Here is a 56397-nt window from a genome sequence, read left to right on the forward strand (position 1 = left end):
CAGGACGTGTTTGACTACATCGAGATGTTCTACAACCCGAAGCGCAAGCACACGAACAACGGCATGCTGTCGCCCGTTGACTTCGAAATCAGGCAGCAGAAACTGAACGAGGCAGGTGTCTAGGAAACTAGGGGCACCTCAAACCCCGGTCAAAGCTGCGAGGCTGACACGTCCGAGGCCCTCAAGGGCCAGTTCCAGTCCGACGACATACTGCTCTGGCCAAACGGCTCGACGCTCTCGGTCGTCGACAAGCTCGACACGAAGAACCGCAACCCCCAGCCGCTGCCCAAAGGCATCCGCCGGGTCGTCACCGAAGCGCTGGTCCTCTGACATGGACATCCGCCAGAGGATCATCCGCAAGCTTCAGTGCCCAGAATTGTTCACCCCGGGCACCGCGATCGAGCGGTGCCTCCCCTGGCCCACCAAGGCCCCCCCTACCCGTTACATCCTCCGGCGGGTCCGGGCCTATGACGGGGGCTGCTACATGGCCCCCGTCACCCTCAAGACCCGCCCCCGGCTCATGTTCGAGGTTATCCGGCAGGAGGTTCACCGGGTCATCCAGGAGCTGATCACCGACGCCCCCGGTGGCCGAGGCACTCAGCTCTGCAGGACTCCATTCTGCGTCAACCCGGGCCATTGGCACTTTTCGGCTACCACCCCCGCCGACGACCTCGAGGAGGCCCCTCCTGAGCCAGCTGACGAAGCGTGGGCCCATCCGACGTCCGGGAGCTCCTCGACATGTACCTCACCAGGTGCCCCTACCCCCGCTGAACCTCGATCACGACCTCATGATCGACGTCCCCCTCGACCTGCTCCGCGAGGCGCTCGCCCTCATCCACAAGGAAGATTGCCTGCCATGATCAACGTCGCCGCCTTGCAGCTGGAGGTCGTGCTGGGGCGGTTCCACCGGGTCACCCACCTGACCGCCGGCCCCCGCTACCTCGAGATCCAGAATGACCACGATCTGCTCTACCTGATCCCGGTCTATCCCGCTCGATCCCTCGAGATCATCGCGCCCGCTTCACCTGGTTCACCATCAACACCATTTGGGGTCGGGGTATTCCATGTCAGAGACCGTCGAAGTTCCGGCGAAGGTCGCCAACTACAATTTCGCCCGGGCCCTCCGAGGGGCCGCCTGGACGCCCGAGGCTGACGCTGACCTGCGGGTGATGTTCGAGAACGGCTCCGACATCTCGACCATTGCCGAGGAAATGGACCGCACCGAGCGAGAGGTGCTCGACCAGATCCGGGGGGTTGGGCCTTCGGAAATAGGCTCAAAAATTGGACGGACGGCAGAGACCCAAGGGGCACATCAGGAGCACATAAGAAGCACATGACTTCTAATGCTTTGGATTTATTTGATTAAAATATAAAGTCCATCCCATCCATCATCGGGGAGACGGAGAGGCAGCGGGGCGCGCGTGTGGCCGACGGATTCCGGTTGGGCGGAGTGTCCACGGTGGACAGAATGGGATACTCGTTTTGAGTCAATCTGTTAGCCGTGGGCGTTAACGGATTGGCAAGACTTCGGTCGGGCGCCCTCCTACTCTGCCCTCTCCGCCGGTGGAGGGGACTCGCGTGGTGGGTTGGGGTGGTATTAAATCGAGCGCTGGCGCGCGCAGCTTTGTCTCGTCGTCGGGCTTCGCCTCCTCCTCGGGCGTTGGGGGTTTTCCACCCCCAAACCCCCGGAGGATATTTGCAGACGAAGAATGAGACTTAGCCGGGGGACTGGATCAGGATCGCGCGGAAATCGTTGACGTTGGTCAGCGTCGGGCCGGTGACGACCTGCGCCCCGGCGCGGGCGAAGTAGCTGTGGGCGTCGTTGCGGGCCAGCGCCTCGGTGGCGCCCGGGGTTTTCAGAGTGTTGGGACCGATCACGGCACCCGCGACCTCGGCGGCTCCGTCGACGCCGTCGGTGTCGCAGGCCAGCGCGTGCATCTGCGGATGGCCGTCGAGTGCAAGTGCCAGGGCGAGGCAGAACTCGGCGTTCGGGCCCCCTACCCCGTCGCCGGTGCGGGTCACGGTCAACTCGCCGCCGGAGAGGAGGAGGACGGGGCGGTCGCCGGGCTTCAGACTTTCGGCAATGTCGATGGCGAGGGCGGCCTGAGCGCGCGCGACCTCGCGGGCCTCGCCTTCGAGGCTGTCGCCAAGGGTGCGGACCTCGGCCAGGGGCGCAGCCAGATCGGTGGCAGCGGCGAGGGATTGGGCGGGGGCGGCGTAGAGGAGATTTTCGGTGCGGGAAAGGCGCAGGTCTCCGGGGGGGACGACACCGGATCGTGCGAGGGCCGCGCGGGCAGAGGCAGGGACGGGGATTTGCCAGCGGTCGAGGAGGGCGCGGACGTCGCCGAGGGTAGTGGCGTCGCCCACGGTCGGGCCGGAGCCGATGAAGGCCGGATCATCGCCCGGCACGTCGGAAATCATCAGCGCGAGCAGGCGCGCTGGGTATGCGGCGGCGGCAAGCTGGCCGCCCTTCACCCGGCTGAGGTGCTTGCGGACGGTGTTCATCGCCGAAATCGGGGCGCCCGAGGCGAGGAGGGCTGCGTTGACCGCCTGCTTTTCGGCGAGCGTCATGCCCGCTGCCGGGGCGCAGAGAAGCGCGGAGGCGCCGCCAGAGATGAGGGCGAGGACGGTATCGTCTTCGGTGAGCCCGTCCAGGAGCGCGAGCATCTGTCCGGTGGCATCGACCCCGGCCTGATCGGGCACGGGATGCGCGGCCTCGACGATCCTGATGCCCTGGCAGGGGCGGCCGTAGCCGTAACGGGTGATGACCAGGCCCTCGCAGGGGCCCCATTCGGCCTCGACCGCTTCGGCCATGCGGGCGGAGGCTTTCCCCGCTCCGATGACGATGAGGCGACCTTTCGGCTTTTCCGGCAGGAAGCGGGCGAGCGAGCGCATCGGATCGGCGACCTCGACGGCACGATCGAAGAGCTGGCGGAGGAAGGCGGCGGGGTCTGGGATCATCAGCTCTGGCTCGACGCGCGGGGGATCAGCGTGACGGGTGTAACCGTCTCTGGCGGCGGGCGCACCCCCTCTTCCAGCCATTTCAGCACGGTTTCCGCCATCTGGCGCCCGAAACCGGCGATGTCGCAGCGGACAGAAGACAAGGCGGGAAAGGCCTGCGCGCAATCCTCGATGTCGTCGAAGCCGACGATCTTCAGCGACGCCCCCACGCTGCGGCCAAGTTCGGCGCAGCCGGTCAAGAGGCCGAGCGCGGTGAGGTCGTTGAAGCAGATAACCGCGTCGATGGCCGGATGCTCTTGCGCGAGGCGGCGGGCGGCCTCGCGCCCGAAGGCGCGGCCGGGGCGGCCAGGCAGGTGGAGGGGCGTCAGGCTGTGGGTGGCGAGGGTAGCGAGATAGCCCGACATGCGCAGTTGCGTGACCGCGCGGCCTTCAAGCCCGCCGACGAAGGCGATGTGCCGCGCGCCGTTGGCCAGAAGGTGTTCGGTCGCAAGGCGCGAACCGGTCGGGTAGTCGGGTGCGGCAAAGGGGAAGCGGGCAGTGTCCACCACCTGGCGCAGGACCTGCAGCGCGGGGACGCTGGCGCGGGCGATGGCATCGAAGGTTGCGGCCTCATCGCCATAGGCAGGGGAGACGATCAGCGCGGAGACGCCGTGTTCCAGCATCGCGCCGACGACCTGGGCCTGGAGCGCGGGGTCTTCGTCGGTGTTGGCAAGGACGGTGGCATAGCCGCGCGCCGACAGCGCCATCTGGAGCGAGGTCGCGAATTCGGTGAAGAACGGGTTGCGAAGGTCATTGATGACAAGCCCGATCAGTCCCGCATTGGCCGAGCGCAGGTTGGCGGCGGCGCGGTTGTAGACATAGCCGAGATCGGCCATGGCGCGGCGCACATCTTCGCGGGTCTCCTGTCTGACCAGCGGGCTTTGTTGCAGGACAAGGCTGACCGTCGATTTCGACACCCCGGCGCGGGTCGCCACGTCGATGATCGTCGGCCGCTTGTCCATGGCACCTTCAGTTCTGGTCGATCCCGTGCAGGGCGAGGAGGGTCTTCATCCGGGCTTCTGCCAGATCGGGGCGGGAAAGCAAGCCTGCCTGGTCGGCCAGCCGGAAGACGGCAGCATAGTGGGTGATGTCGCGCGAGGACTGGAAGCCTGCGGGCATGATGAAGTGGGTCTGGTGGCCGTTAAGCCAGGCGAGATACGCGATGCCGGCCTTGTAGAAGCGGGTGGGCGCGCGGAAGATCTCGCGGCTAAGCGGCACGGTCGGGGCGAAGAGTTTGTGATAGGTCTGGTGGTCGCCTTCGGCCAGGGCCTCAAGCGCCTGGGCAGCGGCGGGGGCGATGGCGGCGAAGATGCCGAGAAGCGCGTGGGAATGGCGGGCGCCGTCGCCCTCGATTAGCGGGGCGTAGTTGAAGTCGTCGCCGGTGTAGAGGCGGACGCCTGCGGGAAGGCGGGCGCGGAAGGCTTCCTCGTGGGACTGGTCGAGGAGGGATATCTTGATGCCGTCGACCTTGGCAGGGTTCTCGGCGATGAGGGTGAGGACGAAGTCGGAGGCTTTGTCGGTATCGGTGGTGCCCCAGTAACCGGCGAGGGCGGGGTCGAACATGTCGCCGAGCCAGTGCAGGATCGCCGGCTGCGCCGCCTGGTCGATCAGGGCGCGGTAGACCCGGTGGTAGATGTCGGGGGTGGCGTTGATCGCGGTGAAGGCGCGGGAGGCCATGAGGATGAGCTGGCCGCCCGCCGCCTCGATGGCTTCGGCCTGGGTGGTGTAGGCGGCGAGGATGGCATCGGGTGTGGCGAGGTCTTGCGGCGTCTTGTGGTCGGTTCCGGCACCGCAGGCAACGCGGGGCTGCATCGGGTGAGCTTTGGCGGCAGCCATCGTGCGCTGGATCAGTTCCAGCGCGGTCGGCCAGTCGACGCCCATGCCGCGTTGCGCGGTGTCCATCGCTTCGGCAAGGTGGAGGCCCTGGTCCCAGAGGTGCTGGCGGAAGGCGAGGGTCGCGTCCCAGTCGACTGCGGGGCGGCTGTCCCAGGGGTTCCTCTCCCGCAGGGGGTCGCTGACCACATGGGCGGCGGCGAAGGCGGTGCGGGTGAGCGGCAGCCTCGGGGCGCGCGGGGTCAGGGGGGTGCCGGTGAGGCGGTAGGGTTCGAGGCTCGCGTTGGCGGTGGGCAGGATCAGCATGGGCGGGGTCCCGTGATGGGGGCGGTTTCAGAATGGAGCGCTGGCGCGCAAGCCTTTTGTCTCGCCTCTGGCGCAAGCGCCAACCGGCTCGGGCGCCGGGGGTTTTCCACCCCCAAACCCCCGGAGGATATTTGTCGCCAGGTGAAAGGCATCAGGGCGGGGTTCATGGGATGGCGAGGTCGAAGACGAGGATGCCGTCGATGCCGCCCTGCGCTGCCGCAGTGAGGGCAGCACCGACGCGCTTGTGGTCGGGGTGGTCCTGGTAGGCGGCAAGCGCCTGCCAGTCGGTGAAGTCGACGGTGAAGCCGTGCAGGTAGCCGCGTTCGATCTTTTCGGGGCTTTCGGATCGGCCGGAATGGATGGCGAGGAGGCCGGGGAGGTCGAGGCGGTGGAGGTCGGCGAAGATGGTGGCGATCTGGGCCTCGGTGACGTCCAGGCGGGCTTTCAGGAGGACGATGTGGCGGATCATCTGCTGGCTTCCTTGATCATGTCGGCGGCCTTTTCGGCGATCATGATGGTGGGGGCGTTGGTGTTGGAGGAGACGACGGTGGGCATGATCGAGGCGTCGACGACGCGCAGCGCCTCGATCCCGTTGAAGCGGAGCTGGGGGTCGACGACGGCTTCCGGGTCGGCGCCCATGCGGCAGGTTCCGGCGGGGTGATGGTCGGTCTTGGCGTTCTTCACGGCATAGTCGAAGTAGTCCGCATCGGTCTTCACGGCGGGGCCGGGGAGGCGCTCGGCGAGGACGAAGGGTTTCAGCGCGGGCTGGCGCATGATCTCCTGCGCGAGCTTCAGGCCCTGGATCGACATCTCGCGGTCGTAAGGGTCTTCCCAGTAGTTCGGGTCGATCAGGGGGGCGGCTGTCGGGTCGCTTGATGCCAGCCGGACGGTGCCGCGGGAACGGGGGCGGAGGAAGGCGGAGTTGAGGGTGACGCCGCCGTTCGGCATGGCGGCGACGCCGGCCTCGATGCCGGAGCCGAGGCCGAGGTGGAACTGGATGTCGGGCGAGCGGGCGGAGGGGTCGGCATACCAGAAGCCGCCGGTCTCGAAGAGCGAGGAGGCGACGGGACCTTTTCGGGTCAGGAGGTATTGCAGGCCCGCGAGAGCGGACCAGTGCAGCTTGGCGTAGCGGTCATAGGTGTGGGGGCCGGTGCATTCGGCGATGACGAAGAGGTCGAGGTGGTCTTGCAGGTTGGCGCCAACCTGCGGGCGGTCGAGGATCACGGGGATGCCGAGGCGCCGTAGATCGTCGGCGGGTCCGACGCCGGAGAGCTGCAGGAGGCGGGGGGAGCCGATGGCGCCGGAGGCGAGGATGACCTCGGTCGTGGCGCGGATCGTGCCCTCGGGGGTTTCGACGCCGATGGCCCTGCCCTTTTCGGTGACGATGCGCAGGACCTGTTGGCCGGTTTTCAGCGTCAGATTCGGGCGGCTCAGGGCGGGTTTCAAGAAGGCGGTGGCGGTGGACGAGCGGCGGAACCAGCGCTGGGTCAGTTGATAAAAGCCGACGCCGTCTTGCGCCTCGCCGGTGAAGTCGCGGTTCCTCGGGATGCCAATCTCGGCCGCGGCGGCGAAATAGGCCTCGCAGATCGGCAGGGGAGCGCGGGGCTGGCTCACGCCGAGGGGGCCCTCACGCCCATGAAAACGGTTTTCGAAGCTGTCGTTGACCTCGGACTTGCGGAAATAGGGCAGCACGTCCTCGTAGCCCCAGCCGGTGCAGCCCATCTGGCGCCAGTCCTCGTAGTCGAGCGCATTGCCGCGGGTGTAGAGCTGGGCGTTGATCGAGGAGCCGCCGCCGATGACCTTCGCCTGCGTGTAGCGGATCTGCATGCCGTTCATGTGGCGCTGGGGAACGGTCTGCCAGCCCCAGGAGCCGATGCCCTTGGTCATCTTCGCGAAGCCTGCGGGCAGGTGGTAGAACGGATGGCGGTCGCGGCCCCCGGCTTCAAGGAGGAGGACGCGGGCCGAGGGGTCTTCGGTCAGGCGGGCGGCGAGGACGCAGCCTGCGCTGCCGCCGCCGATGATGATGTAGTCGTAGCCTTCGGTCATGCTTACAGTCTTTCGATGGACAGCCCGCCGTCGACGGGGATCACCGCGCCGGTGGCGAAGGCCAGTTGGCCGGTGACGAGGGGGATCACGGCCTGGCCGATGTCGGATGGTTGGCCCCAGCGGCCCATAGGGACGAGGCCGTCTTCGATGCGGGCGGTGTATTTGCCTTTGACCCCGGCGGTCATGCCGGTCTCGATGATGCCGGGGCGAAGTTCGAAGACGCCGATGCGATGGGGGGCAAGGCGCAGCGCAAGGGTCTGGGCGGCCATGGAGGCGGCGGCCTTGGAGATGCAGTAGTCGGCACGCTCGGGGCTGGCCATCCGGGCGGAGACGGAGGTGACGAAGGTGATCGAGCGGTAGTGCGGGCTGGTTGTGGCGAGCATGTGCTTCGCGACCTGCTGGGCCAGGAAGAAGGCCCCGGACAGGTTGATGCCCATGATCCAGTCCAGGTTTTCCGGCGTGAGGTCGAGCATGTCGCCCCTCACCTTCGCGGCCACCCCGGCGTTCTGGATCAGGGCGTCAAGCGGGCCTTGAGTGGCCTCGATGGCTTCGAGGAGCGCGGGGATGGCGGTAAGGTCGGCGAGGTCGTGCCGGTAGTAACGGGCGCCGGGGCCGAGCGTGGCGAGGGCGTCGCGGACGGTCGGGTCATCGGTGGGCGGCAGCGAGGCGATGGCGAGGCGGAATCCCTGCCCTGCCAGGGCTTGAGCGATGCCGAGGCCGATGCCCTGCTGGCCTCCGGTGATGAGGGCCAGGGGTCTCATGGCAAGGCCTTCGCGATGTGATCGCCAGCCCGCAAGGCAAGGGCGGCGATGGTGAGCGAGGGGTTCACGCCCGCCGAGGTCGGCAGGACCGAGGCGTCGCAGATGTAGAGGTTGTCGAGATCGTGGGCTTTCAGGTTCACGTCGACAACCGAGGTCGCGGGATCGGCGCCCATGCGGTTGGTGCCGCATTGGTGCGAGGGCTTCGACTTCGGGAAGCCGCGCGACAGGGTGATGGGCCAGCCCGCCTTGCGCATGGCCTGTTTCAGGCGCTGCACCAGCAGATCATGCGCGCGGGTGTTGGTGCGGCGCCAGTCGAGGACGACCTCGCCGTTCTTCCAGAGCACGCGGGAGTTCGGGTCGGGCAGGTCTTCCGACATGGCCATGATGTGGATCGAATGGTCGGCAATGAGGCGGGAAAGCCAGAGCGGCAGGCCGGATTCGCCCGCGAGGATCGGGCCGGTGATGCGGCCGAGCATCTGGATGTTGCCCAAGGGTTCGCCGTTCGGGCCACCGGTCAGGTAGAAGTCGTTGATCTGGATGGTCTTCTCATAGACCGCGCGGTTCCGGCGGAAGGGATTCCAGGCGACCATGCCGGTCAGGTTGTGGTTCATGAAATTGCGGCCGACCTGATCGGAGCGGTTCGCGAGGCCGGTCGGGTGATCGTCGTTGGCGCTGGCGAAGAGGAGGGCGGAGGAGAGGATCGCCCCGGCAGAAAGGACGACGATGGGGGCGGTCAGGTGCTGCACGCCATCGGAACGTTCCAACTCGACGCCCGTCACCCGCCGTTTCTGCGAGAGGATGCGCGTGACTTTTGCGCCGGTCATCAAGGTGACGTTCGGGTGCTTCAGTGCCTCGGCCAGGCCACAGCTTTCGGCGTCGGATTTGGCGCCGGTGGTATCGGGGAAAGCGTCCCAGCCGGTCGGCGCGCGCTTCAGCCAGGCGCCGATGTCGATGCCGAGGGGGAGTGCGGAAACGTGGAGGCCCTGGGTCTGGAAGGCCTGGCGGAGGGTGACGATGTCGGGTTCGTCGGGAACCGGGGGGAAGGGATAGGGGACGGAGTGCGGGGGCTCGGTCGGGTCGCCCGCGACATCGCCCCGGACGCGGTAAAGGGTTTCGGCGCGGGAGTAGAAGGGTTCGAGGGTCTCGTAGGTGATCGGCCAGCCGGGAGTGGTGCCGTCGATGTGGCGCAGGGGAGCGAAATCTTCGGCCCGGTAGCGCAGGAGCACGGCGCCGTAGAACTTGGTGTTGCCGCCGACATAGGCGTAGTTGCCCGGGTGCAGGGGGGCGCCGGAAATGTCGCGCCAGGTTTCGTTCGGCTTGAAATGGCCGCGACGGAAGATGGCGGACGGATTGCGGGCCTCGGGTGAATCCTTCAGCCTTTCTCCGCGTTCCAGGATCAGGACGCGACGGCCGGATGGGGCAAGGGCGGCGGCAAGCGTCGAGCCGCCCATGCCCGAGCCGATGATGATGACGTCAGCGTCCATCAGGCGGTGATCCGGTCCTCGGTTGCGGGGTCGAAGGCGACGGCCTTCTCCATGTTCACCGCGAAGTCGAAGACCTGCCCCGCCGTGACATTGGCGTCGGCGCGCATCCGGGCGATCACGTCCTTGCCGGAAAGCGTCATGGTGACGAAGGTGTCAGCGCCGGAGGGTTCGGTGACGGTGACGCGGTTGGTCAGTGGCTGGATGTTGCTCGACTTGCGGTCGGCGCCCTCCGGGTCGGTGATCGCCTCGGGGCGGATGCCGAGGAGGATGGGCTTGCCCTCCCAGGCGGCAAGGCCGGGCTGGCTGAAGCGCAGGTTGCGGACCTGGCCTTCGGCATCGGTGACGGCGGCGTGGGGCTGGCCACCTTCCATGACCACGGTCGCAGGGACGATGTTCATCGCCGGGCTGCCCATGAAGGTGGCGACAAAAAGGTTCGCGGGGGTGTCATAGATCTCCTTGGGCGTGCCGAGCTGCTGGACGAAGCCCTTGTTCATCACCGCGATGCGGGTGGAGAGCGTCATCGCCTCGATCTGGTCGTGGGTGACGTAGACGATGGTGGTCTTGAGGTTGTGGTGCAGCTTCTTGATCTCGGTCCGCATGTCGACGCGGAGTTTCGCGTCGAGGTTCGAAAGCGGCTCGTCGAAGAGGAAGACGTCGGGGTTGCGGACGAGGGCGCGACCCATGGCGACGCGCTGGCGCTGGCCTCCCGACAGTTGACCGGGCTTGCGGTCAAGAAGGTGGTCGATCTGGAGGAGCTTTGCGACCGAGGCGAGGGCCTTGTCCCGCTCGGGCTTCGGGACGCCGTGCATTTCGAGGCCGAAGGTCATGTTCTGTCCGACGGTCATGTTCGGGTATAGCGCATAGCTCTGGAACACCATGGCGATGTTGCGCTTCGAGGGGTGGACGCCGTTGACGACGCGGTTCTTGATGGCGATTTCGCCGCCAGTGATGGCTTCAAGGCCCGCGATCATGTTCAGGAGCGTGGACTTGCCGCAGCCGGAGGGGCCGACGAGGACGAGGAACTCACCCTCCTCGACCGCGATGTCGACGCGGTGCAGGACCTCTACGTTGCCGTAGGACTTGGTGACGTTGCGGATGTCGAGAAAGCCCATCGGGGTCAGCCTTTCACAGAGCCTGCCATCAGTCCGCGCACGAAATAGCGGCCCGCGACGATGTAGACGAAGAGGGTGGGAAGCGCGGCGAGGATCGCGCCGGCAAAGTGGACGTTGTATTCCTTCACGCCGGTCGAGGACTGGACGAGGTTGTTGAGCGCCACCGTCATCGGCTGCGAGGTGCCGCCGAAACTGACGCCGAACAGGAAATCGTTCCAGATGTTGGTGAATTGCCAGATCACGCTGACAACGGCGATGGGACCGGAGACGGGCAGGAGGATGCGCCAGAAGATGCGGAAGAACCCGGCGCCGTCGATCTGGGCGGCGCGGATCAGTTCGGTCGGGAAGCTGGCGTAGTAGTTGCGGAAATAGAGCGTGGTGAAGCCGATGCCGTAGACGACATGGACGAGGATCAGGCCGGGGACCGAGCCCGCGAGGCCGAGCTTGCCGAGGACCACGGCCATCGGGATCAGCACGATCTGGAACGGGATGAAGCAGGAAAAGAGCATCAGCCCGAAGACCCAGGTATCCCCCCGGAAGCGCCATTTCGTCAGGACATAGCCGTTCAGAGCGCCGACGATGGTCGAGATGGCGACGGCGGGGACGACCATCAGGATCGAGTTCAGGAAATAGGGCTTGAGGCCGGTGGGTTCGACGCCGATCTGGGCGGTGGACCAGGCCGAGCGCCAGGGGTCGAGCGTCCAGGTCTGGGGCAGCGCCATCATGTTGCCCCCGGTGATCTCGGGCAGGGGTTTCAGCGAGTTCACCCCCATGACGTACAAGGGCAGAAGGTAGAAGAGCGCAAACAGGATGAGGACGAGGTAGAGGAAGGCGCGGGTCGCGCGGCCGGTGGAGACGGCGGTGTCCTGTGTGACGGCGCTCATGCCTTCTTCTCCTTCAGCTCGGCGTAGAGGTAGGGCACCATGATTGCGGCAATCGTCATCAGCATGATCACGGCCGACGAGGCGCCAATGCCCATCTGGTTGCGGGTGAAGGTGTAGGAATACATGAAGGTCGCGGGCATCTCGGTCGCCCGGCCCGGGCCCCCGCCGGTCAGCGCGATGACGAGGTCGTAGGACTTGATCGCGAGGTGGCTGAGGATGACGAAGGCACTGAGGAAGGCGGGGCGGAGGAGCGGTATTACGATGCGGCGGTAGAGCTGCCAGTTCGAGGCCCCGTCGATCTGCGCGGCCTTCAGGATCTCGTTGTCGATGCCGCGCAGGCCCGCCAGGAACATCGCCATCACGAATCCGCTCGTCTGCCAGACGGCGGCGATGACGATGGTGTAGAGCGCCATCTCGCCATCCTTGATCCAGGTGAAGGAGAACGACTCCCAGCCCCAGAGATGCATGATCTTCTCAAGACCGATGCCGGGATCCAGGAACCATTTCCAGGCGGTGCCGGTGACGATGAAGGAAAGCGCCATCGGGTAGAGATAGATCGGGCGCAGAACGCCCTCGCCCCGGATCTTCTGGTCAAGGAAGATCGCCAGCATCAGCCCGATCAGGGTGCAGATGACGATGTAAAGCGTGGCGAAGATCGCGATGTTGACGATCGCGGTGTTCCAGGCGGGCAGCGCGAAAAGCTTCTGGTAGTTCTCGAAACCGACCCAGTCGTATTTGGGCAGCATCTTCGAGCCGGTGAACGACAGGACCACGGTGAACAGGATGAAGCCGTAGACGAAAAGGAGCGTCACGGCGAAGGAGGGCGCAAGGACGAGCTTCGGCAGCCAGTCCTGGAGTGTCGTGCGGAAATCGGCCTCGGTCGTGGCCATGGAGTCCTCCCTCTGGATCGGGGCGCAAAAGTTTTCGAAAACTTTTGCCAAATTCCTTCGAAGGAATTTGGGTCGAGGGGGGCGACCCGGGGCCGCCCCCTGCCGGTGGTTACTGCGCGGCAGCGACGGCGTCGGCCAGCGCCTTGGCGGCAGTGGCGCCATCGGCATATTCGCCGTTGAAGGCCGCGGTGATCACGTCATAGGTGGCGTTCTTCACCGCAGCAGGGGCGGCATGGCCATGAGCCATCGAGCCGAAAAGCGTGCCGTTGGTGTTGGCTTCCGCCAGGTCGGCCATCCCCTTCTTGCCGCAATCGTCGAAGGCATCGTTCGGCACATCGGTGCGGGCCGGAACCGAGCCCTTGACCACGTTGAACGCCGACTGGAATGCCGGGTCCATGATCGCCTTGGCCATCGCGACCTGGGCTTCCTGCTTCGCCGCGTCGGTCTGGTTGAACATGGCGAACTGGTCGGAGTTGAAGGTCACAAAGCCTTGGGTGCCGGGGAAGCGGATGCAGACGAAATCGGTGCCCGGCACCTTGCCGGCCTTCAGGAACTCGCCCTTGGCCCAGTCGCCCATCATCTGCATGCCGGCTTCGCCATTGATCACCATAGCCGAGGCCAGGTTCCAGTCGCGGCCCGAGAAGTTGTCGTCGACATAGGAGCGCAGCTTGATCAGGTGGTCGAAGGCGGTGGCCATTTCCGGTCCGCCCAGCGCCGCCGGGTCAAGGTCGATGAAGGCCTTCTTGTAAAGGTCTCCGCCCATGCCGAGGACGACACCGTCGAAGATGGTCGCTTCCTGCCAGGGCTGGCCGCCATGGGCGAGCGGCGTGATCCCGGCTTCCTTCATCTTGTCGAGGACGGCCACCAGTTCGTCCCAGGTGGTCGGGGCGGCAAGGCCGGTGGCGTCGAGCGCCGCCTTGTTGATCCAGACCCAGTTGGTCGAGTGGACGTTGACCGGGGCGGCGACCCATTTGCCGTCATAGGTCGAGAAGGCCTGGAGCGCGGCCGGGACAACCTTGTCCCAGCCTTCCGCCTGGGCGGTGGCGGTCAGGTCGGCGAGCGCGCCTTCCTTGGCCCAGTCCTGGATGTCGAAGCCCAGCATCTGTACGGCAGTCGGCGGGTCGCCGGCCGTGACACGGGCGCGAAGCGCGGTCATCGCCGCCTCGCCGCCACCCCCGGCGACGGGCATGTCGACCCAGCCGGTTCCCGCCTTGGCGAGGTTGTCCTTCAGCACGTTCAACGCGGCAGCCTCGCCACCGGAGGTCCACCAGTGCAGGACCTCGACGTCTTCGGCCTTCACCAGGCTGGTCGTGGCAATGAGCATCGCCGCGGCTACGAACCCGCGTTTCATGATTGTCATGTCTTCCTCCCTTTGATTTGTCCCTCTGGGACAGTGAATTTAAAACGTTGCAACTTCTCTGTCGTCAACCGATTTCTCGTTGAACTGCTGTTTCCTGTTGAAGAACGTCGGTTGACGGGGCAGCCTAAGCCGGGCAGCGGTGCATACTTCTGACGAATTTGCATCGTTGCACCGAGGATCGATTCGGGCCGGACGAAGGGGGCGGCGGGCATATCGTGGAGGAGACCGGCACCAGATCCGGCGGGCGCCAGCGCGCAACCCTTCGCACCGTGGCGCAGGCGACGGGGCTTGCAATCACCACCGTGTCGCGCGCGCTGGCCAAGGATCCACGGATCGCCGCCCAGACGCGCGAGCTGGTGGCCGAGGCCGCCCGTGCGCAGGGCTATGTCCCCGACCGCGCTGCACAGCGGCTGCGCACCGGGCGCACCAAGGTGGTGCAACTTCTGCTCAGCCTCGACCACGAGTTCCTGGGTTTCACCCATGACCTCCTTGGCGGGCTGACCGATGCGTTGCAGGGCACCGGCTATTCCGTGACGCTGTTCCCCGACGTGATGCACGCCGACCGGATGACAGCCGTCCGCACCATCGTCGAGAACCGGCTGGGCGACGGGATCGTGTTCAACCGGACCGAGCCCTTCGACCCCCGCGTGCGCTATCTCACCGAACAGGGCTTTCCCTTCGTCAGCCATGGCCGCACCGAGTTCACCACGCCGCACCCTTGGGTCGACTACGACAACGAGGCCTTCGCCCGCGCGGCGGTTGCAAGGCTGGCGTACAAGGGCCGCAGCCGGATCCTCATGATCCTGCCGCAAGATCGCTTCACCTTCGCCCAGCACCTGCGCTACGGCCTGGTGGCCGCCTGCCGCGAAAGGGGCCTGACCTGGGAGACGCCCGAGGCGGTCAGCCTCTCGACCCCGGCGACCGAGGTCGCGGCCTTCCTGCGCCAGCGTCTTGCCGCGCCGGACGCTCCGGACGGGGTGGTCTGCGTCGGCGAGGTGGCGGCGATCGCCTGCCTGTCGGCGATGGCCGACCTGCACCTGCATCCCGGTCGACAGCTGGACGTGGTGGCCAAGCGCGCCTCGGCGATCTTCGACCTGCTCAGGCCCACGGTGGACACCGTGTTCGAGGATCTGTGGGAGGCTGGTCGCGCGATGGGACGGACACTCCTGCGCTCCATGCAGGGCGAGGCGGCCGATGCGCTGCATGTCCTGCAAGCCCCGAAGATCGAGTTCAAAACTCATCCCTGACCCCTGACCCAGGGCGCCCGCGTGCGTCCGATGCGCATGACGAGCGACTTCACTTCCATGAATTCGTCGAGGCCGAAGCGGCCGATTTCCCGGCCAAGGCCCGATTGCTTGACGCCCCCGAAGGTCACCTCCGGGAAGCCGTCCATCCAGGTGTTGGTCCAGACCGTGCCCGCCTGTGCGCCGCGTGCGAAGGCCAGGCAGGTGTGGACGTTCTCGCTCCAGACCCCGGCAGAGAGGCCGTAGTCGGCATCGTTCACCAGTTTCAGCGCTTCGTCCAGCGTGCGGAACGTCAGGACAGTCAGGACCGGGCCGAAGACTTCCTCGCGGGCGATGGCCATGTCGGGGGTTACGCCGGTCACGACCGTGGGCTGGTAGAACTGCGGCCCGAGGCCGGGAACCTGCAAGGGGCCACCGCCAAGGGCGACACGGGCCCCGGCCTTGCGTGCGGCGGCGACATAGCCGTCGATCTTCGCGCCATGTTCGGGGCTGACGATGGCGCCGACCTGGGTGGCGGGGTCGAGCGGGTCGCCGAAGGCTACCTTGCGGGACAGGGCGACGACCTTTTCGGTGAAGGCCTCGGCGATGTCTTCATGCACGAGGATCCGGCTGCCGGAATTGCAGCACTGACCCACGTTGAAGTAGATGCCGAAGACCACCGCATCGGCGGCGGAGGCGAGGTCGGCGTCGGGGAAGATGACCTGCGGGTTCTTGCCGCCGAGTTCGAGCGCGACCTTCTTCAGCGTGGCGCTGGCAGCGGCTGCGATGCCCCGCCCCACGGCGGTGGAGCCGGTGAAGGTGATCATGTCGACGCGGGGGTCGGAGGCGAGCGTGGCGCCGACCGGCTGGCCGAGGCCGAGGACGATGTTGACGACGCCATCGGGCAGACCCGCCTCGGCGAGGAGTTCGCCAAGTATCACTGTAGTAGACGGGGTCAGTTCCGAGGGTTTCACCACGCAGGTGCAGCCTGCCGCCAGGGCGAAGGGCAGCTTCTGGCTGAGGATCCAGAACGGGAAATTCCAGGGGGTGATGATCGAGACGACGCCGATGGGTTCCTTCAGCACCACGGCCAGCATGTCCGCGCCAAGCGAGTTGTGGCTGTCGCCGTGCAGCGTGCGGGCCAGCGAGGCGGCATAGCGCCAAAGGTCGGCGGCACCCGAAACCTCGCCCCGCGCCTGGGTGATCGGCTTGCCGGATTCCAGCGTCTCGATCAGGGCCATGCGGTCAGTATTGGCCTCGATCAGCTCCGCGACTTTCAGCAGGACAGCGGCGCGGGCCTTGCCAGAAAGCTGGCTCCAGCGCCCGTCGTCGAAGGCGGCGCGGGCGGCGGTGATGGCGGCTTCGGCCTCCGCCGTGCCGCCCTTGGCAGCACGGCTGACGACGGTGCCGTGCGAGGGGGACCGACGTTCCGTCGTCGCACCATCGGCGCTGTCCTGCCACTTGCCGTCGATCAGGTGGCGGGCGTGAAAGACCGGCGGAAGCGTCGTTTCGATGGCGGAGATCAGGGTCAGGTCGAGCATCTCAGGTCCCCGGAAATTCTGCTTTGCGTTTCTCTTGGAAGGCCGCGACACCCTCCTGCCGGTCAGCGCTGGCGGCAATGGCGGCAGAGCCCAGCGCCTCGATCAGGGCGGCACTGTCCTCGCCCTGCCCCGCATGGATCATCGCCTTGGTGATCTCGGCCGCGCGGGGGGAGAGGGTTGCGGCCTTTTCGGCGATCTCCTGCGCTGCGTTGCGAACGTCCGCGGCTATCTCGGCAACGAAGCCGCAGGAGATAAGGCGGTCGGCCCCGATCCGGCGACCAAAGAGCGCCATTTCCTTGACCATCGCTTCCGGGATCAGCCGCGCCAGCCGCTGCGAGCCGGACCAGCCGGGGACGATGCCGACCCCGGCCTCGGGCAGCGCGATGGTGGCCTTGGGAGTGATGACCCGGATATCGCAGGCGGCGGCAAGTTCCAGACCGCCCCCGAAGGCATGGCCGTTCAGCGCCGCGATGGTGGGCTTCGCCAGCCGCGCCAGCCGGTCAAAGATGCGATGCCCGCCGCGCACCCAGTTGCGGGCAAACTCGGCGGGGCCAAGATCGCCCCAGGCGTTGATGTCGGCGCCGGAGCAGAAGGCCTTTTCGCCCTCGCCGGTGATGATCACGGCCCGGACTTCCGGGCGGCCTTCGACCACCTCCAGATGGCTGGCAAGCTGGCCCAGCATCTCGACCGTGAAGCAGTTGAGCTTGGCGGGGTTGTCGAGCCGCAGCTCGGCCACGGGCCCGGCGATATGCAGGCGGACCCCGGTCATGGCTGCCACCCCATCGGGCCTTCAGCCAGCAGCGACAGCGGCATGGTGGTGGCGTTTTCGGCCAGCGTCACCCGGCCCTGCGATGCCGCAACGATGTCGCGCGCCGGGTCGATGCCGGGCATGATCTCGGTCGCGACCAGACCCTGGTCCGTCAGCCGGATCACGCAGCGCTCGGTGATGTACAGGATCTCCTGCCCTTGCTGGCGGGCGCGGGTGCCGGAGAAGGTGACATGTTCGACCTTCTCGACCATCTTGCAGAACTTGCCGGGCGTGGCGACCTTCAGGCCGGTGGCGGTCAGCTCCACCCCTGCCCCGGCCTCGAACCAGCCGGAGAAGACGATCTTGCGGGCATGGGCGGTGATGTCGACAAAACCGCCGCAGCCGGCGGTCAGGTAGGGCTTCTTGCCCAGCTTCGAGACGTTGACGTTGCCCTCGACGTCGATCTCCAGGAACGACAGGAACGACATGTCGAAGCCCGCACCCTGGAAATAGATGAACTGCTGGGGCGAGGGGACATAGGCATCGGCGTTCGAGGCACAGCCGAAGGCGAAGCCGGTCAGGGGCATGCCGCCCACCGCGCCCTGTTCGATGGCCCAGGTCACGGCATCGGGGTGGCCTTCCTCCAGAAGGACCCGGGGCACCATGGCAGAGATGCCGAAGCCGAGGTTGGCGGTCATGCCTTCCTTCAACTCCAGTGCCGCGCGCCGGGCGATGACCTTTTCCACGCCATGTTCGGCCAGATGGAAGCTGGACCACGGCCGCATGATCTGGCCGGAAATCGCCGGGTCATAGCGGGTTTCGGTGGTCTGGCGTTGGTCGGGATCGAGGACGATCAGGTCAACCAGATGACCGGGCACACGCACGTCATGCGGGCGAAGCGAGCCCTTGGCGGTGAGGCGCGAAACCTGCGCGATAACGAGACCCCGGTTGTTGCGGGTGGCGATCGCCTGTTCCAGCCCGCCCAGATAGGCGCCTTCGTGTTCGTAGGTCAGGTTGCCCCATTCATCCGCCGTGGTGGCGCGCAGGATGCAGACATCGGGCGCGATGTTCGGGAAGTGAAGCCAGGTCTCGTCGGCGAAGTCGACGCGATGGACGATGGGTTGGGCGGCGCCACGGGCGTTCATCGCGCAACCCTCGCGCACCGGGTCGGCGAAGGTCTCCATCCCGACCTTGGTCAGCACGCCCGGGCGGCGGGCGGCAGCCTCGCGGTGCATGTCGAACATGATGCCGGAGGGGACGTTGTAGGCGGCGACACGGTCCTCGACGATCATCTTCCAGATCTCGGGCATCGGCAGGTTGGAAGAGCCGGAGGGATAGGAGCCGGCCAGCACGCGGGCCAGAAGCCCGTCCTGCGCAATCCAGTCCATGCCCTTGACGCCATACATGTCGCCTGCGGCGATGGGATGCAACGTGGTGATGGCCTTCGGGTGGCCCTCGGCGCGAAACCGTTCTCCCAGTGCCCTGAGCACAAGGTCGGGGCAGCCGAGCGCGGAGGAGGAGGAGACGGTGACGACAGCCCCGTCGGGAATGCGTGCGACGGCTGCGGAGGGGGAGACGAGCTTGGTCATGCGGTTCTCCGGTAGTCGACGGTCTGGCGGATACCCGTCCGGGCGGCCTCGCGCACGGCAAGGGCCACGGCCAGCGAGGCGATGCCGTCACGGCCGGTTGCCGCAGGGGCGCCCTGCCCAGCGACGGCGGACAGGAAATCCTGCACGCCCTGGGCGTAGAGGTTGTGCGTCGGGAAGGACACCGCCTCGCGCCCGGTTGCGGTGACCAGCTCGATCTCGCCCTTGGGCTGCTGCGTCATCACCCCCCGCGCAAAGATCGAGCCATGGGTGCCATGCACCTCCAGCCCCGATCCGGCGAAGGGATGGGTGAAGCTTTCGTGGCCGAACACCATCGCGCCCGAGGGCATGGACCAGACCGACATGACCGAATCCTCGACCCCCTGCCCCATGCCGGAGGCCGTCATCTGCGCGACCACGGCCACGGGGTCTTCGCCCAGAAGGAAGCGCGCCACGTCGGCGTCATGCACGGTGATGTCGGGGATCACCCCGCCGCCCGCGCCCGCGTCGTTGATCCGCCAGCCTTGCAGGTTGCCGGGCAGGTGGACGGCGTGGAAGAGGCGCAGCGACAGGACGCGGCCGATGCGGCCCTGCGCGATCAGGTCGCGGACGGCGCGATGCGAGCCGGAGCAGCGTAGATGGTGGTTGGTGGCGAAGATCACCCCCGCCGCTTCTGCCGCCGCGACCATTTCCGTTGCCTCGTCCAGCGTCATCGCCAGCGGCTTTTCGCACAGCACATGCTTGCCTGCCGCGATGGCCGACAGCGCCTGGGCATGGTGCTTCTCGTTGGTCGAGGAGATGTAGACCGCCCGGATCGAGGGATCATCCAGGATGAGGGCCAGTGTGGCACCATGGGTCGGGATGCCATGCCGCGCGGCGAAATCGCGTGCCCGCGCCTTGGTCGTGCTGACCACGGCGGCAACCTCGCCCCCGGTCGCCCGGATCGCGCCGATCATGTGCTGCTCGGCAATCGTGCTTGCCCCGATCAGTCCCCAGCGCATCGCGTCCTCGGTTATTTTGGATCGTTCCAATTCAATACTGGAACGATCCAATAGTCGTCAAGTGAGTCGTTTCACTGCACGGGCGGAAAGCAGGGATCAGGGAGTCAGCGGCGGGCTTTCTGGGCGGCTTCCGGGGTGCCGGACCGCAGGTCAAGCCGCTGCAAATCCTCAAGAAGATCCAGAAGTTGCTCCAGCCGGTTGTGACCGAACTCGGCCTCGATCCGGCCCAGGATCGCTGCGCTTTCACCGGCATGGGCGTTGACCAGGGCGAGTCCGGCAGGCGTGATCGCCACCACCGTCTTGCGCCGGTCCTCTGGCGGGGTCATGCGCGAGATCAGCCCCTCAGCGACCATCGGCCCGACCATCCGGGTCAGGCTGGACAGGAGCAGCACCGCCTCGGCGGCGACCTGGCTCAGTTCCTGCGGGCCCTTTTCCTGCAACACCCGCAGCACGCGCCATTTCTGTTCGTTCACACCCGAGTCCGACAGCATGTCGCGGATCGGACCCATGACCACCTCCCGCGCGCGCAGAAGCGAGATGGGCAGGGAACGGCGGGTTTGGCGGAAGGCGGGGGCGTCGGTCATGTCCAGCTTATGGCCTGTTTCGGGCACAGTCTCAACCTCCGCAAAATTACTTGACAAAGCAAGTATCATCCCGCTCAATCGGACTGGGAGGCCGCGATGCCGCATATACAGATCGACTATTCCGCGAATCTTGAAAGCCGACTTGATGTCGCGGGCCTGTGTCGCGTGCTGCGGGATGCGGCGGTCGCGACCGGCATCCTGCCGCTCGCTGGCATCCGCGTCCGGGCGCTGCGGGCTGATCATGTGGTGATCGCCGACGGCAACCCGGACCATGCCTTCCTCGACATCTCGATCCGCCTGCGCGGCGGGCGCAGCGACGCGGCCAAGGCCGAAGCGACCGCCCTTATCTTCGCCGCCGCCGAGACCTTCTGCGCCGAAGTCATGGCCAGCTCGTCCCTCATGCTGTCGCTGGAAATGCGCGACATCGACCCCGCGCTGTCGCCCAAGGCCAGCTCGATCCGCAACTACCTGCCCGGAGAAAAAGAATGACGCTCGCCACCCATCTGGAAAAGCTTGAGGGTCATCTGGCGCGGTTCCGGTCGGGCGGCATCCTGAACCTGATCGACGGGAAGGATGCGGCGGGCGCGGGCGGGGTGTTCGAGACCCGCTCGCCGGTCGATGAAAGCCTGATCGCCACCGTCGCGCGTGGGACGGCGGCGGATGTCGATCGGGCGGCACAGGCGGCGAAGGCGGCCTTCCCGGCCTGGGCGGCGCTGGACGGGGCAAAGCGCAAGGCGATCCTGCACCGCATCGCCGACGGGATCGAGGCGCGGGCCGAGGAAATCGCATTGTGCGAATGCTGGGACACCGGGCAGGCCTGGCGCTTCATGTCGAAGGCCGCCCTGCGCGGGGCGGAGAACTTCCGCTACTTCGCCGACCTGGCGCCGGGTGCCCGGGACGGCAAGTCGCTGCCGACGAAGGACCACCTGAACGTGACCAGCCGCAAGCCCATCGGGCCGGTCGGGGTGATCACGCCCTGGAACACGCCATTCATGCTGTCGACCTGGAAGATTGCGCCTGCCTTGGCCGCAGGCTGCACGGTCGTTCACAAGCCGGCCGAGTTTTCCCCCCTCACCGCGCGGCTGCTGGCCGAAATCTGCCACGAGGCGGGGCTGCCCCCCGGCGTGCTGAACCTGGTCAACGGGCTGGGCGAGGAGGCCGGGAAGGCGCTGACCGAACATCCCGCCATCAAGGCCATCGCCTTCGTCGGTGAAAGCCGCACCGGCAGCATGATCATGAAACAGGGCGCCGACACGCTGAAGCGGGTGCATTTCGAGCTGGGCGGCAAGAACCCGGTGATCGTCTTCGAGGACGCCGATCTTGAGCGGGCGCTGGATGCGGCGATCTTCATGATCTATTCGCTGAACGGCGAACGCTGCACCTCGTCCTCGCGCGTGCTGGTGCAGGAAAGCATCGCGGAAAAGTTCAACGCCATGCTGGCCAAGCGGGCCGATGCGATCAGGGTCGGGCATCCGCTGGACCCGGAAACCGAAGTCGGACCGCTGATCCACAAGACCCATTTCGACAAGGTCACGTCCTACGTCGAGATCGGCAGGCAGGACGGCGCGGTTCTGGCGGCGGGTGGCAACAGGGTGGGCGATGCGGGATGGTTCGTGCGCCCGACGCTGTTCACCGGCGCAACCCCGCAGATGCGGATCGCGCAGGAAGAGGTGTTCGGCCCCTTCCTGACCTCGCTGACCTTCAGGGACGAGGCCGAGGCGCTGGCCATCGCCAACTCCACCGCCTACGGGTTGACCGGATACCTCTGGACCAATGACCTGACCCGCGCCCTGCGGTTTTCCGATGCGCTGGAGGCCGGGATGATCTGGGTCAACTCAGAAAACGTCCGCCACCTGCCCACCCCGTTCGGCGGGGTGAAAGCATCAGGCATCGGGCGCGACGGAGGGGACTGGTCGTTCGAGTTCTACATGGAAACGAAGAACACCGCCTTCGCGATTGGCAACCACAAGATCCAGCGGCTTGGCGCCTGAAGGGGGAAGGTCATGGGAGAAATCGTTCTGGCGGCGAAATGCACGCATGTGCCGACGATGCTGATGTCCGAACAGGACGGCCCGGTGAAGGGCAAACGGCAGGCGGCCATCGACGGGCACCTGGAAATCGCCTGGCGCGCCAAGGCCTTGGGGGCCGATACGGTCGTCATCTGCGACACGCATTGGGTGATCAACGCGGGCTTCCACATCAACGCCAACCACCGATTCCGGGGCCTGTTCACCTCGAACGAGTTCCCGCAGTTCATCCAGAACATGCCCTTCGACCATGAGGGCAACCCGGCCCTTGGCGACGCCATCGCCAGGGCCGCGACCGAGGCGGGGGTCTACACGCTGGCCCATCACCTTGACACGCTGGAATGCGAATACGGCACACTGGTGCCAATGCATTTCATGTCCCGTGCCCACCGGATGAAGGTCGTTTCCGTCGCCGCCTGGTGCACGGTGCACAGCCACGACGAAAGCCGGGTGATCGGCGAGGCGATCCGCAAGGCGGTGGAAGCGTCCGACAGCAAGGTCCTGCTGGTCGCGTCCGGCTCGCTCTCGCACAAGATCTGGCCGAACCGGGACTATGCGGCGAACAATGGCACCTTCACCATCTCCAGCGAGTTCAACCGGCAGGTCGACCTGCATGTGCTGGACATGTGGCAGAGGGGCGACCATGCGACCTTCCTGAAGATGCTGCCGGACTACGCCCAGTTCTGCTGCGGCGAAGGCTCGATGCACGACACCGCCATGCTGTATGGCGCGCTCGGCTGGGACAGCTACAGCGCGAAATGCGAGGTGGTGACGCCCTATTTCCCCTCGTCCGGCACCGGCCAGACCAACGTCATCTTCCCCGTCAGCTGAGGCCCGCCATGCCCGTCCCCGCCCCGAACCTCTACCCGCCGTTCAACACCGTCCGCCTGAGCCATGTGGAATTCGGCGTGACCGACCTTGCGAAGTCGCGCGCCTTCTACGTCGACACGCTGGGCCTGCAAGTGACGGACGAGGACGCCGAAACGATCTGGCTGCGGGCGCTGGAGGAGCGCGGGCACCATTGCATCGTCCTGCGGAAGTCCGAAACGGCCGAGGCGCGCGACCTTGGCTTCAAGGTCTATGACGAGGACGACCTCGACCGCGCCGCCGCCTTCTTCAAGGGCAAGGGCCTGCCGGTTGACTGGGTCGAGCGCCCCTTCCAGGGCCGCAGCTTCCGCACCCGCGACCCGCTGGGTATCCCGCTGGAATTCTACGCCCGGATGGACCGCCTGCCGCCGATCCACCAGCAATATGCCCTGTACAAAGGCGTAAAGCCCCTGCGGATCGACCATTTCAACTGCTTCTCGCCCGACGTCGATGCCTCGGTCGCCTTCTGGAACGAGATCGGCTTCCGCGTCACCGAATATACCGAGGACGAGGCGACGGGCCGCCTCTGGGCCGCCTGGACCCACCGCAAGGGCGGCGTCCACGACATCGCCTTCACAAACGGCACCGGCCCTCGCCTGCACCACACCGCCTTCTGGGTGCCAACGCCCCTGAACATCATCGACCTCCTCGACCTCATGTCCACCACCGGCTGGCTGGCAAACATCGAGCGGGGGCCGGGCCGCCACGGCATCTCCAACGCCTTCTTCCTGTACATCCGCGACCCCGACGGCCACCGCATCGAGATCTACTGTTCCGACTACCAGACCGTCGACCCCGACCTGGAGCCGATCCGCTGGGACCTGAAGGACCCCCAGCGCCAGACGCTGTGGGGCGCCCCTGCCCCGCGGTCCTGGTTCGAGGAGGGGAGCCTGTTTGCCGGGACCACCCCCGTCCCCGCCACGCTCAACGCCACACCGATCATCGCGCCATGATGCTTGTGACCTTCACCGCCGTGGGCCGCCAGCACTGGGGCGTGACCGCACCGGGGGGCGTACTGGCGCTCTCCGACGCCTTCCCGCAGTGGCGCACCCTGCGCAATGTCATCGAGGCGGGCGCGATCCCGCAGGTGCTGGGCACCGCCAAGGGCCGCCCCGCAAGCCATCCCGAAGGATCGTTCACCTATGCCCCGCCGATCCCGGACCCGGAGAAGATCATCTGCGTCGGCGTCAACTTCCCCGACCGCAATGCCGAGTACAGGGACGGGCAGGACGCGCCGCCCAACATGTCGCTCTTCATCCGCTTCCCGCGCAGTTTCACCGGCCACGGCCAGCCGCTGATCCGGCCCCCGGAAAGCCCGCAGCTCGACTACGAGGGCGAGATCGCCGTGGTCATCGGCAAGGGCGGCCGCCGCATCCCGGAAGCGCAGGCGCTGACCCATATCACTGCACTTACCCTTTGCAACGAAGGCACGATCCGCGACTGGGTGCGCCATGCCAAGTTCAACGTGACGCAGGGCAAGAACTGGGATGCTTCGGGCGCGCTGGGGCCGGGGCTGGTGCCCTTCACCGACCCCGCCCAGATCACCGATGTCGCGCTCACGACCCGCGTCAACGGCGAGACCCGCCAGCATGACCGCACCAGCCGGATGCTCTTCCCCGTGGCCCGGCAGATCGCCTATATCTCGACCTTCACCACCCTTGTCCCCGGCGACATCATCGTCACCGGCACACCCACCGGTGCGGGCGCCCGCTTCGACCCGCCGGTCTGGCTGAAGCCCGGCGACGTGATCGAGGTCGAGGCCGAGGGAATCGGCATCTTGCGCAACGGCGTCGCGGATGAAAGAACCGGGGCATGACCCCGAGGGAACACCACGCCGCCGCCCTTGCGCTCCTGGATGCCGAGGCCACGCGCCGCCAGATCGGCCTTCTGTCGCTGGCCTATCCCGGCATGACGCTGGACGACGCCTATGCCGTGCAGGCCGAGCTTGTCGCCCTGAAACGCTCCACCGGCCGCAAGGGGATCGGCTGGAAGATCGGCCTCACCTCGCGCGCGATGCAGGAGCAGTTGAAGATCGACACGCCGGATTCGGGCGTGCTGTTCGATGACATGCTCTTCGCCGATGGCGCGACAGTTCCGAAAAACCGTTTCATTCAAGCACGGGTCGAGGCCGAGATCGCCTTCCTGATGGGCCGCGACCTGTCGGGCGCGCATGTCACGCGGGCCGATGTGCTGGCTGCAACCGCCCACGTTGCCCCGGCGCTGGAGATCCTTGACACCCGCATCCTGCGCAGCGATCCCGTCACCGGCAAGACCCGGATCATCACCGACACGATCAGCGACAATGCGGCCAACGCCGGGATCGTGCTTGGGGCACAGCGCCACACCGTCCACTCGTTCGACCTGCGCTGGGTTGGCGCGGTCGTGAAGCGCGATGGCGTGGTCGAGGAAACCGGCCTTGGCGCGGGCGTACTCGATGATCCCGTCACCGGGATTCTCTGGCTTGTCCAAAGGCTTGCGCGGTATGGTCAGGGCCTGAAAGCGGGCGATGTCGTCCTTTCCGGCAGCTTCGTCCGCGCCATCGAGGCCCCGCCCGGCAGCTGCTTCCATGCCGATTTCGGCGCCTTCGGCTCCGCCTCCCTCAGCTTCGAGTAGCCCCATGCCAGCTCCTGTAAACCGCCTGAAACTTCGCCTCGCCGCCGGGGAGACCGTCTTCGGCTCGTGGCTGGGCATGGCCGATCCCTATGCCGCCGAAATGGTCGCGACCTGTGGTTTCGACTGGCTTCTGATCGACGGCGAGCACGCGCCGAACGACCTGCGCTCCACCATGGCGCAACTGGCGGTCATCGAACCTTCGTCCAGCCTGCCTGTCGTGCGCCTGCGCGACGATGACCCGGCCCGGATCAAGCAGGTCCTGGACGCGGGCGCACAAAGCCTGATGATACCGATGATCGAGACTGCGGATCAGGCGCTGCGGGCTCTTCGGGCGACCCGCTATCCGCCCGAGGGCATCCGGGGGATCGGCTCCTCCCTCGCCCGGGCCTCTCGGTTTTCGGCGATCCCGGATTACCTCAAGACCGCGAACGACCAGATCTGCCTGATCCTGCAAGTCGAAAGCCGGGCCGGACTTTCCGCGCTGGACGACATCCTGGCGATCGACGGCATCGACTGCGTCTTCATCGGCCCCGCCGATCTTGCCGCCGACATGGGTCATCTCGGCAATGCGGGACACCCCGAAGTGCGCGCTGCCGTTCTTGACGCGCTGGCCCGCATCGCGGCCTCGGGCAAGGCTGCCGGGATGCTGTCGACCGAAGAGGGATTCATCGCAGATTGCGTAAAAGCCGGGGCGCGGTTCGTCGGCGTGGGCATCGACGTGGTGGCCTATGTCGGCGCAATGCGAACGCTTGCTCGGAAATACGTCAGGTAGTCTCCTGCCAGGGGCTTCGTGCCCCTCGTTTCAGTGCCGAGGAAAAGTCGAAGCCGATGGAAGAGGGATCAGCCCGGAACCAGCGCCAGCGCCCGGATGGGAGAGCCGGTGCCGTCCTTGATCTTCAGGGGCGTGGCGATCAGGATCGCGCCTTTCGGCGGCAGTCGGTCCAGATTGCACAGGCTTGCGAGGCCGAAGCAGTTGTCGCGATGCAAGAAGTTGTGCGCCGGGAACGGCGGGCTGAACTTGCCCGCCATCCCCGCATCGGTGCCGACGCATTGCGTGCCCCAGCCGACGATCCCCTTGCCCAGGAGATAGTCGATGCAATCGGTCGACGGCCCCGGTGAATGCGAACCGTCTTCGTAAGGGTCGGGGTCTTCGTTCAGGAACAACTTCTCGTCCTCTGATCGCTTGTCCCAGTCGGTGCGCATTACCACCCATTCTCCGGGCAGAATCTCGCCGTGTCGCGCTTCCCAGGCCTTCACATCAGCAGCGGTCAACAAATAATCCGCGTTCTCCGTTGCCATTTGTGAACAATCAATCACATTCACCGGCGCGATTAGCCGCTGGACCGAAAGGGTATCGGTGAAGCCATCCAGATGATCCTTGCCCGACAGCCAATGGTGCGGTGCGTCGAAATGGGTGCCGGAATGTTCGCCGAGTTCCAGCCAGTTCCAGGCCCAGAACGGGCCGTCCTTGTCGTATTCGCTGATCGGGTGGATGGCGACCTTGGGCGTGTTGCGGGCCAGGTCTTCCGGCAGCCGCAGGATCGGCGTCTCCGGCCCGAGTTGGGCGGTCAGGTCGACCACCCTGACGCCCCCCCCGGCAAGGCCCGAGGCCAGCGCCGCCAGCACCTCTCCGGCCCCGGACGTCGCCTCTCCCCGTCCGGCGAACCGGCGACGGCGGCGGGCCATCACCTCGCCGATCAGGTCGAAGGTAGCGTCGACTGCCCGTTCCTCGGTGACGAAGCCCGGGGACAGACGCAGGATCGGGCCGCGGAAATCAACCGAATAACCCTCCACACCCAGCGCGCCAACGCAGGCGGCGGCCTCGGCCTTGTCGGGCATGTGCAACATCACCGCGCCGCCCCGCTTGTCAGCGTCGCGGGGGGAGTGGAGGGCCAAGTCCAGCCGGTCGGCGCGGGCGATGATCCGGTCCACCAGACGGCGGTTGTGGGCGGCGACGTCGCGCAGGTCCTGTTTCGCGAACCACTCCATCGCCGGAAGCGAGGCGATGGCCGCCACCGAGCCCGGCGTGCCGCTGTCGAAGCGGCGGATGTCGGGGGCGTATTCGAACTTGTCGAGATCCCAGGAGAAGGGGTTGTTCTGGCTGAACCAGCCGCGGGCTTCGGGTTGCAGGCTGGGGATCAGGTCCTTGTCGGCGTATAGGATGCCTGCGCCGGGCGTCCCGCAGAGCCATTTCAGGCTGGTGGAGACGACGAAATCCACCCTCGGATTCATCGCGTCGAAGGGCATCAGGCCTGCCCCTTGGGTGATGTCGGCGACCATCAGGCTGCCCATCGCGCGGCCGTGGGCGACGAGGGCGGGGTAGTCCATCTTGGACGAGCCGATCGACGTCACCCAGGTCAGGAGGGCGAGGCCGACGTCGGGGCCCCAGTGGGCGAGGAAGTCATCGGTCTCGACCCAGGCGCGGCCTTCGGAAAGGGGGACGGTGGTCAGGGTGAAGCCCATCTTCGGGGCGAGGCCCGCGAGGAGGAAATGGACCGAAGGAAAGCAGTCGGCGGAGGCCAGCACCCGCTTTCCGCGCAAGCTTCCCTCGGGCAGGGCGCGCATCAGTTTCTGCATGCCTTCGGTGACGTTGTCGACCGTGGTCAGGCTGCCCTTGGGGACGTTGATCAGGCGCCGCCAGCGGTCGATGAAATCCTGCCGCTTCCGCAGGACGTATCCCCACTGCTTGTCGTTCGGGGCGCCCCAGACTTCGGAAAATTCGGCCATGGCGCGGGACAGGCCTTCCTCTTTCCCCGGGTAGATGCCGATGGAATGATAGAGGAAATAGCCGCCTGCGGTGGTATTGCTGGTCATGGAGTCGGGCCCTCCCCGGCCTTGGGCAGGACTGTGCCAGCAGGGGTCGGGGGCTGCAAGCGGGTTTGGCTGTCCACGGTGGACAGAAATTCGCACCCCATGAAATCAATAGCTTGCGCGCGGACGTTCAGGACTTCTTAACATTTCGTCGCGCCATCCGGCGGCTTCCGCGATGTGGAAAACCTCGCCCGCCAGCAGGTCCACGGTACCGTCCGGGTGTCGCTTGAAGGCGGTGGGCAAGCCTGCGGCGCGGCAGAGGGCGAGGCCTGCGGCACAGTCCCATAGCCCGCCGACCCGGGGCTCGATGTAGCCCTTGAGCCGAGCCGTGGCGACCAGCATCAGCGACAGCGCGCAGGAGCCGAAGAGGCGGGGCGCGAGACCGGCATTCTCGCAGGCGGCCTCGACCGCGTGGCGGTCGGCGGGGGGCCAGCGGGGGTTGCGACCGAGGCCGATGCAGGGGGGATCGGCGGCGCGGGAGGTCGCGCTCAGCCCGGTTTCCCGCAGGGTGCCGTACGCGTCGCCCACAGCCATCAGGCCCAGCGCGGGGGCGAAGATGCCGCCCGCGACGGGCTCGCCCTTGTCGATCAGCCCGAGGGAGATGGTCCAGAACGGAAGACCGGAAAGGAAGTTCGCAGTGCCGTCGATGGGGTCGACCGCCCAGAAGCGGCCCGAGGGGGTGCCGCCCATTTCCTCGCCAAGGATGCCGCAGTCGGGGAAGTGTTCGGTCAGAAGGCGACGAAGCGTGGCCTCGACCGCGCGATCGGCGTCGGAGACGAAGTCGCCTGGGGCTTTGGCTTCAACGGCGCGATCGTTGAGCGTGTTGAAGAAACCGAGGGCCTGGGTGCCCGCTTCGGTGAGGATGGAGCTGAGGGTATCGAGCATGGGCACCTCCGGGGCTTGCGCCTTCGGAGACTAGGTTCCCTGCTTGCGGGCGCAAGGCGAGGTTGACAGGCCGCCCTCCCCATCCCCTCCCCACGCTGGGGGAGGGGAGGCGCCTGGCGGGTGCCGTGCGCTTCGAAGGCGGCGGTGCGCATGGCCTCCGACACGGATGCCTCCGGCGGGGATATTTGAGCCAGTATGAAAGGGAGCGCCGGACGAAGCTGGGCAGCGCCTGAGGATATGGGCTCTGCCTCAGGCGGGGATATTTGGGGCAAAGATGAAAGGCGGGGTTCGGGACGTGATGGGTCGAGCGGTCTCGGGGAAGCGTGTCCGGGATAACGGGCGACAGCCGTCAGCGGGCCTGTGGCGAAGGCCGTTCGGGGTTGGGTGGGACAAGCAGTGGAGGGTTGGCGTGGGGCGGCGGCGTGCAAAGTCCCCTGCCCTTGCGCGGGTTGCCGGTGTCGCTGCCTCCGGCGGGGATATTTGGGCCAGTATGAAGGGATGAGCCAAGGCGGGCCGGGGCGGCACTTCGGAGAACCCTGGCTGCCTCCGGCGGGGATACTTGGGCAAAGATGAAAGACGGGGGTGGAGAAGGCGCCTTGGGGTGTTTTCGGGTGACTGGTTTGGGGGATGTGGCAGGCGGCTAGCGGGATGGATACCAAGGCCCCCGGCGCAAGGCCGGGGGAGTGGCGTGGGCCAGTCAGGCTTGCGGGACGCTGACCACAATGCCGTCCAGCGACGCGTTCATCTTCAGCTGGCAGGACAGCCGCGAGCTGGGCTGCCGCCCGGCCTCGGTGATGTCGAGCATGTCTTCCTCGAAGGGGCTTGGCCCCCCTGCCCTGTCGGCCCAGGCGGAGTCGACGACGACATGGCAGGTGGCACAGGACATCGAGCCACCGCATTCGCCGATGATGCCGGGGACGCCATGCCGGGTGGCGGCCTCCATCAGGCTGGTGCCTTCGGCGACGTCCAGGGTGATTTCGCGGCCATCGGCCAGGTTCCAGGTGGCTTTCATCGCAGGACCCTCAGACATACCAGATGTAATAGTCGCGCAAGGCAGCGCCTTCGAGACCCTCGGTCTTCGTCACCTCGATCCGTTTCATGAAGAGGTGATGTTCGACGAGGTCCGGGCCCAACGCCGCCGCAAGCGCGGTATCGGCCTCAAGGTCGTCCATCGCCTCGGCCAGCGAGGCGGCCACGCCATAGCCCGCGTCGGTGCGGTCGAAGCCGTCGCCCGCCTCGGGCGCGGGGAGGTCATAGCCCTTTTCAAGGCCCAGAAGCCCGGCTTGCAGAAGGGCCGCCAGCGCGGTGTAGGGGTTGCAGCTGGCGTCGGCCATGCGGTGTTCGAGACGGGTCTTCGGGCCGCCTTCTTCGGAGACACGCACGGTCACGCCGCGATGGTCGCCGCCCCAGTTGCACCAGTATCCCGACATCGAGGCCGGTTGCAGGCGCAGGTAGCTGCCGACGGTCGGGGCCAGAAGCCCGGCGAGGCCCTTGTGGTGGTGGAGCCATCCGGCGACCACGCCTTTCGCAAGATCGTTCATATGCGCGGGGCCGGCCTTCGGGCCGGTCATCAGGGCGTTCTTGCCGGTCTTGTCGGCGAAGGAGAGGTTGAAATGCAGGCCCGAGCCGCCCTTCTCCAGGATCGGTTTCGGCAGGAAGGTCAGGAGGACGCCGTGCTCCAGCGCGACTTCGCGGGCCATCTGGCGGAAGAGGACCATCTCGTCGATGGCCGACACGACCTCGTCATAGGCGAGGGTGAATTCGTACTGCGGGGTGTCGTATTCGGCGGTGATCAGTTCGAGGCGGAAGCCCGCTTCCTCGGCCCGGTTCCAGATGGCGTCGGTGAAACCGGCGGGGTCGGCGAAGGGGCCGGTGCCGTAGACGATGCCGCCGGGGGCGTGCATCGGGGCGACGGAGCCGTCCTGGGAGATCTCGAAGGCATAGGCTTCCAGTTCGACGCCAACCTTCGGGGTCAGGCCCTTCGCGGCCCAGGCGGCGACGGCGCGTTTCAGGGCGGCGCGGGGGCAGAGGGGAATGCGGGCGCCGTCGCTGTCATAAAGATCGCCGGTGACGACTTTCGTGTCGGGCTCCCAGCCGTCGCGGATTTCGGAGTCCTCCCAGCGCAGTTCCATGTCGGGGATGCCCTCGCGGCATTTGGTATGGGGCGCGTCGAGGATCAGGTCCTTGTCCCAGTGGACGCTGAACGTGGGCCGCGCCATCCGGGTGCCGTCGGATTTCAGCTTGGCGGCGGGCAGGTATTTGCCGCGCATCAGGCTGAGATGGTCGCAGAACATCGCGCGCAGGCGGTCGGCCATGGTGAATTCCCCCCGGAATACTGGATTATTGCAGCGTCACGCGGACGGGCAGGTTTTTCAACCCGGCCACGAAGTTGGAACGCAGGAATTTCTGTTCGCCTGCGGGCTCGATCGACTTGATCCGCTTGGCGAGTTCCTGGAAGAGGACGCGGACTTCGAGCCGGGCGAGCCACATGCCGAGGCAGAGATGCGGGCCCCCTTGCCCGAAGGCGAGGTGTTTGTTTGGGCTGCGGGCGAGGTCGACGCGGAAGGGCTGGTCGAAGACCGTGTCGTCGCGGTTGGCGGAGGCGTACCAGTAGAGCACCTTGTCGCCCGCCTTGATCTGTTTCCCGTGCATATCGAAGTCGCGGGTGGCGGTGCGGCGGAAATAGCTGGTGGGGCTGGCCCAGCGGATGATCTCGTCCGCCATGGTGTCGTCGACGGCGCCGGACTGGATCAGGGGCAGAAGCTCGGGCTGGTGGGCGAGCGCCTGCAAGCCTGCCGCGATGGAATAGCGGGTGGTGTCGTTCCCGGCGGCGACGACGAGGCAGAAGAAGTTGCGGAATTCGATCTCGGGCATGACGCTGCCGTCGTGACCGGGTTGCAGGATCATGTGGAGGACGCCCGAGGTGTCGCCGGCCGCCTCCTTCCGCTTCATCAGGTCCTTGGCGTAGACGAAGAGTTCCGCGCCTGCGGGCGAGTTGAAGGGCATCATGCGGAATTCGTCGGTGGTGAGCTTGTCGAGGACATGGGGAGTGAAGTCGGGGTCGGTGTTGGCGATGAGCGCGTCGCCCTTTTCCACCAGCCAGGGCAGGTCCTCGTCGGGCAGGCCGACGATGCGGCCGAGCATCCGCATCGGCAGTTCGCGGGCGATGTGCTTGGTGGCGTCGAAGGTTTCGCGTTGCAGGGCGGCGTCGAGGATGGTGTCGCAGAGGTCGCGGATGGATTGCTCGAAGGTGGCGATGACGGGCTTGGAGAAGGCCTTGGCGACCTTGACGCGGGTCATCATGTGCTCGGGCGGGTCGGTTTCCTGGAAGGTGCGGCGGGCGAGGTATTCCTCGTAGCTCTGGTCCTCCATCCGGATGCCGCGGGCGGAGGAGAGGAGGTCGGGCTTGCCGTTCAGGGAATGGATGTCCTCGTGCCTTGTGACAGACCAGAAGCCCTGGCCCTGGGCGTAGGGCGTCCAGTGCATCGGGTCTTCGCGGCGGAGGCGGGCGAAGGTGTTTTGCGGCGCGCCCTGGGTGAAGGTGTCGTGGCTGGTCAGATCGGCATGGCCGTCATCGGTGGGCGTCCAGACTGTCATCGATTCCTCCCTTGCCCTGCGGCTTGCTTTGTATAATGATGAACATGTTAAATATGTAAAGGGAAATCTCATGCATATCGCGGTGCTGGCGACCAATACGGATGACAGCGAATTCGCGGCCCGCCATCCGCGGGATGTGGAGAAGTTCCGGACACTGATGCAGGCCGTGCGGCCGGGGTGGACAATCACGGCCTTCGATTTGCCGAAGGGAGAATTTCCGACGACGCTGCAAGAGTTTGACGGGGCGCTGATCGGAGGCAGCCCGTCTTCGGTGCATGACGAGGATGCCTGGATCGAACGGCTGTTCGAGCTGATCCGCGAGGGTTTTGCCTCTGGCGTGCCGCTGGTCGGGGCCTGCTTCGGGCATCAGGCGATTGCCAAGGCGCTGGGGGGAAATGTAGGGCCGAATCCGGACGGATTCGTGCTGGGGACGGCAGAGACGGAGGTTGTGGCCCCAGCGCCCTGGATGGAGCCGGTCGCGGCCTTCAGGCTGGCGGCGGCGCATGGCGAGCAGGTGACGGGGCTGCCGCCGGGGGCGGTGGTTGTGGGGCAATCGCCGGGGTGCCCGGCGGCTGCCTACCGGATCGGAGACACGGTCTTCGCAACGCAGTATCACCCCGAGATGACGCCGGAGTTCCTGGCGGCGCTGGTAGACGAGTTTGCCCCGCATTTTCCGGCGGCGGTGGGTGAGAGCGCCAGGGTCTCGCTGGCGCTGGGGGCGGAGGGGCCGCGCTTCGCAGAGTGGATCGCGCGCTTCTTTGAGCAGAACCGGCGCCAAACCTGAGAGTTTCCTGGAAAGTTCCCAAGCTTGCGTCAAGAGAGCGCAGCGAGGAGGTCCATTGCCGTCACCTGGTCGAACTGGACATGCGACTGCATCAGTGTCTCGGCGCCCTGGGAATCGCGGTCGGTGATCAGCTTTGCGATGGCGCGGTGTTCCTGCGCCGACCGCGGGATCGCGCCCTGAAACCGATAGCGCGCCCGGTAATAGGCGAGGAGACGCCGCGCGTTGGTCTTCAGGCTTTCCAAAAGCACGCCATTTCCCGAGGCGATGGCGACGCAGGCGTGAAAGCGCAGGTTCAGCTGGTAATAGCCATCGGGGTCGCTGGCGGGGCTTTGCGTCGCCTTTGCCTCGCAGGCGCGGACGGCCGCTTCCAGATCCTCGGCCCCCTGGCGGGACAGGCGGCGGGCGGCGAGGCCGGCGGCCTGGCCTTCCAGCTTGGCATGGACTTCGAGGATGGCGAGGAACTCCTCAAGCGTGGGCCGGAAGATCGCGGCCCCCTTGCGGGGCAGGCGACGGACGAGGCCGAGGGCTTCAAGGTAAAGGATCGCCTCGCGCACCGGGGTGCGGGAGACGCCGTGCGTCTCGGACAGTTCCGCTTCGTCCAGAAGGTCGCCGGGGTTCAACTGGCCAAGGTCGATCCGGTCGAGGATGTGCTGGACAAGGCCCGGGATTTGCGGACCGGCGAAGGGGATGGACATGAGGCTTCTCCTTGCGGCGGACCCTGCCATGCCGACGCGTCCCCGTCGATGGCTTCGTCACGCCGCGCGGGAGGTTAACGGCGCGACGACGAAATCGCAGAAACAGGCGTCAGAGAAAGATGCGCTTGCCGTCATGGCCGATGTAGAGCGGGCCTGACCAGTGCGGCGCGCAGGCGCGGTGCCAGTCGGCCGGACCGAAGGCCGCGTCGTCCGAAGGGATCAGGTGATGCAACGCCAGCGCCCTGACCCCTGCGGACTGGGCCGTGCGCGCCACGTCTTCGGCCAGGGTATGCGCGCGCAGCCAGTGTTTCATCAGCCGGTCGTCACCGTTGCCGATCCGCTTCTGCAGGGCGGCGAGGCCTTCGGCCAGCATCGCCTCGTGCACCAGAAGGTCGGCATCCTTGGCAAAGGCCGCCAGAGCGGGGTTGTGCGCGGTGTCGCCGGAGAAGACGACATGTCGGTCGCCCGTGCGAAAGGACAGTGACCAGCTTTCCGTCAGCGGCGGATGGATCGAGGGCAGCGCGGTCACGGTCATCCCACCTTCGCGGATCGGCGCATTGGCCGCGATCACCCCGAAGCTGACCAGTCCGGCGAGGTCGGGGCGGCCCTCGTCCTCGATGCGGGTGGCAATGTCCTCCTCCATGGAGGCGAGGAACCCCTGCCAGTAGCGCGTCAGGCCCGATGGTCCCCAGACCTTGACAGGGGTCTTGAGGCCCGCCGTCCAGGCCGTGTGGATCAGGGGCCCGAGTTCGAGGTAGTGGTCGGAGTGCAGGTGGGTGATGAAGATGAGGCTCAGGTCCTTGAGAGCGATGCCCTGATCGACCAGGCCCTTTGTCACCCCCAGGCCGCAATCCACCACGGCCCATTGGTCCGCGAGCGACAGGAGCGACGAGGTCGGCATGGGCGAACCCTGCCGGATCGCCGGTCCGCCTTTGGTGCCAAGGAGGGCCACGAAATCGGTCATCTTCTACAACCCGTAGCTTTCTGCCATCTCGGCAAGACGGCGGTCTTCCAGTGCGACAAACTCGGTTGGCGGTTGCTGGGCTTGCAGGAAATCGAGGAAGGGGTCGATCACCTGGGTCTGCCGTCCCGACAGCGTTTCCACGATGGCCTGGCCGCAGAACGGCACATAGGCCTCGGAATAGCCGCCTTCGTGGACCATCACCAGCCTGCCGCCGCTCAGGGTATCGGCAGCCTGCATCAGGCGTTGGGTGAGCGCGCGGTAGGTGTCGGAATGCGCCAGCATCCGGGCCAGCGGATCGAGCGCGTTGGCGTCGAGGCCCGAGGCGACGACGATCAGCTCGGGCTGGAAGCGCCGGAGGGCGGGCAGGACGATGCGGTCCATCGCGGTGAGGTAGCTTTGGTGGCCGCCGCCAGGCAGGAGGGGCACGTTGATGTTCGCGCCTTCGCCGCGCCCTGCCCCGCGTTCGATCGTGGAGCCGGAGTTCACCGGATAGCAATTGTTCTGGTGCAGCGAGATGGTCAGGACATCGGGTCGGTCCCAGAAGATGGCTTGCGTGCCGTTGCCGTGGTGGACGTCCCAGTCGATGACGGCGACCTTGCCGATCTGGTGGCGGGCCTTCATCTCCTCGATGGCGATGGGGATGTTGGCCATGAGGCAGAAGCCCATCGGCGTGTCCGGCAGGCAGTGGTGGCCGGGCGGGCGGGAAAGGGAATAGCCGTTCTGCCACTGGCCGGTCAGGACCTTGTCCATCACATGGATGGCAAGGCCGGCGGAGAGGGCGGCGATGTCGTAGCTGCCCTGGCCAAAGGGCGATTCCTCGCCCAGCATCCCGCCGCCCGCGTCGGAGAGACGCTTGAATTCCGTCAGGTAGCTGGCGGGATGGATGCGGCGAAGGGCTTCCTCGGTCGCTTCGGCCGCGGTCTCGACGGCGAGGTGGCGGGAGAGGCCGGAGACGTCGAGAAGGTTCTTGAAGCGGCGCTTGGTTTCCGGGCTTTCGGCATGGCCGCCCCCGGCGGGAGGCTGGATCCAGCCGCCGGGTTTCAGGAACAGCGCCGCCTCGCCGGTGGTGTGCCAGAGGGTGCGTTCGTCGAATGCGAAGCCGGTGGTCATCGCGGGCCTAGAGCGCCTTGAAGCCTGAGTCGAGCGCGGAAAGGATAGTCGCGATGTCGGCTTCCGTCACCACCAAGGGCGGCGAGAGGATGATGTTCGGGCCGGACACCCGGACCATGGCGCCGGACTGGTAGGCCACCTCCTGCACCTTCGCCGGAACCGCCTTGTCGGCGGGCTTTTTCGAGGCGCGGTCGGCGACAAGCTCGATGGCGCACATCAGGCCGTGGCCGCCGCGGACGTCGCCGATGGCTGCGTGCTGGGTTTGGAGGTGCAGGAGGCCCTGGTGCAACTGGGTGCCACGTGCGGCGGCATTGACGGGGACGTTCAGGCGCTTCGTCTCGGCCAGGCAGGCGAGTGCCGCGGCAGCGCCGACCGGGTGGCCGGAATAGGTGTAGCCGTGGCCGATAGCGGCCTTGCCGGTGGCATCCGATTCGAAGACCTGCGCCACGCCTTCGGCGATCATCACCGCGCCGAAGGGGAAGTAGCCGTTGGTGATGGCCTTCGCGGTGCAGGCGAAGTCGGGCTTCACGCCCCAGAGACGGCTGCCGGTCCAGGCGCCGGTGCGGCCGAAGGCAGTGATCACCTCGTCGGCGATGAGGAGGATGCCGTGCTTGCGGCAGATCGCCTCGACGCCGGGCATGAAGGTCGGATGCGGGGGGATGACGCCGCCCGCGCCGAGGATCGGCTCCATGATGAAGGCGGCGATGGTGGCGGCGCCCTGGAAGGCGATCTCGTCTTCCAGCGCCTGCAGGCAGAGTTGCGCCAGTTTGGCGGGGTCGGATTCGTTGAAGGGGTTGCGGTAGGTGTAGGGGGCGGGGATGTGGAAGCAGCCGGGCAGGAGCGGCTCATAGGCGGTGCGGAAGTTGGCGTTGCCGTTCACGGATGCCCCGCCCATGTGGGTGCCGTGGTAGCCCTTCTTGAGCGACAGGAACTTGGTGCGGGCCGGTTCGCCCTTGATCTTGTGGTACTGGCGGGACAGGCGGAGTGCGGTTTCGACGCTGTCGCTGCCTCCGCTGGTGTAGAAGGCGCGGGTCAGGCCGTCGGGTTCGAAGAAGGCGCGAAGTTCCTCGGCCAGCTCGATCACCTTGTCGTTCGAGGTGCCGCGGAAGATGGAATAGTAGGGCAGCGCGTCGAGCTGGGCGGCGATGGCGTCCTTCACCGGCTGGCAGGAATAGCCGAGGTTGACGTTCCAGAGGCCGCCGACGCCATCCACCACCTCATGCCCGTCGATGTCGACGATCCGGGTGCCATGGGCGCCGGTGATGATCGCGGGCGGGTTCTTCAGGCTGTCCGACGGCGCGGTCATCGGGTGCCAAAGCGAGCGGGCGTTGTGGGCTTTCAAGAAGTTGGCGTCTTTCATGTGGGGGCTCCTGTGCGGATGGGGGGCTGGCCGCCCCAGAGGGCGGTGATCTCGGCCCCGGCGGCGATGAGGGCGGTGGTGATGGTGGCGTGCAGGTCGGGGGTCATCCGGGGCGCGGCGGCGGCGACGGCGAGCGCGCCGGTGCAGGTGCCGGTCGCATCGAACAGCGGCACGGCGAAGCTGTTCACGTCCTTCTCGAAGGTCGAGAGGGTTTCGGCGTAGCCCTTGGCGCGGGCCTCCACAATGCGGGCGCGCAGGGTGTCGGCGTTGGGGGCGGCGGCGATGAGGGGTTCGGCATCGGCAAGATGCGCCAGCACAGCGGCCCCGGAGGCGGTGGCGTGGAAGGGCAGGAAATCGGCGTCTTCCATCATCACCCGGACGCCCTGGCGCGAGGCATAGGCGAAGGCGAGGGTTTGCAGGCGACCGGCGACGATATGCGAGAGATGCGCCGTTTCGCCGGTGGCTTCGGCCAGACGGCGCAGGATGGGCATAGCGGCTTCGCGGGTCGGAACGGCAGCTTCGCGCAGGGCGGACAGGCGCAGCACGGCGGGACCAAGCCGGTATTCGCGGGCCGGGCCGGTCTGTTCCAGCAGCCCGCGCGATTCGAGTTCGGTCAAGAGGCGATGGCAGGTGGCCTTGTTGAGGCCGGAGGATCGCGCCAGATGCGACAGGCCGTGTTGCGGCTGGGCCTTGGTGAAAAGGTCCAGAAGGTCCAGTGCCTTGCCGACCGTTCCCATCGTCTGATCCGGCTCCTTCCCGCGAGAGATGCGTCTTCCCTGGCATTTTTGTTGACAGATGGGGGCGGTCGCTGTCAATCTATTTTTAAACCGATGGTTCAAATATTGAACCGATTTAGGGAGAGGACATGGCACTGGATCAGGCAATGATCGACCGGCTGGCCGCGGCCCCGGTCGCAGCGGGCAAGCTGTTGATCGGGGGACAGTGGGTCGATGGCGCAGGCGAGACGGCAGTCCTGTCACCGATCGACGGGCGGCAGTTGACCACCCTTGCTGCGGCGGGGCCGAACGATGTGGCCCGCGCCTGCGCCTCTGCCCGGGCAGCCTTCGAGGACGGGCGCTGGTCCCGCATGGCGCCTGCGGGCCGGAAGGCGGTGCTGCACCGGTTGGCCGACCTGATCGAGAAGCACGCCACCGAGCTGGCGGTGCTGGGCGTGCGCGACAACGGGACCGAGATTGCCATGGCGCTGAAGGCCGAGCCGGGAAGTGCTGCGGGCACCTTCCGCTACTATGCCGAGGCGATCGACAAGATTTACGGCGAGGTCGCGCCGACCGCGCCGAACGTGCTTGGCCTGATCCACCGCGAACCGGTGGGGGTGGTGGGCGCGATTGTCCCATGGAACTTCCCGCTGATGATCGGGGCCTGGAAGATCGCCCCCGCCCTGGCGACCGGCAATTCGGTGGTGCTGAAACCGGCCGAGACCGCCTCGCTGTCGCTGTTGCGGCTGGCCGCCCTGGCGCTGGAGGCGGGGGTGCCGCCCGGCGTGTTCAACGTGGTGACGGGGCCGGGCCGGGTGACGGGCGAGGCGCTGGCCTTGGCGCCGGATGTGGATGTGCTGGTCTTCACCGGGTCGGGCGCGACCGGGCGGCGGTTGTTGCAGTATTCGGCACAGTCGAACCTGAAGCGCTGCTATCTGGAACTTGGCGGCAAGTCCCCGAACGTGGTCTTCGCCGATGCGCCGGACCTGTCGGCGGCGGCGAAAGCGGCGGCAACGGCGATCTTCCGCAATGCCGGGCAGGTCTGCGTCGCGGGCTCGCGGTTGCTGGTCGAGGCCTCGGTGCATGATGCATTCGTTGCGGAACTCGCAACAGCGACGAAGAAGATGGCGGTGGGGAACCCCTTGCGGCTGGAGACGCAGGTCGGGGCGGTGAACTCGCTGACCCAGCTGGAGGGCAACCTCGGCTTTGTCGCCGATGCCACCCGCGAGGGCGGCGAGATCGTCACCGGCGGCAAACGGGCGCTAGAGGAGACCGGCGGCTACTACATGGACCCGACCATCGTGACGGGGGTCAGGCCCGAACATCGGCTGTACCGCGAAGAGGTCTTCGGGCCGGTGCTGGCAGTCACGCCCTTCACCGACGAGGCAGAGGCGCTGCGGCTGGCCAATGCCTCCGACTTCGGGCTGGCGGCGGGGGTCTGGACGGCAAACCTGTCCCGCGCGCACCGGATGGTGCGGGGCATAAGGTCGGGCGTGGTGCATGTGAACACCTATGGCGGGGCGGATGTGACGGTGCCCCTGTCCGGCATGAAGCAATCCGGCAACGGGGCCGACAAGTCCCTGCACGCGCTAGAGAAATATACCGACCTCAAGACCGCGTGGATCCAGCTATGACCCCCACCATCCTTGTCGCCGGCACCTGGGACACCAAGGACGCCGAGCTGGGCTACATGCGCGACGTGATCCTTGGGCAGGGCGGGCGGGTGCTGACGATGGATGTGTCCGTGCTGGGCGATCCGTCCAAGCCCACCGACATGTCCAAGCATCAGGTGGCCGAGGCGGCGGGTTCGTCGATCGCAGCGGCGATTGCGGCGGAGGACGAGAATACCGCGATGCAGGTCATGGCGACCGGCTCGGCGCGGCTGGCCGCGAAACTGCATGCCGAGGGTCGCATACAGGGCGTGATCGTGCTGGGCGGCACAATGGGGACGGACCTGGCACTGGACCTGTGTTCGGCCCTGCCCCTGGGCGTGCCGAAATATGTCGTCTCGACCGTCAGCTTCTCGCCCATGCTGCCGCCGGAGCGGCTGCCTGCGGATATCCAGATGATCCTCTGGGCCGGGGGGCTCTACGGGCTGAACTCGATCTGCAAGGCCTCGCTGTCGCAGGCCGCCGGGGCGGTGCTGGGGGCGGCGCGGGCGGTGGAGCTGCCACAGCGGGATCGGCCCCTGATCGGGATGACCAGCTTCGGCAAGACGGTCCTGCGCTACATGGTCGGCCTGAAACCGGCGCTGGAGGCGCGGGGGTTCGAGGTGGCGGTGTTCCATGCGACGGGGATGGGGGGCCGGGCCTTCGAATCGCTGGCCGCCGAGGGGGCCTTTGCCGCCGTGCTGGATTTCGCGCCGCAGGAGGTGGGGAACCACCTCTTCGGCTCGGCGATCACCGCGGGGCCGGACCGGATGACCAGCGCCGGGGCGAAGGGCGTGCCGCAGATCGTGTCGATCGGCTGCTATGACCTGGTCGATCTGGTGGGCTGGCACCCGGTCCCTCCGCATCTGGAAGGGCTGCCGGGGCACGCGCACAACCGGCTCTTGTCGTCCGTCGTGCTGGATGTCGAGGGGCGGCGCCGCGTGGCGCGGGCGATCATGGGGAAGCTCGCGGCGGCCAAGGGCGAAGTGGTGTTCCTGCTGCCGGTGCGGGGCGGCAACGAGTGGGACCGGGACGGTGGTCCCCTGTGCGACCCCGAGGGGCTGGCGGCTTTCGTGGCCGAGGTCCGCGCGGCCTGTCCGTCGAACGTGCGGCTGGTCGAGCTGGACGCCCATATCAACGACCCGGCCTTCAGCGAGGCTGCGCTGGCGGTGGTGGACGGCTGGATCGCCGAGGACCGGTTGCAGAGGGCTTGAGCCGAGTTCACAAACCACTTTCAAACATGCCGACAAAGCTTTGACGCGCATTGATTTTTGGCATTTCCGTTTGACCTTTCCCGGCCAGCTTCGCTCGACCGGGCGGGCGCAAACTGTTGCTTGTATCGAATCGGCAATGAGTTTTACCTTTTGGTAAAAATCAGACGACCAACACCAACAGGGATAGGCAGTCACATGACCATCAGGACATTCACGATCTCGCGTCGCGGCCTGCTTCTGGGCGGGGCCGCCGCGCTGGTTGCGGCGAACCTGCCGCGCGGGCTTATGGCGCAGGAGCCGCTGAAGATGGCGGGCATCTACACGGTGCCGGTCGAACAGCAATGGGTCAGCCGCATCCACATCGCCGCCGAGGCGCTGAAGGCGGCGGGGACGGTGGACTATAGCTTCACCGAGAACGTGGCGAACACCGACTACCCCCGCGTGATGCGCGAATATTGCGAGGCCGGGGTCAAGCTGATCGTCGGTGAGATCTTCGGGGCGGAAGCCGAGGCGCGCGAGGTCTGCGCGGAATACCCGGACGTGGCCTTTCTTCTGGGGTCGAGCTTCATGCCGGATGCGGCGGCGAACCCGAACCTGTCGGTCTTCGACAACTACATCCAGGACGCGGCCTATCTGTCGGGCATCGTCGCGGGCGGCATGACCAAGGGCAATATCGGCATGGTTGGCGGCTTCCCGATTCCGGAAGTCAACCGGCTGATGAACGCCTTCATGGCCGGGGTGCGCGAGGTGAAGGCGGATGCGAAGTTCCAGGTCAGCTTCATCGGCTCGTGGTTCGACCCGCCGAAAGCCAAGGAAACCGCCTTCGCGATGATCGATGGCGGGGCGGACCTGATGTATGCGGAACGCTTCGGTGTCTCGGATGCCGCGAAGGAGCGCGGGGTGCTGGCGATCGGCAACGTGATCGACACGCAGGGGGATTACCCGGAGACGGTCGTCACCTCGGCGCTGTGGCACTTTGAACCCACGCTGAACGCGGCGGTGGCGGCGATCCAGGGCGGGACCTTCAAGGCGGACAACTACGGCACTTATTCCTTCATGAATGCGGGCGGCTGTTCGCTGGCGCCGCTGGGCACGTTCGAGGGCAAGGTTCCGGCGGAGGTCATGGCCAAGGTCGCCGAGAAGGAGGCCGCGATCAAGGACGGCAGCTTCACCGTGGCCATCGACGATACCGAGCCGAAATCGTCGTGAGCGAGGGTAAGGGGGCGGAGGTTGTCCTCCGCCTCGACCGTATCACCAAGCGCTTCGGGGCACTGACGGCGAATGATGCGGTCAGCCTGACCCTGCGGCGCGGCGAAGTCGTGGCTTTGCTGGGCGAGAATGGCGCGGGAAAGACCACGCTGATGAATATCCTGTTCGGTCACTATGTGGCCGACGAAGGCAGCGTGGAGGCTTTCGGCCAGCCCCTGCCCCCCGGCAATCCGCGTGCGGCGTTGCAGGCGGGCGTGGGGATGGTGCACCAGCATTTCACCCTGGCGGGCAACCTGACGGTGCTGGAGAACATCCGGCTTGGGACGGAGGGCCTGTGGTCGCGCGGGCACGGCGGCGCGCGGGCGAAGGTGGAGCGGCTGTCGCGCGACTTTGGCCTTGCGGTGCATCCCGATGCCAAGGTGGGCCGCCTGTCGGTTGGCGAGCGGCAGCGGGTGGAAATCCTGAAGGCGCTCTACCGTGACGCGCGCATCCTGATCCTCGACGAGCCGACGGCGGTGCTGACGCCGCAGGAGTCGGAGGCGCTGTTCGCCACCCTGCGCAAGGCGACGGCATTGGGGCTGTCGGTGATCTTCATCAGCCACAAACTGCACGAGGTGATGGCGATTGCCGACCGTTGCGTCGTGCTGCGCCATGGCCGCGTGGTGGGCGAGGTTGACACCCATGCCACCGACAAGGGCGCGCTCGCCGCGCTGATGGTGGGGGGAGAGCTGTCCCTGCCCCGGGCCGAGGCGCGGGCGCCGGGGGCGGTGCTGATGAAGTTGGACAGCGTTTCGACGCCGGACCGGGGCGCGGCGCCGGGGCTGAAGAAGGTGACGCTGGACCTGCGAGCCGGGCAGATCACCGGCCTGGCCGGGGTTTCGGGCAACGGGCAGGCGGCGCTGGCCGAGATCATCGGCGGGCTGGCCCTGCCCGCAGAGGGCACGATCCTGCTGAAGAACGCCCCCGTCACCGGCTGGTCGCCGGGCGAGGCCTTGGCGCGGGGCGTGGCACGGATACCGGAGGACCGGCATCATCAGGGCTCCATCGCCGATTTTGACCTGACCGAGAATGCGGTGCTGGAGGCCTACCGCAGCCGGTTCTCGCGGCGCGGCTGGATGAACTGGCGCGCGGCTCGGGAGTTTGCCGAGACCATCATCGCCGGTTACGACGTGCGCTGTCCGGGGCCGGAAACGCGTATCCGGCTTCTGTCGGGCGGGAACATGCAGAAGCTGATCCTCGGGCGGGCCATGGCGGGTGGTCCGGAGACGGGGGGACCGGAAATCATCCTCGCCAACCAGCCGGTACGGGGCCTTGACGTGGGAGCGATTGCCTATGTTCAAAGCCAGCTGATCGCGGCGCGGGACCGAGGCTCGTCCGTTCTGCTGATCTCGGAAGACCTGGATGAAATCATGGGCTTGTCGGATGTCATTCACGTCATGTCTCAAGGCCGCCTGTCCCCCGGATTCGCGCGCGGCACGATGACGGCGGCGGAGCTGGGCCTGTGGATGGCGGGGCAGAAGTTCGGGGACCGCGATGCGGCTTGAAGCGATTGCGAACCCGTCGGCCGTGCGGCGGCTGGGATTGCCCGCCCTGGCGCTGGTCTTGACGATGGGCGTGGCGATGGCACTGGCGCTGGTTGCGGGGGCCAACCCCCTTGCCGTGCTGGGCCAGATCGCCACGGGGGCGCTGGGGTCGAAGCTCGCCATTCTGGAGACGCTGAACCGGGCGACGCCGCTGATCTTCACCGGGCTTGCGGTGGCGGTCGCTTTCCGGGCGAAGCTCTGGAACATCGGGGCCGAAGCGCAGCTTTACGCGGGGGCCATCGTCGCGGTGGTGCTGGGGACCGGGGCGCTGGGGAGTCCGCTGGTTCTGCCGGTTTCAGCAGCGGTAGCGATGCTGGCGGGCGCGCTTCTGCTTCTGGGGCCTGTCCTCTTGAAGACGCGCCTCGGAGTGGATGAGGTCGTCACCACGCTGCTTCTGAACTTCATCATGCTGTTGTTCGTCAGCTACCTGCTGGAAGGCCCGATGAAGGATCCAGGTGGCATGGGCTGGCCGAAGTCCACCCCGCTGATCCCCGAGGCCCGCCTGCCCCGCATCGTCGAGGGCTTGCGGCTGCACTGGGGCTTCGCGCTGGCGATCCTTGCGGCGGTGGTCGTCTGGGTGATCCAGACGCGCACGACGCTGGGCTTCGAGATCCGGGCGGTGGGCCAGAACCCCGAGGCGGCACGGTTCGCGGGGATGCCGGTCAACGCGGTGCTGGTGAAGACGGCTCTGCTGTCAGGTGGCTTGGCGGCGCTTGCCGGGTGGTCGGAGGTGGCGGGGCTGAAGGGGCATCTGTCGTCGGACCTGTCGCCCGGATTCGGCTATACCGGGATCATCGTCGCGATGCTGGCGCTGCTGCATCCGCTGGGGGTGATCCTGACGGCGATCTTCGTCGCGGGCATCTTCGTGGGCTCCGACGCGATGAGCCGGGCTGCCGGGGTGCCGACCTATATCGCCGACATGCTGATGGCGACCGCGCTTCTGTTCATGGTGCTGGCGATCCTCTTGACCCGCGTCCGGGTGGTGCGGGGATGAACGCGGTGGTCGACATCCTGATTTCGGCAAGCTTCTGGGCGGCGGTGATCCGCATCGCCTCGCCGCTGATCCTGGCGACGATGGGGGAACTGATCTGCGAGCGCGCGGGCGTGCTGAACCTGGGGATCGAGGGGATCATGGTCATCGGTGCCTTTGCGGGCTGGATGGCGGTCTACCAGGGGCTGCCGCTCTGGGGCGGGGTTGCGGTGGCGATGGCGGCGGGGATGCTGTTCGGCCTCCTGCACTCCACCCTCACGGTGCCCTTCGGCTTGTCGCAGCATGTGGTCGGGCTGGGGGTGACGCTGCTGGCCACCTCCTCGGCGTCGTTCGCCTATCGGCTGATGCTGCCGGAAGTGACCAGCCCGCCGAAGATCGCGCCGTTCCAGCCGCTGCATGTGCCGGGGTTGTCCGACCTGCCGTGGCTGGGAGAGGCCCTGTCGCAGACCGCGCTGACCTGGGCGGCCTTCGCGATGGCGGGGCTGGTGGCCTTCATGCTTTACCGCACGCCGCTGGGACTTGCGGTCCGGGCGGTGGGGGAAAACCCGGCGGCGGTCGAGGCGCAGGGACTGTCGGTGACGGGATTGCGGATGGGGGCGGTGATCGCAGGTTCCGGCCTGATGGCGGTCGGGGGCGCGTTCCTGACCCTCTCGGCCTTCTCCAGCTTCTTCTTCGAGATGGTCAACGGACGCGGCTGGATCTGCATCGCGCTGGTGGTGTTCGGGGCGTGGAGGCCGGGCAAGGCGGTGCTGGGGGCGATCCTGTTCGCGGCGTTTGATGCCTTGCAGATCAGGCTGCAACAGACGCCCTTGGGCGCAGCCCTGCCCTACCAGCTGTTCCTGGCGCTCCCGTTCATCCTGTCGATCCTGGCGCTGATCCTGATGTCGCGCCGCGCCGAGGTGCCGGCGGCGCTGATGGTGCCCTACAACAAGGGGGAACGTTAGATGTTCGATCTTCTGGTCAAGGGCGGGACGCTGCCCGACGGGACGGTGGCCGACATCGGCATCCAGGGCGACCGGATCGCGGCGGTCGGGCGGCTGGAGGCCGAGGCGGGCCGGGTGATCGACGCGGGCGGTGATCTGGTGTCCCCGCCCTTCGTCGACCCGCATTTCCACATGGACGCGACGCTGAGCTATGGCCTGCCCCGGGTGAACGCCTCCGGCACTCTGCTGGAGGGGATCAGCCTTTGGGGGGAGTTGCGCGAAGTCGCCACGGTCGAGGAGATGGTTGAGCGCGCGCTCCGCTACTGCGACTGGGCGGTTTCGATGGGGCTTCTGGCGATCCGCACCCATGTCGACACCACGCCGGACCATTTGCGCGGCGTGGAGGCGATGCTGGAGGTGAAGCGGCGGGTAGCGCCCTATCTGGACCTGCAACTGGTCGCCTTCCCGCAGGATGGTCTCTACCGCACGAAGACGGGGCGGGAGAACCTTCTGCGAGCCTTGGACATGGGGGTGGATGTCGTCGGCGGCATCCCGCATTTCGAGCGCACGATGGAGGAAGGTGCGGAGTCCCTGCGCGACCTGGGCCGCATTGCGGCGGAGCGCGGGCTGATGTGGGACGTGCATTGCGACGAGACGGATGACCCGATGTCGCGGCATGTGGAAACAATGGCGCGCGAGGTGACGCGGCATGGGCTCGGCGGGCGGGCGGCGGGGAGCCACCTGACCTCGATGCATTCGATGGACAACTATTACGTCTCCAAACTGCTGCCCCTGATCGCGGAAAGCGGCATGACCGCGATCCCCAATCCCTTGATCAACATCACCCTTCAGGGCCGCCACGACAGCTATCCCAAACGCCGGGGACTGACGCGCGTGAAGGAGATGCAGGCGATGGGCATCGCGGTCGGCTGGGGGCAAGATTGCGTGCTTGACCCCTGGTATTCGCTGGGGACGGCGGACATGCTGGATGTGGCCTTCATGGGGCTGCATGTCGCGCAGATGACGCATCCGGCGGAAATGGCGCGGTGCTTCACGATGGTCACGGCAACGAATGCACAGATCATGAACCTGCCGGACTACGGGTTGCGGCCCGGCTGTGTGGCCAGCCTCGTGGTGCTGGACGCGGACAACCCGACCGAGGCGCTGCGGTTGCGGCCCGACCGGCTGGCGGTGGTGTCGAAGGGAAGAGTGGTCGCCGAACGACAGCGCAACGATGCCCGGCTGGACCTTTCCGGGCGGCCCGCAAACATCAGGCGCAGGCTGGGCTGAGCGCCACACGCGGACAATCGCAGAGCCCGCCAGATCACCTCGCGATTGATTCCCGCCACGCGACAGTTGCCCGTCGTGGGCCGATGAATCCCCTTGGAACCCCCTACCCTGCCAGCGCTTTCGCTCAGCGGTTGAGCCCGCCCATCCTTCAAATCTCCTCCTGAGCGCCCCATTTTCGCCCCGTTCCACAACCATGACGGAAGCAATGGATTGGTGCGCTTGTGTGAACGATTTATCCCGCGCTGCGACCTGGCCGCCAAACGCCCGTCCGGCGTGAACGACAGGGTTCCTTCTGTGGTGCATCATTGTGAGAAGGGTGAACGACATGGCTCAGCAGAAGGCGGTTGATCCGTTGGCCGATGAGGCCGACGACCTGATCGACGAGCTGCAACCCGGCGCCAAGCTTCTCAAGGGCCAGTACACGATCACCCGCTATCTCAACAGCGGCGGCTTCGGCATCACCTATCTCGCCAAGGACAGCCTCGACCGCGACGTGGTGATCAAGGAATGCTTCCCGTCTTCGGTCTGCCGCCGCTCGAAGGTGATGGTCGCGGCACGGTCGCGTGCGCATACGGCGGAACTGCGGTCGGTCGTCCAGCTGTTCGTGCGCGAGGCGCGGAACCTTGCGAAGATCGTGCATCCGAACATCGTCGCCGTTCACCAGGTCTTCGAGGACAACGGCACCGCCTACATGGCCATCGACTTCATCGACGGTCTGGACCTGCAGCAGGTCATCGACGGCGAGGGCGCGCGCCTTGCGCCGGATCACATCGTCCGGATCACCGACAAGTTGCTGAACGCGGTCGGCTACATCCATGACCACGACATGCTGCACCGCGATATCTCGCCCGACAACGTTCTGATCGACAAGATGGGCGAGCCGATCCTGATCGACTTCGGCGCCGCGCGGGACAAGGCCTCGCAGACCAATCGCGCGATGTCGGCCTTGCGGGTGGTGAAGGATGGCTACTCGCCGCAAGAATTCTACATCGCCGGGTCGGAACAGGGCCCGTGGAGCGACCTCTATGCGCTTGGCGCCACCCTCTACCACCTGATTTCCGGCGATGCTCCGGTGAATGGCCAGGCCCGGCTTGCCGCGCTGGCCGAGGACCGCCCCGACCCCTATGTGCCGTTGACCGGCCGCTTCCCCGGCTATCCGAAAGGGTATCTGGAAGCGATCGACCGCGCGATGAGCACGCTCCCGAAGCAGCGCCTGCAATCGGCACACGACTGGCTGGCGATGTTCCACCTTGACGCCGCAGCGCCGACCTCGGCCCCGGCCGGGGTGGACGATGCCGTCCATCGGCTGGTCAGCGACTTTCGGCAGAATGAACGTTCTGTCGATGTCGCCGCCGAGGTTCCGGCTCCACCGCCACTGGCCAAGGCGGCAACGCGCATTCCCGAAGCCGTGGCAGCCCCGGTCGATGTTTCCCGCGCGAAGAGCCCGCTACAGCTGGTCGCGGGGGTTGCCGTGGCGCTCCTGGTCGTCGGCGTCGGCTATGTGATGATCGGAGGCAAGAAGCCGGTTCCCGCAGCGGAAAGCACGGTCGCCGCGGCCGAAGTCGCGCCAAAGGCAACGGAACAGGCCGCACCTGCCAGCACCACCGAGATCGCCGTCGCCAAGGATCCGGCGCCGCCCGCGCCCGAACCGGCTGCCACGGAAACGACCAAGGCGCCGGACCAGGCGTCCGCCGTGGCGGCAGAGCCTGCGGCAGTGGCAGAGCCTGTGGCCGTGGCAGAGCCTGTCGCTGCGGCGGCAGAGCCTGTGGCCGTGGCAGAGGCCAAGCCCGAGATTGCGGCCCCCGCAGCCGTTGCCGTGCCCGCCGGCAAGCCCGCAGCGAACCAGATCGCCTTCGCGGCCTGGGATGTCGAGATTCCTTTCGCCTCAGACGACCGGATGCAGGACGGCAAGCGCGTCGCCGTGGTGACGCGGATTCCGCCGAACATCGATGCCAAGGCGGCGGGCGACTGGTTGGCGCCGGGCGTTGCGATCTATGCGGTCAATGGCACGCCGATCCAGTCAGCCGGGTCGATCACCATCGCGGTGATGAACGCCATGGCCGTCGACCCGGATGGCAAGGCTCGCGTTGTCGTCGAATATTCCGATGCATCGAAACAGCGCAAGACCGGCCTGCTGACGGTCACTGCCGTGCGGCTTGTCAACCTGGAGAACGGGGTGGAAACCCGAGCCTCGGTCATCGACGGCGTCTGGAGGACCGAAGTATCGGGCGTGACCCAACCGGAGCTCACCTCCCTGCGGCAGGGCGACATCCTGTTCCGCGACAAGACCACCACCACACCGCTGAACGGCCCGACCTCGCTGGAGACCATCGTTGCCGACCTGATCGCCGCGGGCACGGTCGCGACCGGCTTCTCCATCATCCGTGACAACAAGGTCGGCGAAGCACACATGCAACTGATCCCGGAGGGAGAGCAGTAGACATGGCCACGCAGATCGCCCGCAAGGACACTGTCGACTACCCTGGTGAAGCGCGTTTGCGGACCCTGGCTGCCGGAGACATCCCTGCCTTGGACAGCACGTCAACCGGCCCGGCCACGCCCCTTGATCCCCTGGTCATCGCCCTTGCGCGGGCGGTCGACCGCATCGGAAGAACCGCAAGCTAGTCCGAAGGGGCCGGGTTTGCCGCAACAGAGATCGACCCCGGTCAGCCAGGCCTGACGGCGCAGTGCCGGACGCCCTGGTCGGTCGCCGGTCCAAGGAGTAGAGACGATGCCATTCTCGCGGACCTTCACCTTCGGCGGCATCGCCGTGCTGCTGACCGGGACGGCGGCGCTGGCCCAGGAGGCCTGCTCGACCTACACGGTGCAGGCGGGCGACAACCTGCGCTACATCGCCCGCGCCGCCTATGGTGACGCCGACATGTACCGGGTGATCTATGATGCGAACGTGGCCGAGATCGGCGAGAAGGCCGATCTGATCGAAATCGGGACCAAGCTGACCATCCCCTGCGATCCGAATGCCACCACGACCGAGGTCGCGACAGCAACCCCGGCCGAGGCACCGGAGCCGACGACTGCGACGCCCGTCGCTGCCGCATCCGAAACCGCGGCGGTCGAACCTGCCGCTCCCGCGGTGAAGCCGATCAGCTTCGTCACTGGCAACGGCTATGCCCCCTTTGCCGACGAAACCCTGCCCGGGGGCGGGATGATGACCCAACTGGTGGAGATGGCCGTCTTTCGCGCCGATCCCGGCATTGCCTACAACCTGACCTTCATCAACGACTGGGAGGCGCATATCGACGCGCTCTTGCCCTCGGGCGCCTATGACCTGAGCTTTCCCTGGATTCGGCCAAACTGCGAGGCGCCCGAGACGCTGTCGCCCGGCGACCAGACCCGCTGCAACGAGTTTGTCTTCTCGGGCCCGTTCTACGAAATCGTCGACGGCTTCTTCGCGATGCGCGACAGCGGGCTGGGCAGCGTCACGAAGTATGCCGACTTCGAAGGCAAGCGCATCTGCCGCCCGGAGGGCTACACCACGGGAGTCCTCGATGCCGCGGGGCTGACGGCGGCGACCATCACGTTGACCCGGCCGACAGATGCGATCGACTGCTTCCGGGCCCTGTCGGCAGGTGAGGTCGACCTGGTGTCGATCGACGCCGAAGTGGGGGATTCCGCCCTGGCCAAGCTGGGGCTGACGGCCAGGGTCGAACAGAACCCCCACCTGATGACGCTGCTCAGCCTGCACGTCATCGCCCACAAGTCGAACCAGCGCGCGGTCGACATGATCGGGCAGCTCGATAGCGGGCTGATCGAGATGTACGAATCCGGCGAGTGGTACGAAATCGTCTCGTCAGCCTTGGCGCAGAACAGCCAGAAACAGTGAAGCGCCAGCCTTGACCGGCCACGTTGCCGGGCGATGCACGGCATTGCATTGTGTTTCAGGAACGGAAACAGAATTTCCGGCACAATGCGGCGTTTCGGGCCTGTATCCCGTGCTTCCGGCGCTCTGGCGGTCCCGTTCGAAAGAAGGATCACAGGGCCGGACTCAGCAATCAACCCCGGATCGGCCGCCGATTGAGACCGGAATTGTCGGCCGAACCCGATCCATCCGAGGTCCGGCGATCACGATTGGCATCAATCCCGGCCTCGCGCCGAATGACCATCGGATCGCCATAATCGTGCCATCTATACAACCATATGGTGCATCATCGGTAATATTGTTTCGGTATCTGCTCGTTCATGCAGGATCTAACGGCCTTCAAAAGGAATTGCGCCTCATGAGAACCGCATCATATTTGCACCGGTTGACCGTTGTGACGGCCGCGATGATTTCGCTGCCCGTCCTCGCGGCAGCCCAGGAAGCTTGCACAACCTACACTGTCAAGGATGGCGATACGCTCGGCTCCATCGCCCAGGCCGCCTATGGCACCTTCGACTACCAGAACATCTTCAACGCGAACCGCGATGCGCTGGCCGCCAATCCCAACAGCCTGCCGGCTGGCCTGCAACTGATCCTTCCCTGCGCCGACGGCCGTCTGACCCCCGACCAGGACCTCAGCTCGGTGATCGAGAGCGAGACCCAGAAGCAGGAGACGAGCAAGCCGAAGTCGAATGTCTACGAACCCCCCCTGAAGTTCGTGACCTCGAACAACTGGATGCCTTTCACCGACGAATCGCTCAACGGCGGTGGTATCTTCGTCCGGATGGCCGCAACCGCGATGCAGCGTGGCGGCAACGACCGGGACTACACCGTTGCCTATGTCGACGACTGGATGTCGCATATCGACACCCTCCTGCCCTCGGGCGCTTTCGACGTGTCGATCGCCTGGGAAGCGCCGGATTGCTCGAAGCTTGACATGCTGGGCGAATTCTCGGCCCGGATGTGCACCGAGTTCGATTTCTCGCTGCCGATCTACGAGGCGGCCTATACTTTCAACACGCTTCCCGACAGCAAGTATGCCAACGCCCGGTCGTTCGACGAATACGCCGGCGCGAAGATCTGCCGTCCGGAAGCCTGGCCGCTTGGCGACCTTGAAGTTCAGGGCCTGACGCCCCCGGTCGTGGAATATGTCCAGCCGAAAGACCCCCTGGACTGCGCCAACCTCTTGATGAAGGGCGAAGTCGACATCTATTCGATCGAAACCGAAACCTCGGTCGCCAACTTCAAGGAACTTGGCGTCACGGACAAGGTTGTGACCAACCCGGCAATTGCGACCTTCATTTCGTACCACTTCCTGACCGCCAAGAGCAATCCGCGCGGCCGGGTCTACATCGCCATGCTGAACCGCGGCATCACCGAGATGCGGGAATCCGGCGAATGGTACGACATCGTCGCTACGGGACTGGAAGAATACAACAAGCTGAAGCCGTAACCCCCATCTCTTCAGCCTTGTTGGAAGCCCCGCACCCTCTGGCGCGGGGCTTTCGCTTTCGCTAGACGGGGCGTCAGACCTGTCGCGGCGCCATCGTCGCCCGTGCGGCGCGCGGCGGGTTCCGATGCGCAACGGCAACCAAAGGGGAAAGCGTGACCAAGACCCTGCAAGGCGAAGCGCGCATGCCCCGCACCATGAGCCGCGAGGCGCGTCGGCAGCAGCTTATCGATTCCACCATCGAGACTCTGGCAGCGCGGGGCTATTCGCGCACCACGCTGACTGATGTTGCCCGCGCGGCGGGCCTGTCGCACGGTCTGGTGCTGTTCCATTTCGAGACCAAGGAGAGGCTTCTCGCCGAAACCCTGAACTATCTGGCCGAGGAGTATCGCCGGAACTGGCAGGAGGCGCTGGCCGAGGCTGGCAATGACCCGGCTGACCAGTTGAATGCGCTGGTCGAGGCCGATTTCAACCCGGCGATCTGCACCCCCTCGCGCCTTGCCGCCTGGTGCAGCTTCTGGGGCGAGGCACAGTCGCGACCGTTCTATCAGGAGGCCTGCGGCGAGAAGGACGACGCCTACAATCTGCAGCTGGAAAGCATATGCCAGCGGCTGAGCGACGCAGGCGGCTACAACCGCAATGCTCGCCACATTGCGCGCGTCATCCGTGTCACGATCGAGGGCACCTGGCTTGACCTCATGACCATGGTCGCGCCCTACAGCCGCGAAGAGGCGCTGACCACCGTGCGCACCTGTGTTGCGCTTTGCTTCCCCGACCACTTCACGCCGGACGGGCTGATCCGGCAAAGCGCGGGCTGACTGCGCGGATTTGTCCCGCGGAATGAGTGCTTGGAACATACGTTCCGTGTGCTATGCTGCCCCGGATCAGCCAGCGAGAGCGTCAATGCCCAAGGGTGAACCGTCGACCGAACCGCGCGAGGCGCCGCAATCGGTCGAAGCATTCCGTGACCGGCTTCTGGCCCTGAACGGCCAGCTTCCCCGCCGCCTGCAGCAATGCGCCGACCATGTCGCCACCCATCTGGATCGGATCGCCCTTTCCACCGTGGCGCAGGTAGCCCACGGCGCGGGAGTGCCCCCCTCGGCGGTCATGCGCTTCTGCCAGATCATGGGGTTCACCGGGTTTGCCGAAATGCAGCGGCTGTTCCGCGATGCCCTGTCGCGCAGTGCGCCCGACTATGCGACGCGGCTGGCAAACCTGAAGGCCGGCGGGGTCGGCCAGCCCTCGACCCTGGTGGCCGAATTCGTCGAGGCGGGACGCCAGTCAATGGAAGCTTTGGCGCGCGATCTGAATGAAGATACGTTGAATCAGGCAGTTGCAACCTTGGCTCGCGCACGGACCATCCATCTTGCGGGCTTTCGCCGGTCTTTCCCGGTCGCAAGCTACCTGGCCTATGTGTTCGACAAGCTCGGCGTCGCGGCCGTGTTGCACGACGGTGTTGCCGGGCTTGGCCATCGGTCCAGCCTGCGACCGGGCGACGCGCTTCTGGCCATCACCTTTGCCCCCTATTCCGAGGAAACGCTGGCCCTTGCCAGCCATGCCCGGGACAGCGGCCTGCCGGTCGTGGTCTTGACCGATCCGCCCGCCAGCCAGTTGGCCGGGATCGCCGACACGATCCTGACCGTCACCGAGATCGACTTCGGCGCCTTCCGGTCCCTGTCGGCGGTCATTGCCCTGGCGTTGTCGCTGGCCGTTGCTGTAGCGGCACGGCGCGAAACTTAGCTCTTCCGCGACTCGGCTAAATAGAATAAACGTTCCATCGTTCGAGCCGAGTCGGCTCCACGGAGCAAGCCCATGTCCAAGACCCTTGACGTGATCACCATCGGCCGGTCCTCGGTCGACCTCTACGGCGCGCAAGTTGGCGGCCGGCTGGAGGATATGGGGTCGTTCCAGAAATACATCGGCGGCTCGCCCACCAACATCGCCGCCGGGACCGCCCGGCTGGGGCTGAAATCGGCGCTGATCACCCGGGTCGGCGACGAACACATGGGCCGGTTCATCCGCGAGGAACTGGCCAAGGAAGGCGTCGACGTGCGCGGCGTCAAGACCGACCCGGAGCGGCTGACGGCGCTGGTCCTCCTCGGCATCCGCGACGACAAGCAGTTCCCGCTGATCTTCTACCGGGAAAATTGCGCCGACATGGCGCTGGACGAAGGCGACATCGACGAAGGCTTCATCAGCGAGGCGCGGGCCGTCGTGGCGACGGGCACGCACCTGTCGCACAAGCGCACCGAGGCCGCCGTGCTGAAGGCGCTGACCCTGGCGCGGAAGCATGGTTTGCAGACCGCTTTGGACATCGACTACCGCCCGAACCTCTGGGGCCTTTCCGGCCATGGCGACGGCGAGAACCGCTTCATCGAAAGCGCCGCCGTCACGGCGAAGCTGCAATCGACGCTGCATCTTTTCGACCTGATCGTCGGCACGGAAGAGGAATTCCACATCGCGGGCGGCTCGACCGACACCATCGCGGCGTTGCGCGCCGTGCGGGCCGTGTCGAATGCCACGCTGGTCTGCAAGCGCGGCCCGATGGGGGCTGTTGCTTTCACCGGCGCAATCCCGGACTCGCTTGACGACGGGCAGACTGGCCCCGGTTTCCCGATTGAAGTCTTCAACGTTCTTGGCGCGGGTGATGGGTTCATGTCGGGCCTGATCAAGGGCTGGCTTGACGGCGAGCCCTGGCCGGTGGCGCTGAAATACGCCAACGCCTGCGGGGCTTTTGCGGTCAGTCGGCACGGTTGCACTCCGGCCTATCCCAGCTGGGAGGAATTGCAGTTCTTCCTGAACCGCGGTGTGGTGCAGAAGGCGCTGCGCAAGGATCAGGCGCTGGAGCAGGTCCACTGGGCGACCAACCGTCACAAGGACTGGTCGACCATGCGTGTCTTCGCCTTCGACCACCGGATGCAGCTTGAGGCGATGGAGGGTGCTACCCCCGCGAAGATCGGCGCCTTCAAGGAGCTGTGCCTTGATGCGGCGCTGAAGGTGGCGGATGGCAGGCCCGGGTATGGCATTCTGTGCGACAGCCGCCTTGGCCGGGATGCGCTGTTCCAGGCGGCGGGCACCGGGCTCTGGATCGGGCGGCCGGTGGAATGGCCGGGCTCGCGCCCGCTGACTCTGGAACCCGAGATCGGCCCGGATTTCGGCGGGCTGGCCGAATGGCCGCTGGAGCAGGTGGTCAAGGTCCTGTGCTTCTATCACCCGGACGACGACGCGGAAACCAAGGCGAGACAGGAAGACACCGTCCTGCGGCTGTTCCACGCCTGCCGCCGCAACCGGCTGGAAATGCTGCTGGAAATCATCCCGTCCAAGGTCGGCCCGACCGATGACCGGACCAGCGCCGAGATCATCCAGCGCTTCTATGACCTTGGCGTCTACCCCGACTGGTGGAAGCTGGAACCCTTCGCC

The 56397-nt window shown here is 66.5% G+C and carries 51 protein-coding genes (1 of these 51 only partly in view); 24 read left to right on the plus strand and 27 right to left on the minus strand.

Translation table 11 applies throughout. The features are described from left to right. Nucleotides 1-123: IS3 family transposase (locus JNL31_RS09810; RefSeq protein ID WP_294972876.1), on the plus strand; the 123-nt coding region annotated here is incomplete at its 5' end. Between the two features lie 15 nt (nt 124-138). On the opposite strand, the gene JNL31_RS09815 is transcribed toward JNL31_RS09810, so the two are convergent. Further along, nucleotides 139-333, minus strand: a complete 195-nt coding sequence (locus JNL31_RS09815) for a hypothetical protein (protein ID WP_294972787.1) — start codon at nt 331-333, stop codon at nt 139-141. A gap of 731 nt (nt 334-1064) precedes the next feature. On the opposite strand from JNL31_RS09815, the gene JNL31_RS09820 reads away from it, so the two are divergent. Next, nucleotides 1065-1337 carry a hypothetical protein gene (locus JNL31_RS09820; protein ID WP_294972788.1) on the plus strand — a complete coding sequence of 91 codons (273 nt, stop codon included), beginning with the start codon at nt 1065-1067 and terminating at the stop codon, nt 1335-1337. A 379-nt stretch (nt 1338-1716) separates the two neighbouring features. On the opposite strand, the gene JNL31_RS09825 is transcribed toward JNL31_RS09820, so the two are convergent. The 11 genes from JNL31_RS09825 to JNL31_RS09875 form a co-directional block, all read right to left on the minus strand. Then, nucleotides 1717-2961 (minus strand): glycerate kinase, encoded by a 1245-nt coding sequence (locus JNL31_RS09825; RefSeq protein ID WP_294972790.1) that lies wholly within the window; start codon nt 2959-2961, stop codon nt 1717-1719. After that, the gene (locus JNL31_RS09830; RefSeq protein WP_294972791.1) at nt 2961-3962 is read right to left on the minus strand and encodes a LacI family DNA-binding transcriptional regulator; all 1002 of its coding nucleotides are present in this window, start codon (nt 3960-3962) and stop codon (nt 2961-2963) included. The genes JNL31_RS09825 and JNL31_RS09830 overlap by 1 nt, the downstream gene beginning before the upstream one ends. Before the next feature lie 7 nt (nt 3963-3969). Beyond that, nucleotides 3970-5139: a dihydrodipicolinate synthase family protein gene (locus JNL31_RS09835; RefSeq protein ID WP_294972792.1), complete on the minus strand. Its 1170-nt coding sequence runs from the start codon at nt 5137-5139 to the stop codon at nt 3970-3972. Nucleotides 5140-5302: 163 nt separating this feature from the next. Then, nucleotides 5303-5608, minus strand: coding sequence for a Dabb family protein (locus tag JNL31_RS09840; protein ID WP_294972793.1), 306 nt, complete (start codon nt 5606-5608; stop codon nt 5303-5305). Further along, complete coding sequence (locus JNL31_RS09845; protein ID WP_294972794.1) at nt 5605-7185, minus strand: FAD-dependent oxidoreductase; 1581 nt, start codon at nt 7183-7185, stop codon at nt 5605-5607. Before JNL31_RS09845 ends, JNL31_RS09840 begins: the two co-directional genes overlap by 4 nt. 2 nt (nt 7186-7187) lie before the next feature. Next, on the minus strand, nt 7188-7946 hold the full coding sequence (locus tag JNL31_RS09850) for a 3-ketoacyl-ACP reductase (protein ID WP_294972796.1): 759 nt from the start codon (nt 7944-7946) through the stop codon (nt 7188-7190). Continuing rightward, complete coding sequence (locus JNL31_RS09855) at nt 7943-9430, minus strand: GMC family oxidoreductase (RefSeq protein WP_294972798.1); 1488 nt, start codon at nt 9428-9430, stop codon at nt 7943-7945. The genes JNL31_RS09850 and JNL31_RS09855 overlap by 4 nt, the downstream gene beginning before the upstream one ends. Then, entirely contained in the window at nt 9430-10542 is a 1113-nt protein-coding gene (gene ugpC / locus JNL31_RS09860; RefSeq protein ID WP_294972800.1) for a sn-glycerol-3-phosphate ABC transporter ATP-binding protein UgpC, read from the minus strand. The genes JNL31_RS09855 and ugpC overlap by 1 nt, the downstream gene beginning before the upstream one ends. Before the next feature lie 5 nt (nt 10543-10547). Then, the gene (locus JNL31_RS09865) at nt 10548-11426 is read right to left on the minus strand and encodes a carbohydrate ABC transporter permease (protein ID WP_294972802.1); all 879 of its coding nucleotides are present in this window, start codon (nt 11424-11426) and stop codon (nt 10548-10550) included. Continuing rightward, nucleotides 11423-12316: a carbohydrate ABC transporter permease gene (locus JNL31_RS09870; RefSeq protein ID WP_294972804.1), complete on the minus strand. Its 894-nt coding sequence runs from the start codon at nt 12314-12316 to the stop codon at nt 11423-11425. Before JNL31_RS09870 ends, JNL31_RS09865 begins: the two co-directional genes overlap by 4 nt. Nucleotides 12317-12425: 109 nt before the next feature. After that, a complete protein-coding gene (locus JNL31_RS09875) occupies nt 12426-13667 on the minus strand; it encodes an ABC transporter substrate-binding protein (protein ID WP_294972878.1) in 1242 nt (413 codons plus the stop codon). A 224-nt stretch (nt 13668-13891) separates the two neighbouring features. Here JNL31_RS09875 and JNL31_RS09880 point away from each other — a divergent pair, with 224 nt between their 5' ends. Further along, entirely contained in the window at nt 13892-14923 is a 1032-nt protein-coding gene (locus JNL31_RS09880; RefSeq protein WP_294972805.1) for a LacI family transcriptional regulator, read from the plus strand. Here JNL31_RS09880 and JNL31_RS09885 read toward each other — a convergent pair. The 5 genes from JNL31_RS09885 to hpaR form a co-directional block, all read right to left on the minus strand. Then, entirely contained in the window at nt 14914-16440 is a 1527-nt protein-coding gene (locus JNL31_RS09885; protein WP_294972807.1) for an aldehyde dehydrogenase family protein, read from the minus strand. The two genes, JNL31_RS09880 and JNL31_RS09885, sit on opposite strands and share 10 nt — an antisense overlap. Before the next feature lies 1 nt (nt 16441). Then, nucleotides 16442-17209: an enoyl-CoA hydratase/isomerase family protein gene (locus JNL31_RS09890; protein ID WP_294972808.1), complete on the minus strand. Its 768-nt coding sequence runs from the start codon at nt 17207-17209 to the stop codon at nt 16442-16444. Further along, on the minus strand, nt 17206-18777 hold the full coding sequence (locus tag JNL31_RS09895; protein WP_294972810.1) for an acyl CoA:acetate/3-ketoacid CoA transferase: 1572 nt from the start codon (nt 18775-18777) through the stop codon (nt 17206-17208). The genes JNL31_RS09890 and JNL31_RS09895 overlap by 4 nt, the downstream gene beginning before the upstream one ends. Then, entirely contained in the window at nt 18774-19775 is a 1002-nt protein-coding gene (locus tag JNL31_RS09900) for a Gfo/Idh/MocA family oxidoreductase (protein ID WP_294972812.1), read from the minus strand. Before JNL31_RS09900 ends, JNL31_RS09895 begins: the two co-directional genes overlap by 4 nt. A 104-nt stretch (nt 19776-19879) precedes the next feature. Then, on the minus strand, nt 19880-20359 hold the full coding sequence (hpaR, locus tag JNL31_RS09905; protein ID WP_294972813.1) for a homoprotocatechuate degradation operon regulator HpaR: 480 nt from the start codon (nt 20357-20359) through the stop codon (nt 19880-19882). A gap of 96 nt (nt 20360-20455) precedes the next feature. Here hpaR and JNL31_RS09910 point away from each other — a divergent pair, with 96 nt between their 5' ends. Genes JNL31_RS09910 through JNL31_RS09940 form a run of 7 tightly spaced genes read left to right on the plus strand, consistent with a single transcriptional unit; the run spans nt 20456 to nt 26638 of the window. Beyond that, complete coding sequence (locus JNL31_RS09910; RefSeq protein WP_294972815.1) at nt 20456-20848, plus strand: 5-carboxymethyl-2-hydroxymuconate isomerase; 393 nt, start codon at nt 20456-20458, stop codon at nt 20846-20848. After that, entirely contained in the window at nt 20845-22350 is a 1506-nt protein-coding gene (gene hpaE / locus JNL31_RS09915) for a 5-carboxymethyl-2-hydroxymuconate semialdehyde dehydrogenase (protein WP_294972817.1), read from the plus strand. The genes JNL31_RS09910 and hpaE overlap by 4 nt, the downstream gene beginning before the upstream one ends. 12 nt (nt 22351-22362) lie before the next feature. Then, nucleotides 22363-23217, plus strand: a complete 855-nt coding sequence (gene hpaD / locus JNL31_RS09920; RefSeq protein ID WP_294972819.1) for a 3,4-dihydroxyphenylacetate 2,3-dioxygenase — start codon at nt 22363-22365, stop codon at nt 23215-23217. Between the two features lie 8 nt (nt 23218-23225). Further along, complete coding sequence (gene hpaD / locus JNL31_RS09925) at nt 23226-24206, plus strand: 3,4-dihydroxyphenylacetate 2,3-dioxygenase (protein WP_294972821.1); 981 nt, start codon at nt 23226-23228, stop codon at nt 24204-24206. Beyond that, entirely contained in the window at nt 24203-25069 is an 867-nt protein-coding gene (locus JNL31_RS09930; RefSeq protein ID WP_294972822.1) for a fumarylacetoacetate hydrolase family protein, read from the plus strand. The genes hpaD (JNL31_RS09925) and JNL31_RS09930 overlap by 4 nt, the downstream gene beginning before the upstream one ends. Next, complete coding sequence (gene hpaH / locus JNL31_RS09935) at nt 25066-25866, plus strand: 2-oxo-hept-4-ene-1,7-dioate hydratase (protein WP_294972824.1); 801 nt, start codon at nt 25066-25068, stop codon at nt 25864-25866. Before JNL31_RS09930 ends, hpaH begins: the two co-directional genes overlap by 4 nt. A 4-nt stretch (nt 25867-25870) precedes the next feature. Beyond that, entirely contained in the window at nt 25871-26638 is a 768-nt protein-coding gene (locus JNL31_RS09940) for an HpcH/HpaI aldolase/citrate lyase family protein (RefSeq protein WP_294972825.1), read from the plus strand. Between the two features lie 68 nt (nt 26639-26706). Here JNL31_RS09940 and JNL31_RS19165 read toward each other — a convergent pair whose 3' ends face one another. The 5 genes from JNL31_RS19165 to JNL31_RS09970 form a co-directional block, all read right to left on the minus strand. Then, complete coding sequence (locus tag JNL31_RS19165) at nt 26707-28680, minus strand: aminotransferase class V-fold PLP-dependent enzyme (protein WP_366928937.1); 1974 nt, start codon at nt 28678-28680, stop codon at nt 26707-26709. A 105-nt stretch (nt 28681-28785) separates the two neighbouring features. Next, a complete protein-coding gene (locus tag JNL31_RS09955; RefSeq protein WP_294972827.1) occupies nt 28786-29562 on the minus strand; it encodes an inositol monophosphatase family protein in 777 nt (258 codons plus the stop codon). Nucleotides 29563-30259: 697 nt separating this feature from the next. Further along, complete coding sequence (locus tag JNL31_RS09960) at nt 30260-30574, minus strand: 2Fe-2S iron-sulfur cluster-binding protein (RefSeq protein ID WP_294972829.1); 315 nt, start codon at nt 30572-30574, stop codon at nt 30260-30262. A gap of 10 nt (nt 30575-30584) precedes the next feature. Next, nucleotides 30585-31877, minus strand: coding sequence for a glutamine synthetase family protein (locus tag JNL31_RS09965; protein WP_294972831.1), 1293 nt, complete (start codon nt 31875-31877; stop codon nt 30585-30587). A 25-nt stretch (nt 31878-31902) separates the two neighbouring features. Further along, nucleotides 31903-33159, minus strand: coding sequence for a cytochrome P450 (locus tag JNL31_RS09970; protein ID WP_294972833.1), 1257 nt, complete (start codon nt 33157-33159; stop codon nt 31903-31905). A 70-nt stretch (nt 33160-33229) separates the two neighbouring features. On the opposite strand from JNL31_RS09970, the gene JNL31_RS09975 reads away from it, so the two are divergent. Continuing rightward, nucleotides 33230-33943, plus strand: coding sequence for a type 1 glutamine amidotransferase (locus tag JNL31_RS09975; RefSeq protein ID WP_294972834.1), 714 nt, complete (start codon nt 33230-33232; stop codon nt 33941-33943). Between the two features lie 29 nt (nt 33944-33972). Here JNL31_RS09975 and JNL31_RS09980 read toward each other — a convergent pair whose 3' ends face one another. The 5 genes from JNL31_RS09980 to JNL31_RS10000 all read right to left on the minus strand — a co-directional run bounded on the left by JNL31_RS09980 (nt 33973) and on the right by JNL31_RS10000 (nt 38809). Then, nucleotides 33973-34638 (minus strand): GntR family transcriptional regulator, encoded by a 666-nt coding sequence (locus JNL31_RS09980; RefSeq protein WP_294972836.1) that lies wholly within the window; start codon nt 34636-34638, stop codon nt 33973-33975. Nucleotides 34639-34747: 109 nt separating this feature from the next. Then, complete coding sequence (locus JNL31_RS09985; RefSeq protein ID WP_294972837.1) at nt 34748-35602, minus strand: MBL fold metallo-hydrolase; 855 nt, start codon at nt 35600-35602, stop codon at nt 34748-34750. A 3-nt stretch (nt 35603-35605) separates the two neighbouring features. Further along, on the minus strand, nt 35606-36712 hold the full coding sequence (locus tag JNL31_RS09990) for a class II histone deacetylase (protein WP_294972839.1): 1107 nt from the start codon (nt 36710-36712) through the stop codon (nt 35606-35608). A 7-nt stretch (nt 36713-36719) separates the two neighbouring features. Next, complete coding sequence (locus tag JNL31_RS09995; RefSeq protein WP_294972840.1) at nt 36720-38072, minus strand: aminotransferase class III-fold pyridoxal phosphate-dependent enzyme; 1353 nt, start codon at nt 38070-38072, stop codon at nt 36720-36722. Continuing rightward, nucleotides 38069-38809, minus strand: coding sequence for an IclR family transcriptional regulator (locus JNL31_RS10000; RefSeq protein ID WP_294972841.1), 741 nt, complete (start codon nt 38807-38809; stop codon nt 38069-38071). Before JNL31_RS10000 ends, JNL31_RS09995 begins: the two co-directional genes overlap by 4 nt. A gap of 128 nt (nt 38810-38937) precedes the next feature. Here JNL31_RS10000 and JNL31_RS10005 point away from each other — a divergent pair, with 128 nt between their 5' ends. The 13 genes from JNL31_RS10005 to iolC form a co-directional block, all read left to right on the plus strand. Then, nucleotides 38938-40422 (plus strand): aldehyde dehydrogenase family protein, encoded by a 1485-nt coding sequence (locus JNL31_RS10005; RefSeq protein ID WP_294972842.1) that lies wholly within the window; start codon nt 38938-38940, stop codon nt 40420-40422. Continuing rightward, nucleotides 40419-41651, plus strand: coding sequence for a Tm-1-like ATP-binding domain-containing protein (locus JNL31_RS10010; RefSeq protein WP_294972844.1), 1233 nt, complete (start codon nt 40419-40421; stop codon nt 41649-41651). The genes JNL31_RS10005 and JNL31_RS10010 overlap by 4 nt, the downstream gene beginning before the upstream one ends. A gap of 195 nt (nt 41652-41846) precedes the next feature. Continuing rightward, the gene (locus JNL31_RS10015) at nt 41847-42860 is read left to right on the plus strand and encodes a BMP family protein (protein WP_294972845.1); all 1014 of its coding nucleotides are present in this window, start codon (nt 41847-41849) and stop codon (nt 42858-42860) included. After that, entirely contained in the window at nt 42857-44404 is a 1548-nt protein-coding gene (locus tag JNL31_RS10020) for an ABC transporter ATP-binding protein (RefSeq protein WP_294972847.1), read from the plus strand. Before JNL31_RS10015 ends, JNL31_RS10020 begins: the two co-directional genes overlap by 4 nt. After that, complete coding sequence (locus tag JNL31_RS10025) at nt 44394-45437, plus strand: ABC transporter permease (RefSeq protein ID WP_294972848.1); 1044 nt, start codon at nt 44394-44396, stop codon at nt 45435-45437. Before JNL31_RS10020 ends, JNL31_RS10025 begins: the two co-directional genes overlap by 11 nt. Continuing rightward, the gene (locus JNL31_RS10030; protein ID WP_294972849.1) at nt 45434-46378 is read left to right on the plus strand and encodes an ABC transporter permease; all 945 of its coding nucleotides are present in this window, start codon (nt 45434-45436) and stop codon (nt 46376-46378) included. Before JNL31_RS10025 ends, JNL31_RS10030 begins: the two co-directional genes overlap by 4 nt. Then, nucleotides 46379-47647, plus strand: coding sequence for an amidohydrolase family protein (locus JNL31_RS10035; protein WP_294972851.1), 1269 nt, complete (start codon nt 46379-46381; stop codon nt 47645-47647). It begins immediately after the preceding gene. Between the two features lie 325 nt (nt 47648-47972). Next, nucleotides 47973-50087, plus strand: coding sequence for a serine/threonine-protein kinase (locus JNL31_RS10040; protein ID WP_294972853.1), 2115 nt, complete (start codon nt 47973-47975; stop codon nt 50085-50087). A gap of 291 nt (nt 50088-50378) precedes the next feature. Further along, nucleotides 50379-51491 (plus strand): transporter substrate-binding domain-containing protein, encoded by a 1113-nt coding sequence (locus JNL31_RS10045; RefSeq protein WP_294972854.1) that lies wholly within the window; start codon nt 50379-50381, stop codon nt 51489-51491. A gap of 430 nt (nt 51492-51921) precedes the next feature. Then, nucleotides 51922-52980 carry a LysM peptidoglycan-binding domain-containing protein gene (locus JNL31_RS10050; RefSeq protein ID WP_294972882.1) on the plus strand — a complete coding sequence of 353 codons (1059 nt, stop codon included), beginning with the start codon at nt 51922-51924 and terminating at the stop codon, nt 52978-52980. Nucleotides 52981-53132: 152 nt separating this feature from the next. After that, complete coding sequence (locus JNL31_RS10055; RefSeq protein WP_294972856.1) at nt 53133-53795, plus strand: TetR family transcriptional regulator C-terminal domain-containing protein; 663 nt, start codon at nt 53133-53135, stop codon at nt 53793-53795. Between the two features lie 85 nt (nt 53796-53880). After that, nucleotides 53881-54717, plus strand: coding sequence for a MurR/RpiR family transcriptional regulator (locus JNL31_RS10060; RefSeq protein WP_294972858.1), 837 nt, complete (start codon nt 53881-53883; stop codon nt 54715-54717). A gap of 72 nt (nt 54718-54789) precedes the next feature. Continuing rightward, on the plus strand, nt 54790-56397 hold the 5' portion of the coding sequence (gene iolC / locus JNL31_RS10065) for a 5-dehydro-2-deoxygluconokinase (protein WP_294972860.1). 297 nt of this gene lie beyond the right edge of the window; 1608 of the gene's 1905 nt are visible here — the first part of the coding sequence; the start codon lies at nt 54790-54792; the stop codon falls past the right edge of the window.

This window comes from Tabrizicola sp. (assembly GCF_016792905.1).
Classification (GTDB): Bacteria; Pseudomonadota; Alphaproteobacteria; order Rhodobacterales; family Rhodobacteraceae; genus Tabrizicola.

Excerpts from the sequence above, each read along its gene's own strand:
- hpaE (WP_294972817.1), top strand. The coding sequence starts at position 20,845 with ATGACGCTCGCCACCCATCTGGAAAAGCTTGAGGGTCATCTGGCGCGG.
- JNL31_RS09955 (WP_294972827.1), bottom strand. The coding sequence starts at position 29,562 with ATGCTCGATACCCTCAGCTCCATCCTCACCGAAGCGGGCACCCAGGCC.
- hpaH (WP_294972824.1), top strand. The coding sequence starts at position 25,066 with ATGACCCCGAGGGAACACCACGCCGCCGCCCTTGCGCTCCTGGATGCC.
- JNL31_RS09815 (WP_294972787.1), bottom strand. The coding sequence starts at position 333 with ATGTCAGAGGACCAGCGCTTCGGTGACGACCCGGCGGATGCCTTTGGG.
- JNL31_RS10040 (WP_294972853.1), top strand. The coding sequence starts at position 47,973 with ATGGCTCAGCAGAAGGCGGTTGATCCGTTGGCCGATGAGGCCGACGAC.
- JNL31_RS10025 (WP_294972848.1), top strand. The coding sequence starts at position 44,394 with ATGCGGCTTGAAGCGATTGCGAACCCGTCGGCCGTGCGGCGGCTGGGA.
- JNL31_RS10060 (WP_294972858.1), top strand. The coding sequence starts at position 53,881 with ATGCCCAAGGGTGAACCGTCGACCGAACCGCGCGAGGCGCCGCAATCG.
- JNL31_RS10045 (WP_294972854.1), top strand. The coding sequence starts at position 50,379 with ATGCCATTCTCGCGGACCTTCACCTTCGGCGGCATCGCCGTGCTGCTG.
- JNL31_RS09865 (WP_294972802.1), bottom strand. The coding sequence starts at position 11,426 with ATGAGCGCCGTCACACAGGACACCGCCGTCTCCACCGGCCGCGCGACC.
- JNL31_RS09995 (WP_294972840.1), bottom strand. The coding sequence starts at position 38,072 with ATGAAAGACGCCAACTTCTTGAAAGCCCACAACGCCCGCTCGCTTTGG.
- JNL31_RS19165 (WP_366928937.1), bottom strand. The coding sequence starts at position 28,680 with ATGACCAGCAATACCACCGCAGGCGGCTATTTCCTCTATCATTCCATC.
- JNL31_RS09875 (WP_294972878.1), bottom strand. The coding sequence starts at position 13,667 with ATGAAACGCGGGTTCGTAGCCGCGGCGATGCTCATTGCCACGACCAGC.
- JNL31_RS09940 (WP_294972825.1), top strand. The coding sequence starts at position 25,871 with ATGCCAGCTCCTGTAAACCGCCTGAAACTTCGCCTCGCCGCCGGGGAG.
- JNL31_RS09980 (WP_294972836.1), bottom strand. The coding sequence starts at position 34,638 with ATGTCCATCCCCTTCGCCGGTCCGCAAATCCCGGGCCTTGTCCAGCAC.
- hpaD (WP_294972821.1), top strand. The coding sequence starts at position 23,226 with ATGCCCGTCCCCGCCCCGAACCTCTACCCGCCGTTCAACACCGTCCGC.
- JNL31_RS09825 (WP_294972790.1), bottom strand. The coding sequence starts at position 2,961 with ATGATCCCAGACCCCGCCGCCTTCCTCCGCCAGCTCTTCGATCGTGCC.
- JNL31_RS09840 (WP_294972793.1), bottom strand. The coding sequence starts at position 5,608 with ATGATCCGCCACATCGTCCTCCTGAAAGCCCGCCTGGACGTCACCGAG.
- JNL31_RS10030 (WP_294972849.1), top strand. The coding sequence starts at position 45,434 with ATGAACGCGGTGGTCGACATCCTGATTTCGGCAAGCTTCTGGGCGGCG.
- JNL31_RS09985 (WP_294972837.1), bottom strand. The coding sequence starts at position 35,602 with ATGACCGATTTCGTGGCCCTCCTTGGCACCAAAGGCGGACCGGCGATC.
- JNL31_RS10010 (WP_294972844.1), top strand. The coding sequence starts at position 40,419 with ATGACCCCCACCATCCTTGTCGCCGGCACCTGGGACACCAAGGACGCC.
- JNL31_RS09965 (WP_294972831.1), bottom strand. The coding sequence starts at position 31,877 with ATGGCCGACCGCCTGCGCGCGATGTTCTGCGACCATCTCAGCCTGATG.
- JNL31_RS09910 (WP_294972815.1), top strand. The coding sequence starts at position 20,456 with ATGCCGCATATACAGATCGACTATTCCGCGAATCTTGAAAGCCGACTT.
- hpaR (WP_294972813.1), bottom strand. The coding sequence starts at position 20,359 with ATGACCGACGCCCCCGCCTTCCGCCAAACCCGCCGTTCCCTGCCCATC.
- ugpC (WP_294972800.1), bottom strand. The coding sequence starts at position 10,542 with ATGGGCTTTCTCGACATCCGCAACGTCACCAAGTCCTACGGCAACGTA.
- JNL31_RS10035 (WP_294972851.1), top strand. The coding sequence starts at position 46,379 with ATGTTCGATCTTCTGGTCAAGGGCGGGACGCTGCCCGACGGGACGGTG.
- JNL31_RS09855 (WP_294972798.1), bottom strand. The coding sequence starts at position 9,430 with ATGGACGCTGACGTCATCATCATCGGCTCGGGCATGGGCGGCTCGACG.
- JNL31_RS09930 (WP_294972822.1), top strand. The coding sequence starts at position 24,203 with ATGATGCTTGTGACCTTCACCGCCGTGGGCCGCCAGCACTGGGGCGTG.
- hpaD (WP_294972819.1), top strand. The coding sequence starts at position 22,363 with ATGGGAGAAATCGTTCTGGCGGCGAAATGCACGCATGTGCCGACGATG.
- JNL31_RS09850 (WP_294972796.1), bottom strand. The coding sequence starts at position 7,946 with ATGAGACCCCTGGCCCTCATCACCGGAGGCCAGCAGGGCATCGGCCTC.
- JNL31_RS09870 (WP_294972804.1), bottom strand. The coding sequence starts at position 12,316 with ATGGCCACGACCGAGGCCGATTTCCGCACGACACTCCAGGACTGGCTG.
- JNL31_RS09895 (WP_294972810.1), bottom strand. The coding sequence starts at position 18,777 with ATGACCAAGCTCGTCTCCCCCTCCGCAGCCGTCGCACGCATTCCCGAC.
- JNL31_RS09830 (WP_294972791.1), bottom strand. The coding sequence starts at position 3,962 with ATGGACAAGCGGCCGACGATCATCGACGTGGCGACCCGCGCCGGGGTG.
- JNL31_RS09970 (WP_294972833.1), bottom strand. The coding sequence starts at position 33,159 with ATGACAGTCTGGACGCCCACCGATGACGGCCATGCCGATCTGACCAGC.
- JNL31_RS10000 (WP_294972841.1), bottom strand. The coding sequence starts at position 38,809 with ATGGGAACGGTCGGCAAGGCACTGGACCTTCTGGACCTTTTCACCAAG.
- JNL31_RS09845 (WP_294972794.1), bottom strand. The coding sequence starts at position 7,185 with ATGACCGAAGGCTACGACTACATCATCATCGGCGGCGGCAGCGCAGGC.
- JNL31_RS09900 (WP_294972812.1), bottom strand. The coding sequence starts at position 19,775 with ATGCGCTGGGGACTGATCGGGGCAAGCACGATTGCCGAGCAGCACATG.
- JNL31_RS09890 (WP_294972808.1), bottom strand. The coding sequence starts at position 17,209 with ATGACCGGGGTCCGCCTGCATATCGCCGGGCCCGTGGCCGAGCTGCGG.
- JNL31_RS09990 (WP_294972839.1), bottom strand. The coding sequence starts at position 36,712 with ATGACCACCGGCTTCGCATTCGACGAACGCACCCTCTGGCACACCACC.
- JNL31_RS10015 (WP_294972845.1), top strand. The coding sequence starts at position 41,847 with ATGACCATCAGGACATTCACGATCTCGCGTCGCGGCCTGCTTCTGGGC.
- JNL31_RS09885 (WP_294972807.1), bottom strand. The coding sequence starts at position 16,440 with ATGCTCGACCTGACCCTGATCTCCGCCATCGAAACGACGCTTCCGCCG.
- JNL31_RS09820 (WP_294972788.1), top strand. The coding sequence starts at position 1,065 with ATGTCAGAGACCGTCGAAGTTCCGGCGAAGGTCGCCAACTACAATTTC.
- JNL31_RS09960 (WP_294972829.1), bottom strand. The coding sequence starts at position 30,574 with ATGAAAGCCACCTGGAACCTGGCCGATGGCCGCGAAATCACCCTGGAC.
- JNL31_RS09975 (WP_294972834.1), top strand. The coding sequence starts at position 33,230 with ATGCATATCGCGGTGCTGGCGACCAATACGGATGACAGCGAATTCGCG.
- JNL31_RS09835 (WP_294972792.1), bottom strand. The coding sequence starts at position 5,139 with ATGCTGATCCTGCCCACCGCCAACGCGAGCCTCGAACCCTACCGCCTC.
- JNL31_RS10005 (WP_294972842.1), top strand. The coding sequence starts at position 38,938 with ATGGCACTGGATCAGGCAATGATCGACCGGCTGGCCGCGGCCCCGGTC.